Origin of the sequence: Cupriavidus sp. USMAHM13 (genome assembly GCF_001854285.1) — a bacterium.
Taxonomy (GTDB): Bacteria; Pseudomonadota; Gammaproteobacteria; order Burkholderiales; family Burkholderiaceae; genus Cupriavidus; species Cupriavidus malaysiensis.
Map to the genome: position 1 here is coordinate 568,176 of NZ_CP017751.1, position 56,768 is coordinate 624,943.

The window sequence follows — 56,768 nt, forward strand, 5'->3', positions numbered from 1 at the left end:
CAGGCGCGGACCCGCTCGGCGGCATCGCCGCCTTCGTCCGCGCGGCCGAGGCGCTCAGCTTCGTGGCCGCGGGCCGCGCGCTGGGCATTTCCGCCTCGGCGGTGGGCAAGACCGTTGCCCGGCTGGAGCGCTCGCTGGGCGTGCGCCTGTTCCATCGCACCACGCGCCGCGTCACGCTGACCGAGGAGGGGCGCCACTTCTACGCCAGCTGCCGGCGCGCGCTCGACGAACTCGACGAGGCGCGCGCCACGCTGTCCGCCGCCGCCGAGCGCCCGCGCGGGCGCCTGCGCGTCAGCCTGCCGGCGATCGGCTACCGCTTCCTGCTGCCGGTGCTGCCGGAATTCGCGCAGCGCTATCCCGAGGTCGAGCTGGACCTCGATTTCAACGATCGGCTGGTGGATGTCATCGAAGGCGGTTTCGACGCGGTGATCCGCAGCGGCACGCTCAGCGACTCCAGCCTGCTGGCGCGCCGCCTCGGCCCCTTCCGCTTCAAGCTGTGCGCCACGCCCGGCTATCTCGCCGCCGCCGGCACGCCGCGCACGCTGCGCGAGCTGGCGGCGCATGCCTGCGTGCGCTACCGCTTCCCGACCACCGGCAAGCTGCAGCCCTGGGCGCTGGCGGACGACGGCGGCGAGCCGCCGGACCTGCGCACGGCGATGACCTGCAACAACATGGAAGCCCTGCGCGGCGCGGTGATGGCCGGCTTCGGCATCGGCTACATGCCCGATTTCCTGGTGCGCGACGCGATCGAAGCGGGGCAGCTCGTGCCGGTGCTGGATGCGCACTGCAAGGCCCCGGGGCAGTTCTCCATCCTGTGGCCATCGAGCCGCCAGCTGTCACCCAAGCTCAGGGTGTTTGTCGATTTCGCTTGTGCGAGGTTGTTTCAGGAGGTTTGAGTGGAGGCGGGTTGGGAGCGCGTTGGCGGCTTCGTCTGTGCGCTCGCGTGCTGGACCACACCGAGGGCTTCGCTGGATGTGGCGCCTTGCTAAACCACCCCTCACCCCCACCCTCTCCCCATGCGGGGAGAGGGAGCCAAGACCTCGTGCTTGGCGCGCGGTGTTGGCGTATCTCGTCGGCTTCGTCCAGCGCGACCTGGTTCGCACCGCGCTGTTTCGCTCCCCTCTCCCGCTTGCGGGAGAGGGGCCGGGGGTGAGGGCCGGCGCCCGCACCAAGCGACAACGCGCCGCCGCGCCGCAGCGCCGCCGCTGTCTCCAGCCTCAATGCAGCCGGAACCCCCCCACCACGCCCGCCAGGCTGGCGGCCTGCGTCTGCAGTGCTTCGGCGGCGGCGGACGATTGCTCCACCAGCGCGGCGTTCTGCTGCACCATCTGGTCGAGCTGGCTGACGGCCTGGTTCACTTCCTGGATGCCGCGCGTCTGTTCGCCGGCGGCCTGCGAGATCTCGGAGATGATGCGGCTGACCTTGCCGACGTCGCCGACGATGCGCTGCATGGTGTCGCCGGCGCGGCGCACCTGGCCGGAGCCGGTGCTGACGCTGCCCACGGTGCTTTCGATCAGGGTCTTGATCTCCTTGGCGGCCTGGGCGCTGCGCTGGGCCAGCGCGCGCACCTCGCCGGCCACCACGGCGAAGCCGCGGCCCTGTTCGCCGGCGCGGGCGGCTTCCACCGCGGCGTTGAGCGCCAGGATATTGGTCTGGAAGGCGATGCCCTCGATCACGCCGATGATGTCCGAGACCTTGACCGCGGCCTGTTCGATGGCGCCCATGGTGACGATGGCGTCCTGGATGGCGCTGCCGCCGTTGCCGGCGCCTTGCGCGGCGGCAACGGCGAGATGGTCGGCCTGCTGGGCGGAGCTGGCGGACTGGCCGACGGTGGCGGTGATCTGCTCCATCGAGGCGGCGGTCTGCTGCAGGCTGGCGGCGGCGGATTCGGTGCGGCGCGACAGGTCGTTGTTGCCGGCGGCGATCTCGTCGGCGGCGGCATGCACGGAGGCGCTGGCGTCGCGGATCTGGCGCATCACGCCGGCGAGCTGGTCGGCGAAGGCGTTGAAGGCCTGGGCGATCTGCGCGGTCTCGTCGCGGCCGTCGGCGGGCAGGCGGCGGGTGAGGTCGGCTTCGCCGCGGCCGATGTCGCGCATGGCGTCGCGGATCTGCGTCAGGCGGCGGAAGGAGACCCCGGTGGCGCCGGCCACGATGATGGCGGCCAGTACCGCGATCACCACCAGCGCCAGCAGCGAGGTCCACAGCACCGAGCGCATGCCGGCGCCGGCCTCGGCCTGGTCCATCGCCAGCACGGCGAGCCAGTCGGTGCCCGGCACCGGGCGCGCGAACAGCAGCTTGGCCACGCCGCCCGCCTGCACCGGCAGCGGCGCCTCGGCGCCGGCCAGCGCGGCGAGCTTGCCGGTGTCCAGCGCGGGCACGAGGTCGGTCACGGGCTTGAGCGTGAGCTTGTCGTCCGGGTGCGCGACGATCTCGCCGCTGCGCGCCACCAGCATGCCGAAGCTGGCCGGGGTGGGGCGGATGGACTTGACGTTGGCCACCACGCTGTCCATGTTGACGTCGCCCGAGACCACGCCCTTGAGCTCGCCGTCCTTCAGCACCGGCACGGCGAAGGCCACCACCAGCTTGCCGGTGCCGGCGTCCACGTAGGGCGGCGTCACCACCGGCTTGCCGGCCTTGGCGGCCTGCTGGTACCAGGGGCGCACGGTGGGGTCGTAGCCGGGCGGGATGCCGGTCGGGTTGGAGAAGCGGGCGGTGTGGTCGGCATAGCCGACGTAGACGTTGGTGAAGCCGCCGGCGGCCGCCACCAGCTTGAGCGCGGCCTCGGGCTCGGGCTGCAGCACGGCGTCCTGCAGCGACACGATCATCTGCACGTGGCCGGCCACCCATTCGCCCATGGCTTCCACGTGGCCGCCTTCGATGGCGGACAGCGTTTCGCTGATGGAGGCGTCGTTGTAGCGGTCGGCGACGACGTAGTTGAGGATGGCATTGATGGTCAGCGCTGCCACCACGATGGCCACGGATAGGGCCACGATGCGGGCGCGTAGGGATGCGAACATGGATGAGTGCTCCTGTGCTGTTGCCCGGGTAGGGCGGGGGGGCGCGGCAAATCGGAGGGATTTACGGCCCGCCCGGCGCGGACTTGAGGGGCGACGGCGTAATGTCTGGACATTTTTGCGGCTTCGCCTGGATTCGTGCCATATGCGCCACTTGTGGTGTCTGGTGCGGTGCACTTGTGGTGCCGGCTCCGGCACGAGGCGGCAGTCCTGCGGGGCCAGCGTGCAAGTGGCAATTCCGCCATTTCCAGCCGGCGCGGCTGTCGCTAGACTGAGGCTCATCGCAGCGCATCCCGACCGTCGTCGCCACAGCCATCCCCAGGAGCCATCCCCCGCCATGAGAATCCTGATCGCCCGCCTCAACCACGAGACCAACACCTTCTCGCCCATCGCCACGCCGCTGGCATCCTTCCATCCGCGCTACGGCGAAGATGCCTGCCGCGCCAGCCGGGGCACGCGCACGGCCATCGCCGCCTTCATCGACCTGGTCGAGGCGGCCGGCCATACGCCGGTGGTGGCGCTGGCGGCCGGCGCCAACCCGAGCGGCACGGTCGCGGCCGCGGCCTATACCGCGCTGTGCGACGCCATCGTCGCCGCCGCGCCCGGCTGCGACGCGGTGATGCTGGACCTGCACGGCGCCATGGTGGCGGAGAACAGCGACGACGGCGAAGGCGATCTGCTGGAGCGGCTGCGCGCGGTGCTGCCGCAGGCGCCCATCGCGGTCTCGCTGGACCTGCACGGCAACGTCACGCAGAAGATGGTCGACCACGCCGACGTGATGGTCAGCTTCAAGACCTATCCGCACGTCGACATGTACGAGAGCGGTGCGCACGCCGGCCGCCTGCTGCTGGCCGGGCTGCGCGGCGAGGCGCGTCCCGCGCTGGCGTGGCGGCGCCTGCCGCTGCTCAGCCACACCCTGCGCAGCGCCACCGCCGAAGGCGCGATGCGGCGCGCGGTGGAGGCCGCGCAGCGCATGGAGGCGCAGGGCATGCTGGCGGTGTCGGTGCTGGCCGGCTTCAGCCTGGCCGATATCGCCGCGCCCTGCCTCAGCGTGCTGGCGGTGGCCGATGGCGATGCCGCCGCCGCGCAGGCGGCCGCCGACCGCCTGGCCGCGCAGATCTGGCAGGAGCGCGCCGGCTTCGTCTACGAGAGCGAGCCGCTGGCGCAGTCGATCGCGCGCGCGGCGGCGCTGGCCGCGGGCGGCGGCAGCGGCCCGGTGCTGCTGCTCGACCATGGCGACAACTGCATGTCAGGCGGCACCTGCGACGACATGGCGGTGCTGCGCGAAGCCTTGCGCCAGGGCCTGCACGGCATCGCCGTGGGGCCGCTCAACGATGCGCAGGCGGTGGCCGCGCTGGCCGCGGCCGGCGTCGGCGCCAGCGTCACGCTGCCGGTGGGCAACAAGGTGCCGCTGGCGCAGCTCGGCCTGTTCCCCGAGCCGCTCGTGCTGAGCGGCCGCGTCGCCGCCCTCAGCGACGGCGAGTACACCATCAGCGGCCCCACCTATACCGGCGAGCGCATCCGCATGGGCCGCAGCGCGCTGCTCGACACCGGGGCCGCGCTGGTGATCGTCACCGAGACGCCGCAGGAGCACTGGGACCTGGGCATCTTCACCCATATCGGCGTGGACCCGCGCGCGCAGCGCTTCCTGCTGCTGAAGTCGCGCATGTACTGCCGCCCGGTGTTCGTGCCGATCGCGCGCGCGGTGGTGGAGTGCGACGGCGGCGGCGTGACCAGTTCGCGCTATGCGCAGTTTCCGTTCCGCAAGCTGGCGCGGCCGGTGTATCCGCTGGAGGCGGAGGTGGCCGCTGATGCGGCAATCGCTGCGGCAACCGATGCGGCAACCGATGCCGCAACCGATGCGGAACCCGGCGCGGCGGCCGGCCGCTGAAGCGCGCCGCGCGTGGCCTTGACGTTGCGCGAAGCGCCATGCTCCAATCGGAAGCCCTGATTCCATGGGGACGGTGGCAACGGCGTTCCGCCCGCGCAGCCGCCCCGGCCGATGCGAGTCCTGCCGTGTCCCCCAACACCACCACCGCTATCGATGCCGCCACGCTCCAGGCCTACCTGGAGACTCACTACCGCGTGCGCGGCGGCATGCCGTTCACGATGCGCATCGGCGAGCGCTGCGAGGCGCTGGCCGTGCTGCACGCCTCGGCGGGCGTGCGCTGCAGCGCCTTCATCACGGCCTGGAACCCCTATAGCCAGCCCGATCCCGACGCCGCCGCCAATGCCGCCGCCAATGCCGTGCGCCAGCAGGCGCTGGCACAGGGACTGATGCGCACCGGCCTGCGCTATATCGATGGCATCGGCCAGCACCCCAGCAATGGCTGGGCCGGCGAGGAAAGCCTGCTGGTGCTGGGCCTGGCGCGCGAGGCGGCCGAGGCGCTGGGCCGGCACTATGGGCAGAACGCCATCGTCTGGAGCGGCGCCGACGCGGTGCCGCAACTGGTGCTGCTGCGCTAGTGCTTCTACGGTAGTGCTGCTGCGGTAGCGCTGCTGCGCTGGCAAGGCGGCACGGGCCGGCCGCCGATGCCTGCCGCGGCCAGCCACCGTTCACCCGCACCACCATCGCACCACCATCGCACCACCACCGCACCACCACCGCACCACCGCGCCGCCCGGTGCGACAATGCCCGCCTGACTTCCCGCTGGACTTCCCGCCGCGTCGCCGATGGACAAGGAAACCGAACTCAAGCGCAGCAAGGCGCGCGCCCTGGCCCTGCTGGGGCTGTCGGCGCTGGTCTTCGCCATCACCGCCTGGCTGCCGCCGGGCTTCGCCGTCGGCTGGATCAAGGCCGTCGCCGAGGCCGCCATGGTGGGCGCCCTGGCCGACTGGTTCGCCGTGGTGGCGCTGTTCCGGCGCGTGCCGATTCCGCTGGTGTCGCGCCACACCGCCATCATTCCCGCCCACAAGGATGAGATCGCCGACAACCTGGCGGCCTTCGTCAAGGACCGCTTTCTCGACGATGCCTCGCTGGTGGGACTGATCCGCAAGCACGATCCCGCGCAGCGGGCGACCGACTGGCTGCAGTCGCCCGACCATGCCGCGCGCCTGGGCGCCTATGCCACGCGGCTGCTGGGCGGCGCGCTCGCGGTGATGGACGACGAGCGCATCCGGGGCTTCGTGCGCGCGGCGGTGCGTACCGCCATCGGCAAGGTGGACTGGTCGCGCACCGCCGGCATCGCGCTGGAGAGCCTGACGCGCGGCGGCCGCCATCAGGAGCTGCTGGACGCCGGCATCGAGCAGTTGCTGGCGCTGCTGCGGCAGCCGCAGACCCAGGCCTTCATCGCCGCGCGCATCGTCGAATGGCTCAAGCGCGAGCATCCGCTCAAGGAGAAGGTGCTGCCGTCGGAGTGGATCGGCGCCAATGGCTCGGAGCTGATCGCCGACGCGCTGCGCAGCGTGCTCGACCAGGTCGGCAACGATCGCGGCCATGTGCTGCGCCAGCGCTTCGACGAAGCGGCGGCGCGGCTGGTCGAGCGTCTCAAGCATGACCCCGCCTTCCTCGAGCGGGCCGAGGCCATCCAGCGCTACGTGCAGGACGATGCCGCCTTCAATGCCTATGTCGGCCAGCTGTGGGACGAACTGCGCGGCTGGCTGCGGCAGGACCTGGAGCGCGACGACTCGCTGCTGCGCGCGCGCGTGCGGGAGGCCGCCGGCTGGCTGGGCGGCGCGCTGGCGCAGGATCCGGCCCTGCGTGCCTCGCTCAACGGCCGGCTGGAGGAGGCGGCGCGCGCCATGGCGCCCGAGTTCGCGCAATTCCTCACGCGCCATATCCGCGATACGGTGCGCAACTGGGACGCGGCCGAGATGTCGCGGCTGATCGAGCTGCACATCGGCAAGGACCTGCAGCGTATCCGCGTCAACGGCACGGTGGTGGGCGCGATGGTCGGCTGCGTGCTGTATCTGCTGTCGCACGCTGCCGAGCTGTGGCGCATGGCGGGGTAGCTACGCGCGGGAGCGACCCGCCGGGCTACTCCACGCCCTGCACCACCACCTTGCCGAAATGCCGCCCCGCCTCCAGGTGGGCATAGGCTTCGGCGGCGGCGTCGAAGGCGAACACGCGGTCCACCACCGGGCGGATGCGGTTCACTTCGACGAAGCGGGCCAGCGCCTCGAGCATGGCGCGGCTGCCGACCAGGATGCCGGCGATGCGCTTGGCGCCGCCGATCAGCGCCAGCGGCGCGAGGGTGGTCTCACCGAAGCCGCTGACGCCGCCGATCAGCGCCACTGTGCCGCCCAGGCGCGTGGCCGCCAGCGAACGCGCGAAGGTGCCTTCGCCGCCGACTTCGAGTGTCAGGTCGACGCCGCGGCCACCGGTCAGGCGCAGCACCTCGTGCTGCCAGTCGGGCGTGGTGCGGTAGTTGATGGTGGCGTCGGCGCCGAGTGCGCGGGCGCGCGCCAGCTTGTCGTCGCTGGAGGAGGTCAGCACGGTGCGCAGCCCGGCCGCCTTGGCGATCTGCAGGGCCAGGATGGAGACCCCGCCGGTGCCCAGCAGCAGCACGCTGGCGCCGGGCTGCAGCCCGCCGGCGGCGAACAGGGCGTTCCAGGCCGTGGTGCCGGCGCAGGACAGCGTGGCGGCCTCGGCGAAGTCCAGGTGCGCGGGCATGGCCACCAGCGCCTGTTCGGGCACGACGAAGGCCTCGGCCAGCGTGCCATGGAAGTGCGTGCCGAAGGAGCCCGCGGTCTTGGCCGGGTCGGGCTCGCCGTCGATCCAGCCGGGGAAATAGCTGTGGATGACGCGGTCGCCGGGACGGAAGCGGGTCACGGCCGCACCCGTGGCGACCACCTCGCCGGCACCGTCGCCCAGCGGGACCAGCGGCTCCCACCCCCGGTTCAGGTAGTTGCCGCGCGCGAACATCAGGTCGCGGTAGTTGAGGGCGGCGGCACGCATGCGCACCACGACCTCGTGCGGGCCGGGCTGCGGGGTGGGCAGGTCGATGCGTTCCAGGCCGGACAGGCCGGCGCCGGGGGTGAGTCGATAGGCCTTCATGGGGCGCTCCAGGGTGGGTTTGCGGCCGGGCGGGACGTCATCGGGATGGCATCGGGATGACATCGGGATGCCATCGGGATGCCATCGGGACGTGCGCCTGCCGTCGATCTGTTGCTACGATATCGGAGCGCTGTACGATGCATTGGATAGATTTTTTCTGCCAATCGGTTCCATAGAAGATGCAATCCATGAATGACAAGCTGGATGGGGTGGGAGTCTTCGTCGCGGTGGCGGAGGCCGGCAGCTTCGCCGTGGCGGCGCAGCGCCTGGGCGTGACGCGCTCGGCGGTGGGCAAGCAGGTCGCCCGCCTCGAGCAGCGCCTGGGCGTGCGCCTGTTCCACCGCACCACGCGGCGCCAGAGCCTGACCGACGACGGCCAGTCCTACTACGAGCACTGCGTGCGCGCGCTGGCCGAACTGGCGGCGGCCGAGGCCGGCTTCGAAAGCGGGCGCTGCGAGCCGTCCGGCCGGCTGCGCGTCAGCGTGCCGGTCCTGTTCGGGCGGCACTGCGTGGCGCCGGTGCTGCAGGCGCTGGCGCAGCGCCATCCCGCGCTGGAGGTGGAGGTCTGCTTCTCGGACCGCATCGTCGACCTGGTGGAAGATGGCTTCGACCTGGCGGTGCGGGTCGGGCCGCTGCCCGATACCACTGCGCTGGCGGCGCGGCGCCTGGGGGTGCAGCACATGAGCATCTGCGCCGCGCCGGCCTACCTGGCCCGCCACGGGCACCCGCGCAGCGTGGCGGACCTGGACGGCCACGCCGGCATTGCCTACGTGCGGGCCGGGCGGCCGATGCCGTGGCTGCTGCGCGGGGAGGATGGCGCGCCGGTCGAGTCGCGCATCGCCAGCCGGCTGCGCTTCGACGACCTGCAGGCCATCGCCGACGCGGCGATCGCCGGCGCCGGGCTGGCCTGGCTGCCCTGCTGGCTGGTCGCGCCCGCCTTGCGCGACGGCCGGCTGGCGCTGGTGAGCGGCGACGATGCCGTGGTGCCGGCCGATATCCACGCGCTGTGGCCGCATTCGCGCCGCCTGCCGCTGCGCGTGCGCGTGGCCATCGACGCCCTGGTCGAGGAACTGCCGCGGCGCCTGGCCCATGCCTGAACGGGCGGTAACCGCCACCGCGAGGTAGCGTTGCGCCGGATCCGGGTGCTATGGTGGAAGCCGGGCAGGCGGAAGGCCGCTGTGCGCTGCGGACCGGCCTGCGACGGACCACAGGAGAGCCGGCCATGGCATACAACGACCTCATCCTTGCCGCCGCCCGGCACGGACATGCCGAGCCGGCGCCGCACGAGCCGTCGCGGCCCGCGCGCATGGCGGTCCAGCGCTGGGGCTTCTCGGAAGCGGAGACGCTGGGCGTGCTGGCCGATTGGCCGGCGCTCGACGGCGCGCTGGAGTGGCAGCTGGCCGAGCGGGCACGCACGCGCTCCGACGCGATGGTGCACCTGGTCGATGCCGCGCGCCTGGCGGGCGCGGCGGGCGCGGCATGGAGCGCGATGGGGCCGGTCGATGCCATGCGCCGCGCACGCACGGCAGGACGCCTCGAACTGGCGCTGGTGCTGGGGCAGGCCTCGCACCTGCCCATGGTGCGGGCCGGCTGCTGGGTACTGGCCGGCGCGCGCAGCCTGGCCGACGCCATGATGATCCTGGTGCGCGCCACCCTCGGCGAGGCCGCGCCCGCAGGCGCCGCGCGCCAGCGGCTGCATCTGCTGCGCGAACTGGCCGCGCTCGACGCCAGTTGCATCCTGCTGCAGCGCGAGGCGGAAGATGCCGCGCAACTGGCCGATCGCATCCGTACCGATGCCGGCGCCCTGCTGGACGGCTATGCCAAGCCGGCGTGGCTGTGCGCGGCCGGGCCCGACAGCGCGCTGGACGTGTTGCGCAATCATCCGGGCCTGTCGCCGCGCCGGCTGCGCCTGACGCCAGCGCCGCCGGCCACCTGCCGCGTGGACCTGGTGGTGGCGTTTCCCTGGCCGGACCTGGTGCGCTGAACGGAGCCAACAGAGCCACCAACACCGAGCGCCAAGCACGAGGTCTTGGCTCCCTCTCCCCGCATGCGGAGACGGCGGGGGTGAGGGGTGGTTTAGCAAGGTGGCACATCCAGCGAAGCCCTTGGTGTGATCCAGCACGCGAGCCAAGAAACGAAGCCGATGGTGTGATCCCACCCGCCACGGCCTGCCAGCGCCTGCCCTCACCCCCGGCCCCTCTCCCGCAGGCGGAAGAGGGGAGAAAACCAGCGCGGTGCGCGGGCCGCCGCGCGGCACGTTCACGGCACGGCCGGCGTCTGCGTTTGCGCGGCCTCCGTGGCGTCTTCGCCGATGGCGCCGGCGCGGCGGGCTTCGTGGTGGTGGTCGGCGGCCAGGAACATATACATCGCCGGCACCACGAACAGCGTGAACAGCGTGCCGATCGACAGCCCGGTGAAGATCACCAGCCCCATCGCGTGGCGGCCGGCGGCGCCGGCGCCGGAGGCGAACACCAGCGGGGCCACGCCGAGCACCATGGCGAAGGTGGTCATCAGGATCGGGCGCAGGCGTACCGAGGCGGCGTGTTCGAGCGCTTCGCGCTTGCTCTGGCCGGCGCGCTGCAGTTCGTTGGCGAACTGCACGATGAGGATGCCGTGCTTGCTGATCAGTCCCATCAGCGTGACCAGCCCGACCTGGGTGTAGATGTTCAGCGTGGCCAGTCCCAGGTTGATGAAGATCAGCGCGCCGAACAGCGCCATCGGCACCGAGACCAGGATCACCACCGGGTCGCGGAAGCTCTCGAACTGCGCGGCCAGCACCAGGAACACGATGATGGTGGCGAACAGCAGCGTGATGACGAAGCCGCCGGACTCCTGCGCGAACTGGCGCGACGGCCCGGCATAGTCGATCGAGTAGCCGCCCGGCGCCGCTTCCACCGTCATCTGGCGCAGCGCGGCCAGCACCTCGCCCTCGGTGGCGCCGGGCACCGGCACGCCGGAGATGGTGGCGGAATTGAGCTGCTGGAAGTGGTTGATCGACTCCGGCACCACCTTGTGCTCGAGCCGGGCCACGGTGCTGGCCGGCACCACGCCGGCGCCGGGCGTGTTGATGTAGTAGTCGAGGATCTGCGACGGGTTCAGGCGGTCGACCTGCAGCACCTGCGGGATCACCTTGTACGAGCGGCCGGCGATGGAAAAGTAGTTGACGTAGCCGCCGCCGAGCGCGGCGGTCAGCGTGGCGCCGACATCGGCCTGGGTCAGGCCCAGCGAGCCGACCTTGTCGCGGTCGACCACCACCGTGCTCTGCGGCTTGTCGAGCTTGAGGTCGCTGTCGACGAAGAAGAACATGCCGCTGGCGCGCGCCTTGGCCAGCACCGCCTGCGAGACCTCGTTCAGGTTCTGGAAGGGCTCGGTGGTGTTGATGACGAACTGGATCGGCAGGCCCTGCGAGCCGGGCAGCGGCGGGAACTGGAAGGCCGCCACGCGCGCGCCGGCGATGCCGTTCCACTTCTGCTGCAGCACCTGCTGCAGTTCGAGCGCGCCGCGGCTGCGCTTGTCCCAGGGTGTCAGCAGCACGCCGCCGATGCCCTGGTTGAGCGTGGGCGTGCCGGTGAGCTGGAACATCTGCGCATACTCGGGAAGATCCTTGGACAGCGCGAAGACCTGGTCGGCATAGGTCTGCATCTGCTGGATGGTGGCGTTCGGCGGGCCTTGTATCTGCGACAGCACCAGGCCCTGGTCTTCCTGCGGCGCCAGTTCCGTCTTGGAGGTCATGAACAGGTAGACCGTGCCCGCCAGCAGCAGCGCGCCCATCACCACCAGCACCACCCAGGTGTCGAGCAGGCTGGAGAGCATGCGCCGGTAGCCGTGGTGCACGCGGTCGAACTGGCGGTCGATGAACTGCACGAAGGTGCCGGACTCCTGCTCGGCGCTGAAGAAGCGCGCGCACATCATCGGCGACAGCGTCAGCGCCACCACGCCGGAGACCGCCACCGCGCCGGCCAGCGTGAAGGCGAACTCGGTGAACAGCGCGCCGGTCAGCCCGCCCTGGAAGCCGATCGGCACGTACACCGCCACCAGCACCACCGTCATCGCCAGGATGGGGCCGCCCAGCTCGCGTGCCGCGATCAGCGCGGCCTCCAGCGGCGGGCGGCCTTCCACCTTCATGTGGCGGTCGACGTTCTCCACCACGATGATGGCGTCGTCCACCACCAGGCCGATGGCCAGCACCAGCGCCAGCAGCGTCAGCAGGTTGATCGAGTAGCCCAGCGCCAGCATCACGAAGAAGGTGCCGACCAGCGACAGCGGCATGGCGATCACCGGGATGGCCACCGCGCGCAGGCTGCCCAGGAACAGGAAGATCACCAGCGTGACGATCAGCAGCGCTTCCACCAGCGTCTTGATCACTTCGTGGATCGAGGTGGTGACGAACTCGGTGGCGTCGTAGACGATCTTGCCGGTCAGGCCGGTGGGCAGCTGCGCCTGGATCGAGGGGAAGATCCTGCGCACGCGCGCGGCCACGTCGAGCACATTGGCCTGCGGCGCGGTCTTGATGCCGATGAAGACCGAGCGCTTGCCGCTGAAGGCCACGCTGAAGTTGTAGTTGTCGGCGCCCAGCACCACGGTGGCCACGTCCTGCAGCCGCACCAGCGCGCCGTTCTTCGACTTCACCACCAGCTGCTTGAATTCGTCGACGCTGTGCAGGTCGGTGTTGCTGGTGATGTCCACGCTGACCATCTGGCCCTTGGTGTTGCCCAGCGCGGCCAGGTAGTTGTTGTTGCTCAGCGCGGTGTAGACGTCGGCCGCGGTGACGCCGTAGGCGGCCAGCCGTTGCGGGTCGAGCCAGGCGCGCAACGCGAACTGGCGCGCGCCGAGGATCTCGGCGGTCTGCACGCCTTCGACCGAATCCAGGCGCGGCTTGACCACGCGCAGCAGATAGTCGGTGACGCTGTTGCCGGGCAGCACGTCGCTGTAGAAGCCCATGTACATGGTGTCGGTGGTCTGCCCCACCTGCACCGTGATGACGGGCTGCTGCGCCTGCGGCGGCAGCTGGTTGCGCACCGAGCTGATCTGCGTGCTGATCTCGGTCAGCGCGCGGTTGGCGTCGTAGTTCAGGCGCAGCGTGCAGGTGATGGTGGAGATGCCGGTGGTGCTGGCCGACGACATGTAGTCGATGCCCTGCGCCTGCGCGATGGCGGCCTCCAGCGGCTGCGTGATGAAGCCGGCCACCGTCTCGGCGTTGGCGCCGTAGTAGGCGGTGGTGATGGTGACCACCGCGTTCTCGGTGTGCGGATACTGGCTGACCGGCAGGCTCGCCAGCGAGCGCAGGCCCAGCACGAGGATCAGCAGGCTGACCACCGAGGCCAGCACGGGGCGCTTGATGAAGAGGTCGGTGAGGTTCATCGCGGCACGCTCGCTATGACGATGTAATGGTGTGGCGGTGTGGCGGTGTGGCGGTCGGCGCGCGCGGCCGCGCCTACTGTTCCTGCGGCGCCGGGTTGGGCGCGTCCGCCGGCCGCACCGAGTTGTCGATCACCAGGCGCGTGCCGTTCTTCAGCTTGAGCTGGCCGCTGGTGACCACCTGGGTGCCCTCGGCCACGCCTTTCTCGATGGCGACCTGGTCGCCACGCGTGGGACCGACGGTGACGAACACCTGCTGCGCCACCGGCATTGGCGCGGCGGGCTTGCCGCCGGGCGCGGGCGGCGGCGCTTCGCCGGGCCTGGGCGCGGGCGCCGGCTGCACGACGAAGATGGTGGCGCCGTAGGGGTTGTAGGTGATGGCGGTCTGCGGCAGCGTCAGGCGGCGCTGCGGCGTGCCCACGTCGATGCGCACGGTGGCGTACATGCCGGGCAGCAGGCGGCCGTCGTGGTTGTCGAGCAGCGCCTCCACCTGCACGTTGCGGGTAGCGGTGTCGACCTTGGGATTGATCGATGTGATCCTGCCGGGGAAGGGCAGGCCCGGCCAGGCATTGCTTTCGGCGCGCACGGCCTGTCCCACGGCGAGCTGGCCGACGTCCTGCTGCGGCAGCGTGAAGTCGGCGTAGATGGGGTCGATGGCCTGCAGCGTGACGATGGCGTCGCCGGGGTTCAGGTACTGGCCGGGGTTCAGGGTGGTGATGCCCAGCTTGCCGTCGAAGGGTGCGCGGATGGTCTTCTTGGCCACCGTGGCGGCCTGCTGCGCGACCTGGGCGCGCTTGCTCTTGAGATCGGCGGCGTCGGCGTCCAGCGTGGCCTTGGCGATCACCTTGATGTCGTACTGGGCCTTGTCGCGGTCGTAGACCGTCTGCGCCAGCTCGGCGGCGGCCTGCAGCGCCTGCAGCTGCGCCACGTCGGCATCGGCGTTGAGCTGCACCAGCACCTGGCCGGCGCGTGCCTGCGCGCCCGAGGTGAAGTGGACCTGGCGCACCAGGCCGGCGATCTCGGTGGTGACGTCGACGCCGCGCACCGCGCGCAGGCTGCCCACCGCCGACAACTGCGGCTGCCACACCTGGTAGCTCGCGCGCGTGGCGCTGACGGTGGCCGGCGGCGCCGCGTTGCCCGCCATGAACTTCTTGAACATATACGCCTTGAACAGGTTGAAGCCGACCAGCGCCGCCAGCAGCAGGCCGACGCCGAGCAGCATGATCGCCATCCGTTTCTTCATTGCCTGGTCTCCACGGCCGGGCCGGCCGATCTGGCGGATATGGCCGCTGCCGTCGCGGGGGCGCTGCCGGCGGCCGTCGCCCGCGGTGCTGCCAGCTGGGCGGCCTCCGGTGCGGCCTCCGGCGCCGGCACGGTGGCGGGCGGCCGTACGTCCGGGTCCTGGCGGGCATTCCACCAGCCGCCGCCCACGGCCTGGTAGAGCGCGGCGGTATCGGCGTAGCGGGCCGCCTGCGCCTGCACCAGGCTCAGCACCGTCTGCTGGTACTGGCGCTGCGCGTCGAGCAGGGTCAGGTAGCTGACCGCGCCCAGCCGGTACTGCTGCCGGCTCAGTTCCAGCGAGGCCTGCGCGGCGGCGGCGGCGTCGGCCTGGGCCGCCAGCGCGTGCGCGTCGTTGTCGAGCGCGCGCAGCGTGTCGGCCACGTTCTGGAAGGCCAGCAGCACGGTCTGGCGGTACTGGGCGTCGGCCTGCTCGAAGGCGGCCTGGGCCGCGCGCCGCTGCGCGCTGAGCTGGCCGCCGTGGAAGAGCGGCTGCAGCACGCCGGCGCCCAGGCTCCACACGGTGTTGGCCGAGCGGAACAGGCCGGCCGGCGTCAGGGCCTCGGCGCCGTAGCTGCCGGTCAGCGTGAGCTTGGGATAGAGCGCGGCGGTGGCCACCCCCACATTGGCGCTGGCCTGGTGCAGCAGCGCGTCGGCGGCGAGGATGTCGGGCCGCTGCCGCACCAGCTCGGACGGCAGGCTGGCCGGCAGGTCGCGCGGCAGCGAGAAGTCGGCCAGCGCGAAGCGCGGCAGCGTGTCGTCGCTGGGCGGCCTGCCGGCCAGCACGGCGAGCTGGTGGCGGGTCTGCTCCAGCGCCTGGCGCAGCGGCGGCAGGGTCGCCCGCGTCTGCGCCAGCGTGGTGCGCTGGGCCAGCACCGCGGCCTGGTTGACGCCGCCCAGCGCAAACTGCCGTTCCAGCAGGTCGAGCTGCTGCTGCTGGTCGGCGGCGATCTGCAGCGTGGCGTCGATCTGCGCGCGCAGCGAGGCTTCCCTGACGGCGGCGGTGACGAGGTTGGCGGTCAGCGCCAGGTAGGCGGCCTGCCACTGGTACTGCTGGTAGTCGATCCGCGCGCGCAGTCCCTCCAGCTCGCGCCGCGTGCCGCCGAACAGGTCGAGCGTGTAGGAGACGTTGACCGAGGCGTTGTAGAGCGTGAACTCCTCGCTGGCGCCGGGCACGCCGAAGCTCAGCCCGGACACGCGCGAGCGCTGCGCGCCGAGCTGGCCGTCCACGCCCGGCAGCAGCTTGCCGCCGGCGGTGGCGCGGTAGTTCTCGCGCGCCTGGCGCAGCGCCGCGCGCGCGGCATCGAGGTTGGGGCTGTTGGCGAGGGCGTCGCGGATCAGGGCGTCGAGCGGGGCACTGCGGAACAGCGACCACCAGTCGCCGGGGATGGCCTCGGCGGCGACGAAGCGCTGCGCGGCACCGGCATCGCCCGCCATGCCGGGCGTGGCCACGGTGCGGGCGGGCAGGGGTTGCGGGGTGACGCGGTCACCCGCGGGCGGCGCCGGCGAATGGTAGTCGGGCCCCACGGCGCAGGCTGCCAGCAAGATGCCCGCCGCACCGATCACCGCTGCCTTCCCTGTGCGCTGCCCGAACCGCCGGCAGACGACAACACCCGGCACGTCGTCCATCCGCTTGCCCCCCGCCACGGCCGGCCGCGAAGCGGGCCGTGAAAGACACTGCGTTCGGCAAGCCTAGCGCAATTTGGCGGCCCGGGTTAGCTCAAGTCACTCATCGGACGGATTGCGCCGCATCCGGCATGCGGCCCGGCGCAGCGGAGCGTTGCCAGCGGCACACGGCATCGGTCCAGTGTCTCCGTGTGGCGCATGCGGTTCCCCGCGCGCGGTGCGCTGCCTTCAAGCGCCGGCATCGGTGCGCGCCTCGATGGCGCGCACCACGGCCACCATGTCGGCCTGCGCCAGGCCCAGCGCCAGCGTCTCGCCGTAGAGTGCATGGCACACGTCCAGCAGCGGCGAGGCGATGCCGGCGGCGCGCGCGGCCTCGGCCACCAGCCGGTTGTTCTTCAGCACGTCGGGGATCGCGGCCTGCACCTCGAAGTCCTCGGCCACCAGCTTGGCGGCCTTGATGCGCGACACGGCGCTGGCCATCGGGCCGGCATCCAGCACGGCCTGCCAGCGCGCCATGTCGAGGCCGTGGCGGCGGGCGAAATGCGAGGCCTCGGCCAGCCCGGTGACCATGGTGATCAGGAACAGGTTGACGGCCAGCTTCATCAGCAGCGCCGAGGGCACCGCGCCGCATTCCACCACCTGGTGGCACATCGGGCGCAGCAGCGGCAGCACCTCGGCCACGTCGCCGGCCTCGCCCGCCACCATCGCGACCAGCTGGCCGGCCTCGGCCGGCTTGCGCGAGCCGGACACCGGTGCTTCCACGTAGCGGCCGCCGGCGGCGCGGATGTCATCGCCGAGCGCGCGCGAGTACTGCGCCGAGGTGGTGCCCATATTGACCACCAGGCGGCCGGCCACGCGCGCGGCGAAGGCGGGCGTGGCGCGGCCCAGCGCCGCATCCATCGCCGCGTCGTTGGCGAGCATCAGGATCACGATGGGTGCCTGGCGGAACACTGCCGCGCAGTCCTCCGCCACCGTGGCGCCGGCCTCGCGCAGCGGCGCGCACTTGTCGGCGCTGCGGTTCCACACCACCAGCGGCGTGCCCGCGCGTGCCAGGTTGAGCGCCATGGGCTGCCCCATCACGCCCAGGCCGATGAATCCGATTGCCATGTCTGTCGTCTCCTTGGATGGGCCGGGCCGGGCGCCGCCTGCCCGCATGCTTGCGCCGTGGATTGGCGCTATGCTGGGCAGCCGCGGCGGGCAGACCGTCGAGGACCACTTTAGGCCGGCTTGGAGGAGGTGTCTTGAACGATTGTGCACGGCCGCCCGGCGCGGGCGGCAACCGCATCCGCATGGGCCGCGGCGGCGCCGGCATCGAGCGCGCCGAAGCCTTCTTCCACGGGCAGGCCTTCGCGCCGCACCGCCACGACACCTATGCCATCGGCGTCACCACGGCCGGCGTGCAGACCTTCCGCTACCGCGGCGAGCGCCGCGTCTGCCTGCCGGGGCAATGCCACATCCTGCACCCCGATGAACTGCACGACGGCGGCGCCGGCACCGAGGCGGGCTTCGGCTACCGTATCGTCTACGTCGATCCGGGCCTGGTCCAGCAGGCGCTGGGCGGCCGCCCGCTGCCTTTCGTGCGCGCGCCGGTGGTGGGCGGCGCGCTGCTGCCGGAAGGCTTCTCCAGCGGGGTCTGGGATCTCGACGGCGAGATCGACGCGCTGGCGCGCGTGGAGATCGCGGTGGCGGTGGCCAACCTGCTGGTGGCCGCCTCCGGCGGCACGCCCCTGCGGCCGGGCGCGCGCGCGCTCGATGCCGTCCAGCGCGTGCGCGAACTGATCGCCGCGACCCCGGCCGAACGCCATGCGATGGAGACGCTGGAGCGCGCCAGCGGGCTCGACCGCTGGACCCTCGCGCGCCAGTTCCGCGCCCTGTTCGGCACCAGCCCCGGCCGCTTCCGCACCCAGCGCCAGCTCGACCTGGTGCGGCGCCTGCTGGCCGCCGGCACCCCCGCCGGGGCTGCCGCGCTGGAAGCGGGATTTGCCGACCAGAGTCATATGACGCGGCACTTCAAGCGCGCCTATGGGCTGACGCCGGCGGCGTGGGCGGCGGCGCTGTCGGGGCGGGGGTAGGGTGATGGTGGCTCTGTTGGCTTCGATCAGCACGACAGGATTCGCGCCGCGCCGGTCCGCTCCCCTCTCCCGCCTGCGGGAGAGGGGCCGGGGGAGAGGGCGGGCGCCCGCCCGTTGCGCAGACCATCGCGCCACCACCGCCTTGCCCCGTCCCCCGCAAACCATGCTTCAATACGCCCCGAACCGTTGTCTTGCGCGCCCGCCGGGGCGCTTGTCGCCATGTCCCTGATCGATCTCCGCAACCTCCAGCAAGCCGCCGCCGCCTTCGGCGAGGCGCGTGGCTGGGGCAAGTATCACAGTCCCAAGAACCTGGCCATGGCCTTGTCCGTCGAGGTGGCCGAGCTGGTCGAGATCTTCCAGTGGCAGACCGAGGACGAATCGCGCGAGGTGATGGCCGGCGCCGAGCGCGAGCATGTGGAGCAGGAGCTGGCCGACATCACGATCTACCTGGCGCAGCTGGTGACCGCGCTGGGGGTGGACCTGGACGCGGCGGTGCGGGCCAAGATGGAGCGCAACGCGCGCAAATATCCCGCCCCCGCCCCCGCCCCCGCCCCCGGCGGCGAGTAGGCCGGGAGGTGCGGCCCGCGCTCGTGCCTTTCAAGCCTCCAGCGCGGCCGCCAGCGCTTCCACCAGCAGGTCGGCGTGCGCTTCGCCGAACACCAGCGGCGGCCGGATCTTCAGCACGTTGCCGTGTTCGCCGGCGCTGCTGACCAGCACACCGCGCCGGCGCATGGCATTGACCACGCGCGCGGCGGCCGCGCCATCCGGTGCGCGCGCGGCATCGGTGCCGAGCAGTTCGACGCCGGTGAACAGGCCCGCTCCGCGCACGTCGCCGATGGCCGGGTGCAGGCGCGCCAGTTCGTCCAGCCGCGCGCGCAGGTAGGCGCCGACGCGCAGGGCGTTGGCCATCAGTCCTTCTCCTTCGATCACATCCAGCACCGCCATGCCGGCCGCCACCGCCACCGGGTTGCCGCCGAAGGTGTTGAAGTAGCGGCACTGGTTGCCGAAGGCGGCCATCACTTCGGGCCGCACCGCCACGCCGGCGAGCGGGTGGCCGTTGCCCATCGGCTTGCCCATGGTCACCAGGTCGGGCACCACGCCGTGGCGCAGGAAGCCCCACATCGCTTCGCCGGTACGGCCCAGGCCGGGCTGCACCTCGTCGGCGATGAAGAGGCCGCCGGCCGCGCGCATGGCGTCGACGGCTTCGGCCAGGAAGCCGGGCGGGTCGGTCAGGATGCCGTCGCTGGAGAAGACCGTGTCGACCAGCAGGGCGGCGGGACGCAGGCCGCTCGCCTGCAGCTCGGCGATGGCGGCGCGCACGCCGCGCGCGAAGGCGGGGCCGACCTGCTCCGGCGGCAGGCGCGGATCGGGCGCGGGCACGGTGCGCACATGGCTGCCCAGCCGCACCTGCGCGCCCAGCGAGGGCGAGGCCTCGGCCAGCGCGGCGGTGACGCCGTGATAGGCGAAGCGGGTGATGACCAGGCCGTTGCCGCCGGTGTGGGCGGCGGCGATGCGCAGCGCCAGGTCGTTGGCTTCGCTGCCGGTGCAGGTCAGCATCAGGTGGCCGAGCGCGGCCGGCATGGTGCCGAGCAGGCGCTCGGCGTAGTCGAGGATGCCGTCGTGCAGGTAGCGCGTGTGGGTGTTGAGCGTGGCGGCCTGGCGCGCGATGGCTGCGACCACGTGCGGATGGCAGTGGCCGACCGCGGCGACGTTGTTGTAGGCGTCGAGATAGCGCCGCCCGTGCGCGTCGACCAGCCACACGCCTTCGCCGCGCACCAGGTGCAGCGGCTCCTGGTAGAACAGCCGGTAGGCGGGGCCGAGCAGGCGCGCGCGGCGCGCCAGCATGGCCTGCGTCCCGGCCGCTTCGTTGGCTTCGTCGGCTTCGCTGGCTTCGTTGGCTTGGCTTGCTGCGCTTGCGTGGAGGGTTGGCATGGCTTGCATGGTTTCCGTGGCTCGCTTTGTTTCACCGGACGGTTGCGTCCGCTGTATCCGGACCGGCGCCGCTGGGGCGCCGCTCATGCCAGCTCGCAGCGGCGCGCCAGCACGCTGGCCGCCTGGCCCGGGGCGATCGCCGTGCAGGCCTCCAGCCGCTGCCAGGAGATGGCGTTGTTGCGCATCAGGTAGGCCGCGTTGGCCGGCTCGCGCGCGGCGCGCCAGCCGCTGATGGCCACCACCATCACCAGGCGCGCCTGCAGCAGGTCGAACAGCACCGCGACCTCGTCGGCGGTGAGCGGCAGCACCTCGTGGTAGGCGCCGACGAAATCGGCCAGCGCGCCCAGCGTGTCGCCCGCGGGGTCGACCTGGTAGGCCGCCGCCACCGCCAGGTCGTTGACCAGGGGCGCGTGCACCATGTCGCCGAAATCGAGGATGCCGGCGATGCGCGCGTGGTCGGCGGGGTCCACCAGCACGTTGTACAGGTTGAGGTCGTTGTGGATGGGCTGGCGCCGCAGTGTCGGCAGCAGCGGCTTGACGCGCATGCTGAAGCGGTCGAGCACGCGCAGCGCCATGGCGCGCCGCTGCGGATCCGCCACGTGTTCGAGCAGCGCGCGCACTTCGTCGGCGCGCTGGATGTCCCACGGCAGCGCGAGTTCGCCGGCGGGGTGGCGCAGCTCGCGCAGCGCCAGGTCCAGCCGCGCCAGCGTGCGCGCCAGCGTGCGCGCCAGCGCGCGCGCCTGGGCGGGGCTGCGTGCGGCCTTGGGCAGCGGCTCGCCGTCCAGGTAGCTGAACAGCCGCACCACGCGCGCGGTGCCGTCGGGCGCGGTGGCCTGCAGCGAGGCGCGCCCGTCGACGGTGGGCTCGATGCGCTGCACCGGCAGCAGCGGGTCGGTGGCGGCGACATGCAGCAGCGCCTGGGTCTGGAAGTCGGCCACCAGCGCGGACTCCGCCGGGTGCGAGATCTTCAGCATGAAGCGGCGCGCACGCGTGCCGCCGTGGCCGGCATCGGCCTCGAGCAGGAAGTTGCTGTCGCGCTCGCCGCTCAGCACGCTCAGGCGTCCGGTCAGCCCGTAGTGCCAGGCGGCCAGCGTCTGCGCCCATTCGAGCGGCACCTTGCGCACGGTGTCGCTCAGCACCGCGGTACCGGCCGCCGTGCCTGCCATGCCTGCCGCGCCAGGTGGCCGCGCCGCCGGTCCCGCCGCCTCTGCCACCTCTGCCCGCGCACTCATGCCGCCCCCTCGAAGCCGCGCAGCGCGCTCGACAGGTTGGGGCCGAGATCGTCGGACAGGTAGCCGCCTTCCTGCACCAGCACCGTGGGCAGGCCGAGCCGGGCGATCTCCGCCGTGATGCGGGCGAAGCCCGGCGTGGTCACCGCCAGGGCCTGGTAGGGGTCGCGTTCGTGGGCGTCGAGCCCGAGCGCCACCACCAGCGCGCCCGGCGCAAAGGCGCGCAGCGTGTCGCAGGCGCCGCGCAGCGCGGCCAGGTAGGCCTCGTCGCCGGTGCCGCGCGCCAGCGGCAGGTTGAGGTTGTAGCCCAGGCCGTCGCCCTCGCCCTTCTCGTGGGCGTGTCCGGTGAAGAAGGGCGTGAACAGGCGCGGATCGCCGTGCAGCGAGATGGTCAGCACGTCGGCGCGGCGGTAGAAGATGCCCTGGGTGCCGTTGCCGTGGTGCATGTCGATGTCGAGGATGGCCACGCGTGCGTGCCACTGGCGCAGGTGCTGCGCGGCGATGGCGACGTTGTTCAGGTAGCAGAAGCCGTTGGCGCGGTCGACGTAAGCGTGGTGGCCGGGCGGGCGGCACAGCGCGTAGACGGCGCGCTCGCCGTCGGCGACCAGTTGCGCGGCATGGGTGGCGACCTCGGCCGAGGCGGTGGCCGCACGCCAGGTGGCGGGCCCGATCGAGCAGGCCGCGTCGCCCATGTGGTAGCCGGCCTGGCCGACGATGCTGTCGGGGTAGGTGAAGGGCTGGCCGGGGAAGGGGTGGATGTTGGGCAGCACCTCTTCGGAGGCATCGCCCAGTTCCTGCCAGCGCGCGTACGCCGTTTCCAGGAAGCGCAGGTACTCGGGCGTGTGCACTGCGGCGCGCGGTGCGGCGCCGTAGGCCGCCGGCGCCACCACGGCGTGGCCGTCGGCCTTCACCGCGGCGAGCAGCCGCTGCGCGCGCTCGGGCTGTTCGTTGCTGCGCTTAAGGCGGCCGCGCACCAGGAACTGGCGCGGATCGTGGTCGAGATGCTGGTCGCTGTAGACGACTTTCATGGGGCGGGCTCCTTGGGGGGGATCGGTGCCGTGCCCTGCTTCTGCATGAACACAGCGCGCAAATGGGTGTGTGCATCCTCGATATGGAAGCGCAGGGCGGCGGCCGCGGCCTGCTCGTCGCGCTGCCCGACCGCGCGCGCGATCGGGCGGTGGGTCTCGGCCACCACGCGCGGATCGGCGTAGACGCGGTCGATCAGCGCCACCACCATGCGGATCTCGGTCTGCATGTTGACGAACACGCGGTGCAGGTAGGCGTTGCCGGACAGCTCGCACAGGTAGGTGTGGAAGCCCAGGTCGCGCGCCACGCGCTCGGACTGGGGCAGCGAGTCGGCGTCGCGCACCATCTCGTCGACCATCTGCATCAGGCGCGCCAGGCCGGCGTCGGAGGCCTGGCGGCAGGCCAGCGACACCGCCATCAGCTCCAGGTTCAGGCGCAGCTGGAACAGGTCGTCGATCTCGCGCGTGGTGATGGTGCGCACCGCGAAGCCGTGGCGCGGGCGCGCCACCAGCACGCCCTGGCGCTCCAGCCGGCGCGCGGCCTCGCGCACCGGCGCGCGGCTGACGTTCATGCGGCGCGCGATCTCGGCCTCGACGATGCGGCTGCCGGGCGGCAGGCGGCCCTCCACGATGGCCTGGGTGAGCTGGGCCTCGACGGCGGCCACCAGGTCGGACACCTCGATCGAGGAGAAGGCGGGCAGGTCGTCAAGCGTTGCGGTAGACATCGTCAATCCTCTCGGCGCGGTGCCAGCGTGCTGCGCCAAGCCAGGAAGCCGCCGGATAGCATGATCAGGGCGATGCCCGCGAGCGCGATGGCGTCGGGCGGGCGCTGGAAGACGAAGCTGCTGAGGAGCACCGCGAGCAGCAGTTGAAAGTAGTTCAGCGGCGCCAGCGTGGCGGCCGCGACGCGGCGGAAGGCCGCCAGCAGCAGCAATTGTGCCGCGCCGCTGCACAGGCCGCCGGCGAACATCAGTGCCAGCTCGGGCCAGGGCGGCAGCGGCTCGGGCAGCAGCGCCAGCGCCGGCACGCCGGTCAGCACCAGGCAGGCCAGCGCGGTGGAAGCGTACAGCACCGGCGCCTCCACCTGCGCGGCCAGGCGCCGCGTGAGCAGCTGGAAGATGGCGTAGCAGACCGCCGACACCGCCATCAGCAGCGTGCCCAGCGCCGGCAGGTCGCTGCCGGGGCGCACGATCAGCAGCATGCCGACGAAGCCGGCCAGCACCGCCACCCACTGCGCCGGCCGCACGCGCTCGCCGAGCAGCCAGGGCGACAGCGCCACCATGATCAGCGGCGCGGTGAAGTAGATCGCGGTGGCCTCGGCCAGCGGCATCCACAGCAGCGCCGCCATGAAGCAGGTGGCGACGATGGCCAGCGCGGTGCCGCGCGCCAGCAGCAGCCCCTTGCAGGGAACCGCGCGCAGCGGCGGCATGCCGCTGCGCAGCAGCCAGGCCAGGGCGATGGCGCTGACGGCCAGGTAGCGCGTCAGGTTCATCAGGGTGGCGGCGTGCGTGCGCAGCATCCATTTGCAGAAGGCGTCGTAGCTGGCGAAGGCCAGCAGCGCGCAGAAGAACAGCGCGATGCCCTGGCGGCGCCGCGCCGCGGCCTGCGCCGCCGTCAGCGCGGGCGCTGGCGATGGCGCGGCGGCACCTGTCACGGCACCCGTCACAGCGCCCGTCCCAGCGCCCGCCGCCAGCGGGACCGCGCCGCCGTGCAGGCTCGCGTCGGGCTTCACGCCGTGGCTCCGCTGGCCGCTGCCTCCCCGGCGAGGGTGGCCTCGAGCCGATCCAGCGCGCGCCCGAAGCGCGCCAGCATGTCGTCGATCTGCGCGGCAGTGATGATCAGCGGCGGGCAGAAGGCGATGGCGTCGCCCATGGCGCGCACGATCAGGCCCTCTTCCTGCGCGAGCCGGGCCAGGCGCGCGCCGACCTTGGCGGCCGGCGGGAAGGGCCGTCCGCTGGCGCGGTCCGCCACCAGCTCCACCGCGCCGATCAGGCCGATGCCGCGCACCTCGCCCACCCAGGGCCGCTGCGCCAGCGCGCGCAGGCCCTGCTGGAAGCGCGGCGCCACCTCGGCCACGTGCGCCAGGATGTTCTCGTCGGCATAGACGCGCAGCGTCTCCAGCGCCACCGCGGTGGCCACCGGATGGCCCGAATAGGTGAAGCCGTGGCCGAAGGTGCCGAGGCGCCCGCTGTTGGCGGCGATGGCTTCGTGCACGCGCGCGCTGACCATCACCGCCGAGATCGGCTGGTAGCCGGAGGACAGTGCCTTGGCGCAGGTGAGGATGTCGGGGCGCAGGCCGAAGGTGCTCGAGCCGAACATGGCGCCGGTGCGGCCGAAGCCGCAGATCACCTCGTCGGCGATCAGCAGCACGTCGTGACGGCGCAGCACGGCCTGGATCTTGTCGAAGTAGGTGGCGGGCGGCACGATCACGCCGCCCGCGCCCATCACCGGCTCGGCGATGAAGGCGCCGACGGTGTCGGGGCCTTCGGCGAGGATGCGCGCTTCCAGCTCCTCGGCCAGGCGCGTGGCGAAGGCTTCCTCGCTCTCGCCGGGCAGCGCCTCCCGGTAGTGGTGCGGGCAGCCCACGTGCAGGATGCGCGCGATCGGCAGGTCGAAGTCCTGGTGGTTGGCGGGCAGGCCGCTCAGGCTGGCGGCCGCCACCGTCACGCCGTGGTAGGCGCGCCGGCGCGCGATGATCTTCTTCTTGGCCGGGCGGCCGCTCGCGTTGTGGTAGTACCAGACCAGCTTGACGGCGCTGTCGTTGGCCTCCGAGCCGGAGTTGGCGAAGAACACCTTGGACATCGGCACCGGCGCCAGCGCCAGCAGCGCCTGCGCCAGTTCGATGGCGGCGGGGTTCGAGCGGTGGTTGAAGGTGTGGTAGTAGGGCAGCGTGCGCAGCGCGCGCACGCCGGCCTCGATCACGCGCGCGTGGCTGAAACCGAGCGCGCTGCACCACAGCCCGGACATGCCCTCCAGGTAGCGCCGGCCCTGGTCGTCTTCGACGAAGATGCCGTCGCCGCGCGTGATCACCAGCGGGCCCACCTCGGGATGCGCCGCCAGGTTGGTGAAGGGATGCAGGTGGGCGGCGATGTCGCCGGCGGCGAGGCTGGCATGCCGGTCGGCAAGTCGGTCGGGGGCGGTGTCCATGCTGGCGGGTCTCCTTGTGGTTGGCATCGCGGATCGTGATCGGTGGTCGTCAGGCGTTACTCGTCAGGACTCAGTCGTCGCAGGCCGCCATCAATAGCCTTGCGCCGGGTCGACCGCGGCCGGCGGGCGCAGGCCGCGGCGCGCCAGCGCGAGGTTGTCCAGCGTCTGGCGCGCGATGACGGCGGCATCGGTGCGCGTGGCCACGTGCGGCGTGACGACGATGCGCGGGTGATGCCAGAACGGATGGCCGGCCGGCAGCGGTTCCTGCACGAAGGCGTCCAGCGTGGCGGCGCCGAGCTGGCCCGTGGCGAGCGCGGCCAGCAGGGCGTCCTCGTCCAGGTGGGCGCCGCGCCCGACGTTGACCACGTGCGCGCCGCGCGGCAGCCGTGCGAACACCTCGGCGCCGAGGAAGCCGCGCGTCTGCTCGGTCAGCGGCAGCAGGCACACCAGGGTGTCGCAGCCGGACAGGAAGGCGTCCAGGCCGGCGGCGCCGTGGAAGCACTCGACCTGCGCCGGCGCCGCCGGCCGCGGCGTGCGGCTCCAGCCGCGCACCGCATAGCCCAGCGCCAGCAGCGCGCGCGCGCAGGCTTCGCCGAGCGTGCCGAGGCCGGCGATGCCGACGCGATGGCGCGCCGGCGGCACGATGGGCTCTTCCTGCCAGCGGCCGGCGGCGGCGCTGGCGAGGTAGGCGTCCATGGCGCGCTGGCGGTGGATCACCGCCCAGGCCACATAGGCGGCCATGCCGCCGGCCATGGTGGGGTCGACGATGCGGCACAGCAGCGGCGCGCGCCGCGCCTCCCCGGCGGGCAGGTGGTCGATGCCGGCGGCCAGGGACTGCACCAGGCGCAGGCGCGGCAGCGTGGCCAGCAGGCCCGGCGGCGGATACCAGCACACCGCCGCGTCGATGCGCTCGGGCGCGCCGAGCGCGTCGGCGTAGCGCAGTTCGGTGCCGGGGCAGGCCGCTTCGAAGGCGGGCGCCAGGTAGCGCATGTCGAGCACGCTGCTGAGCAGGGCGATGACCGGCGGCGCGGCGTCGCGCGGCGCGTCGGGCGCCTCGGGCGCGGCGGCGGGGTTCGCGGAGGCCAGCTGGGATGCGATGGCGCCGTTCATGCCGCGGCCCTCTCGCGGTACGGCGCGCCGTCCGCCCGCCCGGACGGCGGCGGCTCGGGCGCCGGGCGCGCCAGGCGCGGGATGGCCTCGATCAGGCGGCGCGTATAGGCATGCTGCGGATCGCCCAGCACGCGCGCGGTCTCGCCATACTCGACCATCTCGCCGCGCTGCATGACCGCGATGTGGTCGCACATCTGCGCCGCCACGCGCAGGTCGTGGGTGATGAAGACCATGGCGAGCTGGAACTGCTCGCGCACCTGGGCGAACAGCTCCAGCACCTGCGCCTGCACCGAGACGTCGAGCGCGGACACCGGCTCGTCGGCGATCAGCAGCGCCGGGCGCATGGCCAGCGCGCGCGCGATGCCGATGCGCTGGCGCTGCCCGCCGGAGAATTCGTGCGGATAGCGTTCGGCGGCCTCGGGGCCGAGGCCGACCAGGCCCAGCAGTTCGACCGCGCGCGCGCGTGCCTGCTCGCGCGGCACGCCCTGGGCGATCGGGCCGGCGGCGATGGCGGCGCCGATGCGATGGCGCGGATTGAGCGAGGCGTAGGGATCCTGGAACACCATCTGGATCTGCCCGGCGGCATGCCGCGGCACGCTGCCGCCGGCCGCCAGGGTGCGGCCGTTGACCACCACGCGTCCGCCGTTGAAGGGGGCCAGCCCGGCGATGCAGCGGCCCACGGTGGACTTGCCCGAGCCCGATTCGCCGACCAGGCCGAGGGTCTGGCCGCGCCACAGCTCGAAGCTGATGTCGCGCGCGGCCTGCACCTCGCGGCCGCGCCGCAGCAACCCGCCGCCGGAGCGGTAGGTCTTGCACAGGTCCTGCACCTGCAGCACGCGGTTGGCGTCGTCGGCGCGCGGCGCCGGCGCGCGTGCCTCGCCGCCGGGGATGGCGGCGATCAGGCGGCGCGTGTACTCGTGCTGCGGGGCGCGCAGCACGCGCGCGGCGGGGCCGCGCTCGACGATGCTGCCGGTCTGCATCACCACCACCTCGTCGGCGATCTCGGAGACCACGCCGAAGTCGTGGGTGATGAACAGCACCGCGGTGCCGCGCCGCTGCTGCAGCTCGCGCACCAGCTTGAGGATCTGCGCCTGGGTGGTGACGTCGAGCGCGGTGGTCGGCTCGTCGGCGATCAGCAGGCGCGGCTCCAGCACCATCGCGCTGGCGATCATCACGCGCTGGCGCTGGCCGCCCGACAGGCGGAAGGGATAGCTGTCGCAGAGCGCCGCCGGATCGGGCAGGCCGACGTCGGCGAGCGCGGCGAGGATGCGCCGGCGCTTCTCGGCGGCGGGCAGGCGCTGGTGCGCGTCGAACACCTCGGCGATCTGGTCGCCGATGCGCATGACAGGGTTGAGGGCGGTCATCGGCTCCTGGAACACCATGCCGAGGCGCTGGCCGCGCAGCGCGCGCAGCGCGGGCTCGGGCAGCGCCAGCAGGTCCTGGCCTTCGAACAGGATGCGCCCGGCCACCGGTTCCACGTGCGGGCGCGGCAGCAGGCCCATCACCGCGTTGGCGATCATCGACTTGCCGGAGCCGGATTCGCCCACCACGCACAGGGTCTGGCCGGCCTGCAGCGTCAGCGAGGCCTCGCGCACCGCCAGCGCGCGGTCGCCGCCGGCGGGCAGGCGGATGCTCAGGCCCTGGATATCGAGCACGGGTGCGTTCATCGTCCTCTCCCGCCCAGGCGCGTGTTGAGCGCGTCGTTGAGTCCTTCGCCGACCATGTTCAGCGCCAGCACCGTCAGCACGATGGCGGTGCCGGGGAACACCGCCATCCACCAGGCCTGGCGCAGCACCGTGCGCGCCTGGCCGACCATATAGCCCCAGCTCATGTGGTTGGGATCGCCCAGGCCCATGAAGCTCAGGCTGGATTCCAGCAGGATGGCGGTCGCCACCATCAGCGAGGCCATCACCACGATGGGCGAAGTGGCGTTGGGCAGGATCTGCGTGAGGATGATGCGCGGCGTCGATTCGCCGGCCAGGCGCGCGGCGGCGACGAAGTCGCGCTGGCGCAGGGTCAGGAACTCGCTGCGCACCAGGCGCGCCACCGGCGGCCAGGAGACCACCGCGATGGCCGTCACGATGGAGGCGATGGAGGGCTCGAAGATGGCCACCAGCACCAGCGCCAGCGCGAAGCTGGGCACGGCCTGGAACAGCTCGGTGAAGCGCATCAGCGCGGCATCGACCCAGCCGCCGAAATAGCCCGACAGCGCCCCCAGCGTGACGCCGATGGCCAGCGAGACCACGGTGGAGACGAGCCCGATCAGCAGCGAGATGCGCGCGCCGTGGATCACGCCGGACAGGATGTCGCGCCCCATGGTGTCGGTGCCGAGCGCGAAGCCCGGCTGCTGCAGCGGATGCAGGAAGGGCTGCTGCGCCATCTCCCACGGATCGTTGCCGGCCAGCCAGGGACCGAACAGCGCCAGCACGGCCACCGCCGCCAGCACGGCGAGGCCCAGCAGCGCGGCCTTGTTGCGGCAGAAGCGCCGCCAGAATGTGTGGTTCATTTCAGTTCAATCCTCGGGTCGACCAGGGTGTAGACGAAGTCGGTGACGAAGTTGAAGGCCACGGCCATGGCGGCGGTCACCAGGAAACAGCCCAGCAGCAGGTTGTAGTCGCGCTGCAGCAGCGCATCGAACATCAGGCGGCCGATGCCGGGCCAGGCGAACACGGTCTCGGTCAGCACCGCGCCGCCGATCATGCCGCCGGCCTGGATGCCGGCCAGCGTGACCACCGGCAGCAGCGCGTTGCGCAGGATGTGGGCGCGCTGGATGCGGCCCGGATGCAGGCCCTTGGCGCGCGCCGTCTTGACGAAGTCCATCTGCGCCACCTCCAGCATCGAGGCGCGCGTCATGCGGGCGTAGACCGCCATGTAGAACAGCGCCAGCGTCAGCGCCGGCAGCACCAGGTGCTGGCCGATGTCGAGCGCGCGTGCCACGCCGTGCAGGTCGGCGCCGACGGTGGCGTAGCCGAAGCCCGGCAGCCAGTCGAAGCGCACCGAGCACAGCAGCACCGCCATCATCGCCAGCCAGTACAGCGGCGTGGCGTAGAACAGCAGCGACAGCACCGTGATGGCGCTGTCCACCCAGGTGCCGGCGCGACGGCTGGCCAGCGCGCCCAGCACCACGCCGAACAGCAGCGACAGCGCGAAGGCGGTGCCGGTCAGCAGCAGGGTGGCGGGCAGGCGCTCGACGATCAGGTCCAGCACCGGCCGCTGCTGCCGGTAGGAGAAGCCCAGGTCGAGCTGCGCCACGTGCACCAGGTACTTGCCGAGCTGCTGCGGCAGCGGCTGGTCGAGGCCGAACTGCGTGCGCAGCTGGGCCACGAACTGGGCGTCGGAGGCGCCCGATTCGCCGGCCATCACCGAGACCGGGTCGCCTGGCGCGGCACGGATCAGCAGGAAGTTGACGGTGGCGATGATGAGGATGGCGAGCACGCCCTGGATCAGGCGGCCCACGAGGCGTTGCGTGCGTTGCATGGCGTGGCTCCCGCGTACGGTGCCGGCCTCAGGCCAGCCAGGCCCGGCCCAGGCTGTCGTTGAGGCCGATGCCGGAGCTGATCAGGTTGTTGACGCGGCTGCGGTACAGGGTGGGGAAGTTGAGCTCGTGCATCCACACCACCGGCATCTCGTCGAGCAGGATCTTCTGCACCTGCTGGTAGATGGCGCCGCGCCTGGCGGGGTCCATCTCGCGCGCGCCGGCATGGAACAGCTCGTCGACCTTGGCGTTGCGGTAGCCCTCCACGTTGTTGAAGGGCGAGCCCTGGGCGATGTTGTCCGAGGTGTAGTTGCGCGCCACGCCCAGCGCCGGATCGCCGTACTGGTAGACGTAGGTGAAGGCGAGGTCGTAGTCCCACTTGTTGAGGCGCTCGCCCCAGCCGGCCACGTCGGTGGGCGTCATCTCGATCTTGATGCCGGCCTGCTGCAGGTTCTGCCGCACCATCTCGGCCGAGCGCTGCCAGGTCTCGCCGTAGGGCAGCGGCAGCAGGCGCAGGGTCTCGCCCTTGTAGCCGGACTCGGCCAGCAGCTGCTTGGCGCGCGCGAGGTCGCGCGGGTACTTGGCCACGTCGGTGCTGTAGAACTTGATGTGGCTGTTGAAGGGGCCGGTGGCGGTCTTGGCGAAGCCCTGCCAGGCCACGCGCGCGATGGCGTCGCGGTCGATGGCGAAGGCCAGCGCCTGGCGGAATTTGATGTTGTCCATCGGCGCCTTGCGGTGGTTGACCCACAGCCACGAGTGCGGCGCGAAGAATTCCCAGCCCTTGGTGCTGACCTGCACGCCCGGCAGCTTGGCCAGCCGCGCCACGTCGAAGTACTCGACCGCGCCGCCCGGCACCACGTCGACCTTGCCCGACTCGAAGGCGGCGGCGCGCGCGGCGGCGTCGGGGATCACGTGGAAGTAGACGCTGTCGACCAGCGGCACGTCGGCCTGGTGGTACTGCTCATTGCGCACCAGCTGGATGTAGGAGCCGCGCACCCACTCCTTGAACTTGAACGGGCCGGTGCCGATCGGCCTGGCGTTGGCCGGGTTGTTGAGGAAATCGGTGCCCTCGTAGAGGTGCTTGGGCACCATCGGCATCGAGCCCACTTCGAAGATGCCGAGGAAGGGGCTGAAGGGGTACTTCAGCTTGAACTCGACGGTGAGCGGGTCGAGCGCGCGGATGCTCTCCACCGCCGCCAGGTTGGCGCGCAGGCGCGCATGGGTCTTGCGCAGGAACACGTCGGCGGAGAACACCACGTCGGCGGCGGTGAAGGGCTTGCCGTCGTGCCAGGTGACGTTGGGCTTGAGCTTGAAGGTGTAGACCGTGCCGTTGCCGCCCACGGTCCAGGAGGTGGCCAGCGCCGGCAGCGGCTCGAGCTTGTCGTCGTAGCGCAGCAGGCCTTCGTAGATGTTGCCGGAGATGAGCTGGGTGGGGCCGTTCTGCGTGATGCCGATCATCAGCCCGGAAGGCTCCGGCTGCACCAGCGCGTTGATGATGCCGCCTTTCTTGCCGGCGGCCAGGACGTGGAGGGGAATGCCTGCGATCGACAGGCCGCTGGTGGCGGCGCCCAGCTTGAGCAGTTGGCGGCGGTTCATGGCGTGACTCTCCTAGGGGGCTGAGGATGGGGACGATGCGGAACAAGCGCCGCGGCGCGCCCGGATGCTGGCGGGCGCCGCGCGGGGTCAGGCGTGATTAAGCGTGATCAAGCGTGATCAAGCGTGGTAGGGCACCGGGGCGGCCGGCTCCAGGCGCTGCAGCAGCGCGCGCCATTCGCGCGCGTACGGGTCGGCGCTGCCGGCCAGGCGGTTGCTGTCGCCGCTCTCGTACTGCCGCGCGGTCTTCTCGCGGATCGCTTCCGGCACCGCGTAGACCGCTTCGCCGCTGGACTGGACGGCGAGCTGCACGCGGCAGGCGCGCTCCAGGTTGTGCATCAGGATGAAGGCCTCGGCGACGCTGCGGCCCAGCGTCAGCAGGCCGTGGTTGCGCAGGATCATGGCGCGCGCGGAGGGGCCGAGGTCGGCCACCAGGCGCTCGCGCTCGTCGTGGTCCAGCGCGATGCCTTCGAAGTCGTGGTAGACCACGCGGTCGTGGAACTGCAGCGCCCACTGGTTGCACGGCTGCAGGCCGCAGGCCAGCGAGGACACCGCCACGCCGGCCACTGTGTGGGTGTGCAGCACGCACAGGGCGTCGGGGCGTGCCGCGTGCACCGCGCTGTGGATGGTGAAGCCGGCCGGGTTGACGTCCTGCCCGGGCGCGCCGTCGACGATGTTGCCGTCGAGGTCGATGCACACCAGCGAGGAGGCGGTGATGTCGCGGAACAGGGTGCCGAAGGGGTTGATCAGGAAGCGGTCGTGCGTGCCGGGCACGCGCGCGGAGATATGCGTGTAGATGCTGTCGTCCATGCCGTAGTGCGCGACCAGCCGGTAGGCGGCGGCGAGGTCGGCGCGGACCTGCTGCTCGGCGTCGGAGCGGGGGGAGCGCGGGGTGGCGGTGGCGAGTTGGATGCCCATGTCTCGATTCCTTTCTGGTGCCTTGGTGGTGCCTTGGCGGCAGGTCTTCTGGCTCGGTTTTACGTCGATGGTCAACTGTCGACAGGATGATTCAAGACGCTCTGAGCCGAATCGTCAACTGTCGACAGCGTCGCGAAGCAATGCAGCAAGGTTCGGGCCAAGCGTTGCCGGGGTGGCCGCCGGCCCGTTGGAGATTTCCCTTAATCCTTTGATTTGCATGAAGATTCGCGCCAGCAGGCCGACGCCGCCCGGCACGGCCGGCGGGGTGGCGTGCCGGGCGGCGCTGCCTTGCGATGGTGCGATGCACCAGCTCCAGGTTCCGTCATGGGGCGGTCCGCAGGGGGCTGGCGGGAGGTGAAGGGGGACCGCCGGGGGGCGCCGGGAGGGGCCGCGGCGTGGCTACGGCGCCGCGCAGCGGAGGGGGCTGCGCCGGCGGTGGACGGGGCGGGCGGGAGGCTTCCCGCCGGCGCTCAGATCATCGACAGGAACTGCTTCAGCTCCGGCGTCTGCGGGCTGCCGAAGATGCGCTCGGGCGTGTCCACCTCGTGCACCTTGCCCTGGTGCATGAAGACCACGCGATCGCTGACCTTGCGCGCGAAGTTCATCTCGTGCGTGACCATGATCAGGGTCATGCCGTCGGCGGCGAGGCTCTCGACCACGCCGAGCACCTCGCCCACCAGTTCCGGGTCGAGCGCGGAGGTGATCTCGTCGCACAGCAGCACGGCCGGGTCCATCGCCAGCGCGCGGGCGATGGCCACGCGCTGCTGCTGGCCGCCGGAGAGCTGGTCGGGGTAGCTGTCGAACTTGTCGCCCAGGCCCACGCGCGCCAGCAGCGCGCGGGCGCGCCGCTCGGCCTCGGCCTTCGGCATGTCCTTGACCAGCGCGGGCGCCAGCATCACGTTGCGGCCGGCGCTGAGGTGGGGGAACAGGTTGAAGTTCTGGAAGATCATGCCGACGTTCTGGCGCAGCGCGCGCATCGCCTTGGCATCGTCGTGCCGCAGCGGCTGGCCGTCGACGGCCAGCCCGCCCTGCTGGAAGGCCTCGAGCCCGTTCACGCAGCGCAGCAGCGTGCTCTTGCCCGAGCCGCTGCGGCCGATGATGGTGACCACCTCGCGCCGGCCGATGCGCAGGTCGATGCCCTTGAGCACTTCGTTGTCGCCATAGCGCTTGCGCAGGCCCTGGATGTCGACCAGGGCGAAGGGCGCGGCGGCGGGGACATCGCCCTGCTGCGAGGGGGCGGGGTGCGTGGCGGAAGCGGCCGGGCTGGAGATAGCGTCTTGCATGGGGAAACCTGTCTGCGGATGCGCGGTTGAAGATGGGGGCGAGGGGAGCGTGGGAGGAAGGGAGCGCCGCCTAGCGCTGCGGCCGCAGCCGCCGTTCGAGCTGGCGGCTCCACAGCGACAGCGGGAAGCACAGCGCGAAGTACAGCAGCGCCACGCAGCCGTAGGCGAGGAAGGGCTGGAAGGTGGCGTTCGAGATGATCTGGCCGGCCTTGGTCACCTCGACGAAGCCGATCACCGAGGCCAGCGCGGTGCCCTTGATCACCTGCACCAGGAAGCCCACGGTGGGCGCCACCGCCAGGCGCGCCGCCTGCGGCAGGATGACGTGGCGCAGCTGCTCGCCCAGGCTCATGGCCAGGCTGGCCGATGCCTCCCACTGCCCCTTCGGCACCGCGTTGACGCAGCCGCGCCAGATGTCGGTCAGGTAGGCGCCGGTATAGAGCGACAGGCACAGCGCGGCCGAGAACAGCGGCGAGGCGTCGACGCCGACCAGCGCCAGGCCGAAGTAGGCGAGGAAGAGCTGCATCAGCAGCGGGATGCCCTGGAACAGCTGCACATAGAGGGCCACGCCGCGTTCTGCGCCGGGCAGCCGGGCGATGCGCGCCACCAGCAGCGCCAGCCCCAGCACGCCGCCACCGACGAAGGCGATCAGCGACAGCCCGACGGTCCAGCGCAGCGCCAGCAGCAGGTTGCGCAGGATATCCCAGAGAGAGAATTCGATCATGCCGGCACTCCTTCAGCGGCGGAAAACGAAGCGCGGCCCGATCCAGTTCAGCAGCTGGCGCAGCGCCGCGGCCAGCGCCAGGTAGGCGAGCGTGGCGACGATGTAGGACTCGAAATTACGGAAGGTGCGGCTGGCGATCAGGTTGGCGGCGTACGACAGCTCCTCGGCCGAGATCTGGCTGCACACGGAAGAGCCGAGCATCACGATGATGATCTGGCCCACCAGCGCCGGCCACACGCGCGCCAGCGAGGGCGGCAGCACCACCCGCGTGAAGATCTGCCAGCGGTTCAGCGCCAGGCTCTGCGCGGCCTCGATCTGGCCGCGCGGCGTGGCGTCCAGCCCGGCGCGCACGATCTCGCAGGCATAGGCACCCAGGTTCAGCGTCATCGACAGCACGCAGGCCACTTCCGGCGACAGCCGCACGCCCAGCGAAGGCAGGCCGAAGAAGATGAAGAAGAGCTGGATGATGTAGGGCGTGTTGCGGATCAGCTCGACGTAGGCGCCGGCCAGGAAGCGCGCCCAGCCGGTGCCATGCAGGCGCAGCCAGGCGCAGCCGATGCCGGCGAGCGTGCCCAGCAGCGCCGACAGCGCGGTCAGCAGCACGGTCTGCAGCAGGCCGCGCAGCAGCATCGGCCACTGCGCGAAGACGGGGGTGAAGTCGAAAGAGATCATGCCTGGCATCGATAAGGCGGGGCGGCGCGCGCGGCGCGCCGCCGGGGAAGCGGGCGGGGAAGCGCGCTGGCACGCGGGCGCCGCGCCGTGGCCGCGCACCGCTGGCGGCGGTCCGCGCGGCACGGCGCCGCCCGGCGGCGGCCGTGCTTACTCGGGCAGTTCACCGGTACCACGGCCCAGCCACTTCTGCGCGTAGGTGTTGAGGGTGCCGTCGGTCTTGGCCTGGCGCAGGATGTCGTTGACCTTGGCCAGCAGCGTGGCGTCGCCCTTGCGCACGCCGACGAAGTTGGGCGAGTCCTTCAGCAGCAGCTTGTACTCGGCCTGCACCTGCGGGTGCTTCTGGATCGCCATCGCCGCCACCGCCGCGCCGGTGGCGATCAGCTGCGTCTGCTGCGAGACGAAGGCGGCCACGGTGGAGTTGTCGTCCTCGAAGCGCTGGATCTTCAGCGTGGGCGGCGCCACCTGCTGCAGCGCATCGTCCTGGATGGTGCCGCGCGTCACCGCGATGGTCTTGCCGCCCAGGTCGGCGAAGCTCTTGATGGAGAGCGACTTCGGCCCGAACACGGCCTGGTAGAACGGCGCGTAGGCCACGGAGAAGTCGATCACCTTGGCGCGCTCGGCGTTCTTGCCCAGCGCCGACACGATCAGGTCGATCTTCCGGGTCTGCAGGTAGGGGATGCGGTTGGGCGTGCTGACCGGCACCAGCTCGGCCTTGACGCCCATGCGGTCGGCGATCAGCTGGGCCACTGCCACGTCCAGGCCCTGCGGCTTCAGGTCCGGGCCCATGAAGCCGTAGGGCGCGAAGTCGACGGGGATGCCGATCGCGATCGACTTCCTGGCCATCACGGCCTGGAGCGAATCGTCGGCGCGTGCCGGTGCCATGGCGGTCAGCGCGGCACAGGCGAGCAGGCTGGCGGCGACGGTGAACTCTCTGCGTTTCATGAAAGACCTCTTGCGTTGGAATCGGAAGCAACGAAACCGCTGAGGCAAGTTGTGTGCCACTGCCGCAATGCCACCGCTGCGGCGCTTTCCCGCGAGCCTGCGCCTGCCAGGCGGGGCAAGGCCCGGCGGGGAGATGGCGCGCTGCGGCGAGGACTTGGCATCGAGATTGCTTGTACCGCGGCCAGGCGCTGGAACCGGTGTTTCATGCGGAAGAAACAGCGGGAATTCCCGTTTCAGCGCCGCACCGGCGCGTTCCGCCATGGTGCGCGCGCACAGAAATGAGGCGGCGCGCACCAAGGTATGCAGGCGCGGCCGCAGCGCATGCAAGGGTGCCGACGCTGACGCCTTGCGCGCGGCGGCGTGCAGCGGGGGATGCACCAAGGCACGCACCAAGGCACGCACCAAGGCACGCACCAAGGCACGCACCAAGGCGCGTACCAAGGCCTGGCATGCGGCAACGCCTGCCAGGCCATCCGATGTCCAACCCAAGAGCCACCAATGAGCCACCCATGAGTACACATGAAGTGCTGGAAGCGCTGGAAGCACGCATCCGGCAACGCTATGGCGACCTCTCCGCGGCCGACCGCAAGCTCGCCGACGTGCTGCTGGCGCGCCAGCGGGAGCTGCTCAGCTACTCCGCCACCGAGCTGGCCGGACTGGCCGGTGTGTCCAAGGCGAGCGCGGCGCGTTTCTTCCGCCGCCTCGGCTACGCCGACTTCAGCGCCTTCCGCCAGAACCTGCGCGACCAGGTCTCGGCGCGCTCGCCGCTGCGCCAGCTGGAGCGTGGCGGGCCGCCGTCGGCGGCGCGCGGCGCGCCGTCGGCCCGGAGCGGGCTGGCGGCGCACGTGGAGCGCGATGCGCTGCGCCTGGCGGCGCTGCCCGAGCAGGTTGGCGAGCGCGCGCTGGGCGCGGCGCTCGACGCCCTGGCCGAGGCGCGCCGCGTCTGGGTGGTGGGCTACCGCAACAGCTACCTGGTGGCGATGCACGCGTGCGCGCTGCTGTCGCAAGGACGGCCCGACGTGGCCATGCTCAACGATGCGGCCGGCCAGGACGCCGAGCGCATCGCCGAGATCGAGCCGCGCGATGTGCTGCTGGCGGTGGACTTCCGCCGCCGCGCGCAGCGGCTGCCGGCGGTGGTCGGGCTGGCGCGCGAGGCCGGCGCCGGCTGCATCCTGCTGACCGACACACCGGTCTCCACGCTGGCGGCCGAGGCCGACGCCGTGCTCGGCTGCGCGCACCAGGGCGAACAGGTCTTCGATTCCTACGTGGCCGCGGTGAGCCTGGTCAATTACCTGGCCACGGCGGTGGTGACGCGCACGCGCAAGCGTGCGCGGGCGCGCATGCAGCGCATCGAACGCGCCCACGCCGTGCTGGCCGACCTGGAGGGACTCGCCTAGCGCGGCGTTACCCGTTTTCCCGTTTTCTCTGCTCGACCCGGTTCTCCGTCTTCTCGTTCCTGTCTCTGCCCTAGCCGCAAGCGATACCGATGCCTTCCCTGACTTCCTCGCCGAATCTCTCGCCGAATCTCTCGCCGACTTCCTCGCTGCCCCCGCTGCCGTCGCTGTCCCTGGACTGCTTCCCCAACCCGGCGCTGCGCCGCGACCTGCCCTACGGCGCCGCGCGCAGTGCCATCCTGGGCGAGGCGGCACTGGCCGCCGCGCGCGCCGAGATCACGCGCTGGCCCGGCTACCAGCCCACGCCGCTGGTGGCGCTGCCGGCCCTGGCCGCGCGCCTGGGCGTGGCCGCCATCCACTACAAGGACGAAGGCTCGCGCTTCGGTCTCGGCAGCTTCAAGGCGCTTGGCGGTGCCTATGCGGTGGCGCGCCTGCTGGCGCGCGAGGTGGGCCGCCGCGCCGGCCGCGAGATCGCGCCCGCCGATCTCGCCGAGCCCGCGCTGCGCGCGCTGTGCGCCGACCTCACCGTGACCTGCGCCACCGACGGCAACCACGGCCGCTCGGTGGCCTGGGGCGCGCGCATGTTCGGCTGCCGCTGCGTGATCTACATCCACGCCACCGTCAGCGACGGCCGGCGCGACGCCATCGCGGCCTACGGCGCCGAGGTGGTGCGCACCGCCGGCAACTACGACGAGGCCGTGCAGCAGGCCGACCGCGACGCGCGCGCCCAGGGCTGGCACGTGATCTCCGACACCTCCTACCCCGGCTACATGGACGTGCCGCGCGACGTCATGCAGGGCTACCAGCTGATGGTGGAGGAGGCCGCCCGCGCGCTGCCCGAGGCGCCCACCCATGTCTTCGTGCAGGCCGGCGTGGGCGGCTTCGCCGCCGCGGTGTGCGGCTACTTCTGGGAGCGCGCGGGCGGCGCGCGGCCGGTCTTCGTGGTGGTCGAGCCGGAGCGCGCCGACTGCCTGTACCAGAGCGCGCGCGCCGGCCGGCCGGTGGCCGTCGGCGGCGAGCTCGACACGCTGATGGCCGGGCTGGCCTGCGGCGAGGTCTCGCTGCTGGCCTGGGAAGTGCTGGCGCAGGGCGCCGACGCTTTCTGCCGCATCGGCGACGATGCGGCGGTGGCGGTGATGCGCCTGCTGGCGCGGCCGGGCGGCGCCGACGCGCCCATCGTCGCCGGCGAGTCCGCCGTGGCCGGCCTGGCCGCCGCCATCGCCGCCATGCAGGACGAGCAGGCGCGGGCCGCGCTGGGCCTGGGGCCGCACAGCCGCCTGCTGTTCATCGGCAGCGAGGGCGATACCGACCCCGCATGCTATGCGGAACTGGTCGGGCAGAGCGGCGCGGCGGTCCGTGCCGCGGCGCGGGGGGCGGCATGATGGAGCGGCTTCCCGAGATCGACGGCGCGCGCCTGTTGCGCAGCCTCGACGAACTGGCGCAGGTCGGCGCCATCGAGGGCGGCGGCGTGTGCCGGCTGGCGCTCAGCGATGCCGACCGCGCCGGGCGCGATTGGACCGTGGCACGCATGCGCGCGCTGGACATGGCGGTCAGCATCGATGCCATCGGCAACATCACCGGGATTTATGCCGGTAGCGATAGCGGCACCGATAGCGGTACCAATGGCCGCACCGGCGCCACGCCGGCCCCGGTGATGACCGGCTCGCATATCGACACGGTGCGCACCGGCGGCCGCTACGACGGCAACTACGGCGTGCTGGCCGGCCTGGAGGTGGTGGCCGCGCTGCGCCAGGCGGGCGTGCGCACGCGCCGGCCGCTGGCGGTGACGGTCTTCACCAACGAGGAAGGCGCGCGCTTCCAGCCCGACATGATGGGCTCCCTGGTCTATGTCGGCGGCCTGCCGCTGGCCGAGGCGCTGGCCACGCGCGGCATCGACGGCGCCACCGTGGGCGAGGAGCTGGCGCGCATCGGCTATCAAGGAACGGCGGCGGTCGGCGCGCCGCGCGTGGACAGCTTCGTCGAGCTGCATATCGAACAGGGGCCGGTGCTGGAGCAGCAGGGCCTGCGCCTCGGCGTGGTGGAGGGCGTGCAGGGCATCTCCTGGAACGAGTACACCATCGAGGGGGTGTCCAACCACGCCGGCACCACGCCGATGGCGCTGCGCCGCGACGCCGGCCACGCCGCCGCGCGCGTGGCCACCTTCGTGCACGACCTGGCGCTGCGCTACGGCGGGCGGCAGATCGGCACGGTCGGCGCCATGCAGTTCGCGCCCAACCTGATCAACGTGATCCCGCACCGCGCCGTCTTCACCGTCGACCTGCGCAATACCGACAACGCCGCGCTGCGTGCCGCCGAGGAAGAGGTGCAGGCCTTCGTCGCGCAGTGCTGCGAGGAGGCCGGCCTGGCATGGTCGCGCCGCGCGCTGGCGCGCTTCGCCCCGGTGGCTTTCGACTGCGCGCTGGTGGACGAGGTGGCGCGGCACGCGCAGGCGCTCGGGCTGCCCGCCATGCGCCTGCCCAGCGGCGCCGGCCACGACGCGCAGATGCTGGCGCGCGCCTGCCCGGCGGCGATGATCTTCGTGCCCAGCGTGGGCGGCCTGAGCCACAACGTGCGCGAATTCACCCGCCCCGAGGACCTGGTCGACGGCGCCCGCGTGCTGATGCGCGTGCTGCTGGCGCGCGCCGACCGGCCGCTCGGCGCGCCTTGAGAGCGCCATCGCCATCGCCTTCACCAGCGCCCTCACCAGCGCCCTCACCAGCGCAGATCCCTTTACCGCATCACCGGAGATTCCCTTTGACCCGAATCGTCAACCTGGCCCTGGGCCAGCTCGGTCCCATCGCCCGCGCCGACAGCCGCGCCCAGGTCGTCAAGCGCCTGTGCGCGCTGATGCGCGAGGCGCACGCCAGCGGCGCCCACCTGATCGTCTACCCCGAACTGGCGCTGACCACCTTCTTTCCCCGCTGGTACATCGAGGACGAAGCCGAGCTCGACAGCTTCTTCGAGCGCGAGATGCCGGGCCCCGACACCCTGCCGCTGTTCGAGCTGTCGCGCGAACTCGGCGTGGGCTTCTATCTCGGCTATGCCGAACTGGCCGAGGAGGGGGGGCGCAGGCAACGCTACAACACCTCGATCCTGGTCGACCGCGGCGGCCGCATCGTCGGCAGATACCGCAAGGTCCACCTGCCCGGCCATCGCGAGCACGAGCCGTGGCGCCGCTTCCAGCACCTGGAGAAGCGCTATTTCACCGCCGGCGACGGGTTCGGCGTCAACGAGGCCTTCGGCGGCAAGGTCGGCATGGCCCTGTGCAACGACCGCCGCTGGCCCGAGACCTACCGCGTGATGGGCCTGCAGGGCGTGGAGATGGTGCTGATCGGCTACAACACGCCCGTGCACAACGCCCCCGCGCCCGCGCACGATGACCTCTCGCTGTTCCACAACCAGCTCTCGCTGCAGGCCGGCGCCTACCAGAACGGCACCTGGGTCGCGGGCGTGGCCAAGGCCGGGATGGAGGAGGGCGTGGACAGCATCGGCGGCAGCTGCGTGGTGGCGCCATCGGGCGAGGTGGTGGCGCGCTGCGTCACCAAGGACGACGAACTCGCCCTGGCGCGCTGCGACCTGGACTTCTGCGCGGTCTACAAGCGCACCACCTTCAACTTCGACCTGCACCGCCAGCCGCACGCCTACGGCATGATCGTGGCGCGCAAGGGCGAGACGCTGATGGCGGACGGCAGCGCGGTGGCCGGCTGAGGCGCTCGCGCGGCCGGCGGCACGCAGGGGCGCGCTTGCGGCTACACTGCCAGCCATCTCCCCGCAGGAGCAGGCGATGGCAGGCAAGGCAGGCAGCGGCAGGGCGGCGGCGGTCACGGCAAGTTCGAAGGAGGCGGCGGCGGCCGCGCGCATCCGCGTCGGCATCGGTGGCTGGGCCTATGCGCCCTGGCGCGACAACTTCTATCCGGCCGGGCTGGCGCAGGCGCGCGAGCTGGAATTCGCCAGCCGGCACCTGAGCGCCATCGAGATCAACAGCACCTACCACGGCACGCAGAAGCGCGCGTCCTTCCTCAAGTGGCGCGAGCAGACGCCGGATGGCTTCGTCTTCTCGGTCAAGGCCTCGCGCTTCGCCACCAACCGCCGCGTGCTCGCGCAAGCGGGCGATTCGGTGGCGCGCTTCCTCGACAGCGGCATCGCCGCGCTGGGCGACAAGCTGGGGCCGGTGGTGTGGCAGTTCGCGCCGGCCAAGCGCTTCGAGGCCGATGACTTCGAGGCCTTCCTGAACCTGCTGCCGGCGCAGGTGGAGGGCGTGCGCCTGCGGCACGTGCTGGAGGTGCGGCACGAGAGCTTCGCCTCGCCGGACTACCTCGCGCTGGCACGCCGCTACCGGATGGCGACGGTATTCGCCGATTCGCCCAGGTTCCCCTCGCTGGCGGACCTCAGCGCGGATTTCGTCTACGCGCGGCTGATGGGCTGCAGCGAGAAGCTCAAGCACGGCTATGCGCCAAAGGCCCTGGACGCCTGGCGCGAGCGCGCCATGGCGTGGTCCGCCGGCGACGAACCGGCCGACCTGCCGCGCGTCGGCGAGGCACCGGCGCCGCGCCGGCAGCGCGAGGTCTTCGTCTTCTTCATCAACGGCGCCAAGGAGCGCGCGCCGGCCGCGGCGCAGGCGCTGCTGGACCGGCTCGGCTGGCGTGGGCCGGGCTGGCCGCCGGCCTGAGGGGGCGGGGGTGAGGGCGGGCACCGGCGCGAAGTGAATGCCGTCGTGCCAGCGAAGGCCCGCCCTCTCCCCCAACCCCTCTCCCGCAGGCGGGAGAGGGGAGCGGACCGGCGCGGTGCGGACCACGTCGCGCTGGACGGAGCCGACGATGCACCAACTCCGAGCGCCAAGCACACGGTCTTGGCTCCCTCTCCCCGCATGGGGAGAGGGTGGGGGTGAGGGGTGGTTTAGCAAGGTGCCACATCCAACGAAGCCAACGGTGTGATCCAGCACGCGAGCGCAAAGACGAAGCCGACGGTGTGATCCCAGCCACTGCGGCACAGCCAGCGCCCGCCCTCACCCCCAACCCCTCTCCCGCAGGCGGGAGAGGGGAGCAAACCGTCGCGGCGCAAATCCCGTAGGCCGGCCGGAGCCGCCGAAACGCACCCAGGCCGGCGGCATCGGCAACACCTGCGCGAGACCGGACGGCATATGTGACGCCCTGGCCCAGGCGCCGGGCTACAATCCGGCATGACCTCGAGCCAGACCCCCCAGCCGTCCGACGGCACCCCCTTCTCCCGCCTGCCCCTGCCGCCCGCCACGCTGGCGACGCTGGCGCAGCTCGGTTACCAGGACATGACGCCGATCCAGGCCGCCGCGCTGCCGCTGGCGCTGGCCGGCCACGACCTGATCGCGCAGGCCAAGACCGGCAGCGGCAAGACCGCCGCCTTCGCGCTGGCGCTGCTGCAACGGCTCGATGCGCGCAGCTTCGCCACCCAGGCGCTGGTGCTGTGCCCCACGCGCGAGCTGGCCGAGCAGGTGACGCAGGAGATCCGCCGGCTGGCGCGCGGTGCCGACAACGTCAAGGTGCTGACCTTGTGCGGCGGCACGCCGATGCGCCCGCAGGTGGAGAGCCTGGCCCACGGCGCGCATATCGCCGTCGGCACGCCGGGCCGCATCCTGGACCACCTGCAGCGCGGCACGCTGCAGCTCGACGCGCTCAACACGCTGGTGCTCGACGAAGCCGACCGCATGCTCGACATGGGCTTCTTCGACGATATCGCCATGGTCGCGAGCGCCTGCCCGAAGGCGCGCCAGACGCTGCTGTTCTCGGCCACCTATCCGGATGGCATCGCCAAGCTGAGCCGGCAGTTCCTGCGCGAGCCGCGCGAAGTGAAGCTGGTCGAGCAGCACGCCGGCGACACCATCCGCCAGCGCTTCTATGAAGTCGAGGAGGGCGAGCGCCTGGCCGCCGTGGGCCGCCTGCTCGACCATTTCCGTCCGGCCAGCACGCTGGCGTTCTGCAATACCAAGGCGCGCTGCCGCGACCTGGTCGAACTGCTGCGCGCGCAGGGCTTCCAGGCGCTGGCGCTGCATGGCGAGCTGGAGCAGCGCGAGCGCGACCAGGTGCTGGTGCAGTTCGCCAACCGCAGCTGCTCGGTGCTGGTGGCCACCGACGTGGCGGCGCGCGGGCTGGACATCGCGCAGCTCGAGGCGGTGATCAACGTCGACGTCACGCCCGATCCCGAGGTGCACGTCCACCGCATCGGCCGTACCGGGCGCGCCGGCGAGGACGGCTGGGCCTTCAGCCTGGCCAGCCTGGGCGAGATGGGCCGCGTCGGCTACATCGAGCAGGCGCAGGGCACCGAGGTGGTCTGGCATCCGCTGGCCGAGCTGACGCCGGCCAGCCCCGAGCGGCTGCTGCCGCCGATGGTCACGCTGCAGATCCTGGGCGGGCGCAAGGAGAAGATCCGCCCTGGCGACGTGCTGGGCGCGCTGACCGGCGACGCCGGCTTCAGCAAGGAGCAGATCGGCAAGATCAACGTGATGGAGATGTCGACCTACGTGGCGGTGGACCGCGCCATCGGACGCGAGGCGATGCGCCGGCTCAACGACGGCAAGCTGAAGGGGCGCAAGGTCAAGGTGCGCATGCTGACCGAGTAAGCCGTTCCGGCCGGCGCGCCGGCGCCGCACACTCAGGTGCGGAAACCGATGCGTTTGTGGGTGCCGTCGCAGAAGGGCTTGTTGCCCGAATGCCCGCAGCGGCACAGCCACGCTTCCTCCATGCGGTCGATCAGCCGGCCGCTTGCGCCCACCAGTTCCAGGTTGCCTTTCACGTGCAGCGGCCCGTTCGGGATCGGGTGGACCGCCAGCGGCCCGCCGCTGCTGGCCAGCACGGCGCAGGGGCCGGGTGGCATGTCTCCCGGTGCCTGGAAGCCGTTCTCGGCATGGCTGCCGTCGCACAGGGGTTTGCGATGCGAGCCGCCGCAGCGGCACAGGCTGACGCGCAGGCCGGCTGGCCGGCCGTCGATCAGCACCGGCGCTCGCACGGCCAGCGGGCCGTTTTCGCACAGACGGACGATATTGACGAGCGTGGCTTCGCTCGCGCCGGCGGCCGCTGGCGCGGCCGTGGAGGCGGGCTTGCCCGCGGCGGTTTCGCTGGCCATGGATGGCGTCTCCTGGTTGCCGCGCGGTGGTCTTTCCGTTATAGCGCCTGACCCCGGCCTTGGGGCAGGAGAATTTCGCCCGCGATCACTCGATCGCGACCGCACCACCACCGCACCACCACCGCACCACCACCGCACCACCACCGCACCACCACCGCACCACCACCGCACCTCGACCGCACCACGGTCGTGACACGGTCGTGACATGCGGGGCGCGGCGGTCAGCCGCCGAGCCGCACCACATAGCCTTCGCGCGGCTCCGCGCGCCCTTCGGCCAGGCTGGCGATGCGCTCGCGCGCGGCCGCGAAGCCTTGCTCGCGCACCAGCGTGAGCCAGCCGTGGGCGGGTTCCCTGGCATGGTCGATGAATTGCTGCTGTGCCGCATGGAAACGCCGGTTGACCTCCTCCGGCCCCCAGTCCGCGTTGCGCTTGCGGATCTGCACGGGGGCGAAGAAGAACGCCGGTGCCGGTCCCGGCAAGGCAGCCTCGCGCAGAAAGCCGGTGTTCTGCGCCGAGCCGGCGTAGCAGTCGTAGACCAGCGCATCGCCGAGGTGGCGGTGCACGCGTTCGCGCAGGGCTTCGTCGCCGGAGAAGTCGACGTAGAGCGTGGGCGTGGCGGTATCGATCGATTCGAGTGCGGCATAGTCGCTCACCGCGCCGTAGCAGCCCAGGCCGGCGACGAAGCCGCGGTGGCGCGGCGAGGTCAGCGCGTGCAGCGCGAGGCCGGCCTGTCCGCGCAGGCAGAAGGCGGTGCCGTAGGCGGTCTTGCTGGAGGCGCTGGAGAACAGCAGCCGGGTGGCGCCGAAGAAGCCGTTGTCGGCGAGGAAGTCGGCCAGCATGAAGGAGGTGAGGAAGAGCGGGCGGTACAGCATCTGGTAGTCCTCCAGCTCGCGCCGGTAGGCGGCATCCTGGCTGACCCGGGTGTACTGGTTGTAGGCCGAGGTCAGCGTGCGGCGGTGCGCGCTGGCGTCGTAGAAGCCGCGCGGCGTGACCCGCTCGGGCTGCATGCGCACGTGGCTGGCGATGGGGAAGTAGCCGTAGAAGCGCTCTCCGGCCTCGATGCCCGGCACGCCCGAGGCGACCACGTCGGCGAAGCCCCAGACCGGCATCTGGCCCCAGCCGGCCTGGCCGGTGGGGAAGAACTGCCAGTACTGCATGGCCTCGCCGAAGGCGGCATAGGTGATGTTGTTGGTGGTCAGGGCGAAGCGGTCCAGCCTCAGCAGGACCTCGCCCGCGGCCGCGCCGGCGGGCTCTTGCGCGGCTTCCAGCCGGCTCTCGTTTAAGGCATCCTTGCGCGTGAGCAGCCGCGTCACCTCGAGCTGCCCGTCCGTCTGCGCGTCCCTGTGCGCATCCCTGTGCGCGGGCGCCTGCACCATCGTCTCCGTTGCCATGCCTGCCGTCATCTCTCTCTCCTGGTTGCCGCGCCCGGCCCCTGCGGCCGGTGCGCCCTGTCATCGATGACTCGACTGTATCGCCGCGCCGGCCGCGCCGGGTTCGGAAACGCCGCGGCCACGGACGGCGCGGCCGCACGCCCGGCCAGGCCGCTCAAGCGGCCGTCCCAGCAGCGCGCGCGCTTCACCGTGGCGGCCATCTACGAGGCCTTTGTTCGGATCTGGCAGGCGCGCGGCTGGGCCGGCGTGACCACGCGCGCGGTGGCGCTGGAGGCGGGGTGCTCGGTGGGCACCTTGTACGAATACTTCCCCAACAAGGAAGCCCTGCTGTCGGGTTTCGTGCGCCATGCCATCGAGCGGCTGCTGGCGCGCATCGAGGACGAGGCGGCGCACGCGCCGGCCGCGGACTGGCGCGAACGGGTGGGGCGCCTGGTGCGCTTGTGCTGCAGCGCGGAGGACGGCGCCTGGACCGCCTACGACCGCGACATGATGGCGCTCGAGGCGCGCATCGCCGAGCCCAAGCACCACCAGCGCTTCTTCGAGGAGCTGTGCGCGGCGTGGCTGCGGGTGCTGGCCGCCTGCCCGGACCTGCCGCGCCAGCCGGACGCGGCCGTGGTGGCCAGCCTGGCGCAGGCCGTCTGGGGCGCGCGCCGCTACCGCCTGCTGCTGGCGCCGGTGCCGCCGGCCAGCGACTGGGCGCTGCAGATGGAGCGCTTCTGTGTACTGGCGCTGGAGCAGGCCTGCGGCATTGGTGCCGGGCCACCCCCCGGGCCACACCCCGGGCCGCACCCCAGGCCGCAATGAAGCGGTGCCCGCGCGTGCCCGCCGGAGCGGCCGGCCGCGCGATGGGGGGGCCTCCCGCCGGGCGCGGCATCGGGGGGAGCGGGCCACGCACCGTGGCGCGGTTACAAAGAATCGCCTGCGTCACCCTGCAAGGCGGCGCCAACCTTTGCTAATCTGGAGAAACGAGGCGGCGGCACATCGGGGGAGGGCCCCGTCCGCGCTCCGGCCAGGGCCGGGGTGGGCAGCACTACTCTCTGGGCGCGACAACAAGGAGTCGGGGATGAAAACCGCACGACAGGTTCTGGAAGCGAAGTCCAGCCAGGCGATCTTCAGCATCCAGCCGGGGGCCACGGTCTATTCGGCGCTGCAGCTCATGGCGGAGAAGGGTATCGGCGCACTGCTGGTGATGGAGTACGGCAAGATCGTCGGCATCCTCAGCGAGCGCGATTACGCGCGCAAGGTGATCCTGATGCAGCGCACCTCGCGCGATACGCTGGTGCGCGAGATCATGACCACGGCCGTGATCTACGTGCGCGGCGACCAGAGCACCGACGAGTGCATGGCGCTGATGACCGAGCACCGGCTGCGCCACCTGCCGGTGATGCAGGGCGAGGACCTGATCGGCATGCTGTCGATCGGTGACCTGGTCAAGGACATCATCTCCGAACAGCGCTTCATCATCGAGCAACTCGAGCACTACATCACGGGGACGCATAGCTGACGTCCCGGGCGCCGCACAGCGCTGCGCGCAAGCCGGCCGCCCGGGAGCGGCCGGCGGGTCCCGCCGGTTCCTTCCCGCCTGCCGCACTTTCACACCTCCGTCTTCCGTCTTCCGTTCTTCGCCCCCGTCCCGCGTTTCGTTCTGCTGCGCCGCGCCGCCGCCTGCTTGTGGCCGGCTTCAGGGCAGCGTGCCGAAGCGCACCCCGTGCGCCGCCAGGTAGCGCCGGTAGGCGCTCGCCATGCGGTCGGCCGGCTGCGGCACTTCCACGCCGGTGGCCAGCGGCAGGCGGCGCGGCCGCTGCGATTCCACGATGGGCTGGTCCTGCAGGAAGATGGTGTCCTGGAAGGCGCGCAGGCTGGCGTCGTCGTCCTCGCTGACCAGCGACATGACGAACCACACGCGGCTGGCCTCCGGCTCGCGCGGGCAGATGAACAGCGCGATGGCGGCGCGGTGGTCGTCGCCGAGGTCGGGCACCTTGGTCAGCACGGCGGTATAGGGCGCCACCACGCGGTATTCGTACTCGACCATGGCGCCGCCCTCGGCGCTGGCATGCGAGCGCGGCTGCCAGGCGCGGCAGCCGATGGTGCGCAGCGCGTCGGGCGCGCGCGGGTTGCCGCTGGCCTCGACCTCGTAGGGCGGCACCTCGGTGTGCTCGGGATCGCCGAGGTAGCCGTCATGGACGTAGCCGAAGTGGGCCATGTCGAGGAAGTTCTCCACCAGGCGCGGGGCCGAGGTGGCGACATCGTAGGGTCCGGCGATGACCTGCCGGCAGCCCGCTGCGCCGGATTCGGGAAAGGGCGGCAGCGCGGGGGGCGGCGCTGCGCCGTCGCCGGCGCGGGCCAGGCGCACCCACAGCAGGCCGTAGGCCTCGCGCACCGCATGGGTGACGGCGCAGGCGCGCGGGGCGGGCACCAGTCCGGGATGGGCGGGATAGCGCGTGCAGCGCCCGCTGCTCTCGAAGCGCCAGCCATGGTAGCCGCAGCGCAGCAGGCCGTCCTGCACCCGGCCCAGCGTGAAGGCGGCGCCGCGGTGCGGGCAGCGGTCGTCCCAGGCATGCCAGCCATCGGCATTGCGCCACAGCACCAGGTCGCGCTCGAGCAGGCGCACGGGATAGGGGCCGTCGCCATCGGCATGCTCCAGCGCGAGGACGGGGTGCCACTGATCGTGTTCCGGGCCGGTGGCGTCCTGGCCGGCCGCCACCGCGGCATGTTGCGGGGCGGCTTGGGGGTGGTCTTGCGGACGGTCTTGCGGGTGTGCGCTCATGCCGGGATCCTGCCTTCGACGCCGGCCACGTAATAGTTCATCGCCAGCAAGGCCGCGTCGTCGGCGCTGGCGCCCGCGGCGAGCACGGTCTTGCCGGTGTTGTCCTGCAGCGGGCCGCGGAAGATGGCGGCATTGCCCTGCGCGACGATGGCCTGGCGATGGCTGGCCAGGCTGGCGCGGACCGCGGCCGGCAGCTTGTCGTCGAGCGAGACCAGGTCGTTCATCTCCTGCTTGATGCCCCACCAGGTGGTGGCGGGCTGCCAGCGGCCCGCCAGCAGGTCGCCCACGGTCTGCTTGTAATAGACGCCCCAGTTGAAGACCGCCGAGGCCAGGTGCGCCCTGGGCCCGAAGCGCGACATGTCGGAATCCCAGCCGAAGGCGCGCAGGCCCTTTTCCTCGGCGTACTGCAGCACGGCCGGCGAATCGGTGTTCTGGATCAGCACATCGGCGTGCTGGGCGGCCAGCGCTCCCGCCGCCTCGCGCTCCCTGCCGGGGTCGAACCACTTGTTGACCCAGACCACCTTGACCACCGCCTTCGGGTTGACGGCGCGCGCGCCCAGCGTGAAGGCATTGATATTGCGGATCACTTCCGGGATGGGCACCGCGCCGACGAAGCCCAGCACGTTGCTGCGCGTCATCTGGCCGGCGATGACCCCGGCCAGGAAGGCCGGCTCGTGCATGCGGCCGGCGTAGACGCCCAGATTGGACGCGGTCTTGTAGCCGGTGGCGTGCTCGAAGCGCACCTCGGGGAATTGCCTGGCGATCTTCAGCATCGGTTCCATGTAGCCGAAGCTGGTGCCGAAGATCAGTTGCTTGCCCTGGCTGGCGAGATCGAGGAAGACGCGCTCGGCCTCGGCACCGCTTTCGGGCACGTTTTCCACGTACGTGGTGCGGATACGGTCGCCGAAGGCCTCGATCAGGGCCTGGCGTCCGCGCTCGTGGGCATAGGTCCAGCCGGCATCGCCGACCGGGCCGAGGTAGACGAAGCCGATCTCCAGCGGCTTGCCGGTGACGGCGGCCGCGGCAGCAGGCGCGGACGCGGCCTCGGCGGCGGAGGCGGAGGCGGAGGCGGGCGCCGCGGCGGGCACGTCTTCCTTGCGGCCGCAGGCGGCGAGGGGGGCGGCGGCCAGCGCGGCGGACCATTGCAGCAGGCGGCGGCGGGTGAGCATCATGAGGTCTCCTGTGAGGGCCGGGAAGCCGGCGCGTCGGTTACGCCACAGGGCGAGCAAGCGCTGTGCCAGCGCGGCCGCGCGCTCCCGCCTGGCGATGGCACGGCCCAGCCCATGCCGTGGCACCATCCATCCGCCCGGATTGGTACCAACGCGATAGCCGCTGCACGCATATAATTATGCGTTCACTGAATAAGCAGGCGGCCAGCGCCACCGTATCCGCACCCGGATGCGCCGGCGGGCGGGAGATCCCGCGTCTCGCCATGCCTTCGCAGCCGTTGGCTGCATCTTGACGGCAGTTCCCCCGATGTCAACGTCTTCCTCCCCCTCCGCCCCAGCCGCGGAGTCCGCCGCGCCCGTGCACGACCACCAGGCCGTGATGCGCGTGATCGGCGGCATCGTGCTGTGCATCCTGCTGGCCGCCCTCGACCAGACCGTGGTGATCCCGGCGGTGCCGGCGATCGCCGCCGACCTCAACGGTTTCGGCCACCTGTCGTGGATCGTGACCGCCTACCTGATCGTGTCGACGGTGACCACGCCGCTGTACGGCAAGCTGTCCGACCATTTCGGCCGGCGCCGCCTGCTGCTGGCGGCGATCGCCCTGTTCATGCTGGCCTCGGTGGCCTGCGCCATGGCGCAGTCGCTGGGACAGCTGATCCTGTTCCGCGCGCTGCAGGGCGTGGGCGGCGGCGGCCTGATGTCGCTGGCGCAGGCGGCCATCGCCGACGTGGTGGCGCCGCGCCAGCGCGGCCGCTACCAGGGCTACCTGGCCACGGTGTGGGCGGTGGCGTCGATCGCCGGGCCGCTGGTGGGCGGCTGGGTGTCGGACCATATGTCCTGGCGCTGGCTGTTCTGGATCAACGTGCCGCTCGGCCTGCTGGCCATGCTGATGTGCCACCGGGGCCTGGCGCGGCTGGCGCTGCCGCGCGCCGGCGGCCGGCTGCGCGTCGACTGGCTGGGTGCCATGCTGCTGACGGTGGCCATCGTCACCTTCCTGCTCGCCATGAGCTGGGGCGGCGACCTGTTCGACTGGCTGTCGCCGGAAATGGGCGGGCTCGTCCTGGCCACGCTGGCGGCGCTGGCGGCCCTGGCCTGGCAGGAGCGCCGCGCCGCCGATCCGATGCTGCCGCCGCGGCTGTTCGCCAACCGTGCCTACGTGCTGGGCGCGGCGGCTTCGGCGCTGGCCGCCCTCGACATCTTCCTGTGCATCTTCGCCCTGCCGCTGCAGTTCCAGCTGGTGCGCGGCGCCGACGCCTCGCTGTCCGGCCTGCTGGTGGTGCCCTTCCTGCTGGCGACGGTGGCCGGCAATTTCATCGTGGCCTGGCTGGCGCCGCGCCTGGGCCGCCTGCGCGGCCTGCTGGTGGCGGGCCTGGCCGCCGCCGTGGTGGGCCTGGCCGTGCTGGCCGTGGTGCCGGCGACGATCCCGCTGCCGGTGGTGCTGCTGGCCATGGTGGTGGCCGGTGTCGGCCTCGGCGTGGCCATGGTGGGCACGCTGATGAATGTGCAGAACGCGCTGGAGCGCCGCGACATGGGTGCCGGCACCGGCGCCCTGCTGGTGCTGCGCTCGCTCGGCAGCGCCTTTGGCGGCGCGCTGGCCGGCACGCTGCTGACGCTGGAGTTCCGCCGGGCCCAGGCCGCGGCCGGACTGCCGGCCGAACTGGACCTGGGCGCACTGCGCCACGGCAGCGAGGCGCTGGCGCAGCTTGCGCCGGCCGTGCGCGACGCGCTCGGCGCGGGAGTGGCCTCCGGATTCCACCTGATCTTCGCCGCCGGCGCCGCCGCCGCGCTGCTGGCCCTGCTGATCGCGCGCCGCGGTCCCGACGTGGAACTGCGCAGCAGCGTGACCGAGCACGCCGCCACCCTGGCGATGGAGTGAGGCGGGCGGCGCGCGGCGCCGTCGCGGCGGCCTGGCGCGCCTTGCCTCCTGCGCGTCCGCGCTTCCGCGCTTTTGCGCTTTTGCGACGGTGCGACGGTGCGACGGTGCGACGGTGCGACGGTGCGACGGTGCGACGGTGCGACGGTGCGCGGCCGCGCACCGGCCGGCATACACTACAGGGCAAACCGACTTCCGGAGCCCCCGCCATGCACGCGTTCCCCCTTGCCCTGCCGCGCGCGCGCCGCGCCGCGCCCGCCGCCAGCCTGCCGGTCCTGCTCGGCGCCACCCTGCTGGCCCTGGCCGCCGCCGCGCTGCCGCGTGCGGCCGCGGCGGCGGACCAGCCCGCGGCCGCACCTGCCGGCGCCCGTCCGGGCGCCTGTCCCGCCGCCCTGAACTTCCGCTTCCCGCGCCTGCAGGACGAGGCGCCGCAGGATCTCTGCCAGTACGCCGGCAAGGTGGTGCTGGTGGTCAACACGGCCAGCTATTGCGGATTCACGCCGCAGTACGAAGGCCTGGAAGCCCTGTACAGCAAATACCGCGAGCGCGGCCTGGTGGTGCTCGGCTTCCCCTCCAACGATTTCTCGCAGGAGCCGGGCTCGGCCAAGGAGATCGCCGAGTTCTGCTACAACACCTACGGCGTCAAGTTCCCGATGCTGGGCAAGAGCCATGTGCGCGGCAGCGAGGTCAATCCGATGTATGCGCTGCTGGCCAAGGAGACCGGCACCGCGCCGAAGTGGAACTTCTACAAATACCTGATCGACCGCAACGGACGGGTGGTGGCCAGCTTCAACAGCCTGACCAAGCCCGACGAGGCGCCCTTCGTCGCCCGCATCGAGCAGTTGCTGGACGCATCGCGATAGCGCGCGCGGCCGCCGCGCGCGCCGCTTGACCTGCGTCAAGCCGGCGCCGCGCCCGCCGCATTAGCCTCGACGCTTTGCGCGCCACCGGCCGCCCCCGTCGGCGCCGTTCCCCGGGGAGGCGGCGCGGGCGAGGAAGCGAGACGATGGCAATCACGCTCTACGAGGCGGACGGGCACAGCTGCCTGATGTTCGCCGACCTGGTCGAGGAGGAGCACGGCGAGGTCGTGCAGACCAACCAGTTCCTGGTGGTGGACCATGGCCACGGCGCCCTGATCGACCCTGGCGGCCACATGACCTACGGCGAGCTCTATCTCGCCATCAGCCGCTACTTCCCGCCCAAGCAGCTGGACTACGTGCTGGCCTCGCACGCCGACCCCGACATCGTCGCCTCGGTCGGGCGCTGGCTGACCGCGTCCGACAGCAAGGTGCTGATCTCGCGCGTGTGGGCCCGTTTCCTGCCGCATTTCTGCCAGGCCGGCAAGACCGCCGGGCGCATCGTCACGCTGCCCGACCCGGGCGCCGCCATCCCGCTCGGGCATTGCCACCTGCTGGCGGTGCCGGCCCACTTCCTGCATTCGGAAGGCAACTTCCAGTTCTACGACCCGGTCAGCAAGATCCTGTTCTCGGGCGACCTGGGCGCGGCCATGACCAGCGCGGCCGAGGCCGGCACCGTGGTGACCGACTTCGATGCCCACGTCGCCGCCATGCTGCCCTTCCACCAGCGCTACATGAGCGGCAACCGCGCCTGCCGGCTGTGGGCCGGGATGGCGCGCGGCCTGGACATCGAATGGATCGTGCCGCAGCACGGCCCGCCGCTGCGCGGCAAGGCGATGGTGGCGCGCTTCATCGACTGGGTGGGCTCGCTGGCCTGCGGGCTGGACCTGCTGACCCAGGAGCACTACCGGGTGCCGCGCGTGCCCGGCGCCCACTGAGGCCAGGGCCGGCGCCGGCACGCGCTCCGCTTCAGTCCTTGGCCAGGCCCTCGGCCACCAGCGCCTCGCGTACCTTGGGGCGGGCCGCCACGCGCGCCAGGTAGGCCTGCAGCGAGGGATAGGCGCCCAGCGGGAGGCCGAGCATATTGGCCCAGTTGACCACGGTGAAGCAGTAGGCGTCGGCCACCGTGAAGGTATCGCCCATCAGGTATTCGCGCCGCGCCAGGTGCGCGTCGAGCTCGGCGAAGCGCAGCGCCAGCTTGGCCTTGCAGTCCTCGCGCGTGCTGGCGGCGGTTTCCTTGTGCCACAGCCAGGGGCTGAACACCTTGTGCAGCTCGGTGGCCACCAGCGCCAGCCAGCCGACCGCCTCCATGCGCTCGGGCGTGCCGGGCGCCGGCAGCAGGGCGCGCTCGGGCACGCGGTCCGCCACGTATTCGAGCAGGGCCACGCCCTCGGTGTGGCGCGAGCCGTTGTCGAGCTGCAGCAGCGGCACGTAGCCGCGCGGGCTGATGGCATAGAAATCGTCGCTGCCGTTCTCGGGCTCGGCCAGCTTGTGCGTGGCGAGGTCGACGCGGGCCAGCGTGAAGGGCAGGCCGGCCTCGCGCAGGGCGATGTGAGTGGCGAGCGAGCAGGCGCCGGGCGTGTAGTAGAGCTTCATGTCGGGTTCCGGTTGGCGTTGATTGGCGGAGCGGTGGCGCGCGTGCACGGCAGGGGCGGCGCCTGTTCCGGTGGCCGGGCTTGTGGCGGCAACCGGAGCAGTCTAGGATTGCGGGCCCGCAATCGCAATGCGCATCGCCGCAAATCATGGCTGCAAACTCGCAATACCAGCTGACGCCGGCCGACCTCGACGCAGTGCTCGCGCTGGTGCGCGGCGGCACGCTGGCCGAGGCCGGGCGCCGCCTCGGGGTCGACGCCTCGACCGTGTTTCGCGTGCTGCAACGGGTGGAGAAGGGGCTGGGCCGGCGCCTGTTCGAGCGCAGCCGCGCGGGCTACCTGGCCACCGAACTGGCGCAGCAGTTCGCCCAGCATGCCGAGCGCATCGAGGCCGAGCTGGAGGCCGCGCGCGGCCATGCCGCGGGCAGCGCCGGCACCTTGAGCGGCCTGGTGCGCATCTCCACCACCGACACCGTGCTGCACGCGCTGCTGCTGCCTGCGCTGAGCGATTTCGGCCGCGCCCATCCCGGCCTGCGCTTCGAGCTGGCGGCCACCAACGAACTGGCCAGCCTGAGCCGGCGCGATGCCGACATCGCCGTGCGCGCCACGCGCCAGCCGCCGCCGCACCTGATCGGCCGCCGCCTCGGCCCGCTGCGCGTGGCCGTGTTCGCCGCGCGCGGGCTGGCCGAGCAGGTCGCGCCGCTGCCGGCGCAGCAGGACGGCGCGGCGGCGGCGCCCGGCTGGGACGCTGCCGCACTGTCGGCGCTGCCGTGGATCGGGCCCGACGAGGCGCTGCCCGAGCATCCCTCGGTGCGCTGGCGCCGCAAGCACCTGCCGCGCGTGGTGCCGCAGTACGGTGTCAACAGCATCGGCAGCCTGGCCGAAGCGGTGGCGGCCGGCCTGGGCGCGGGCGTGATCTCGCTGGCCATCGCCGCGCGCAGCCCGCACCTGGTGGCGCTGACGCCGGCGCTGGAGCCCTGCGAGACCGACCTGTGGCTGCTGACCCATCCCGAGTCGCGCCACCTGCGCCGCATCGCCGCGGTGGTGACGCATCTGGCCGCGCGCATTGCCGTGCCCGAATAGGGAGGGCGGATCGTCACGCCGGGTAGCGCAGGACAGGCCCGTGCCGCCGTGGCCAGCGGCACGATCGGTCGATCCCGCAGTCCCTCAGTCCCTCAGTCCAGCAGGCGCGCCAGCGCCGGCGGCAGGCCCACGTTCGGCTTGCGCGGCGGCCGCGCGAAACTGCCCTCGCGCGCACCGCGCGGCGCCAGCGCGACCAGCGATTCGCAATGCCGCACCGCGCTCGACACGCCGTCCACCACCGGCACCGGGATGCGCTCCTTCAGCTCGCGCGCCAGACCCGCCAGCGGTGCGCCGGCGACGATGATCACATCGGCGCCATCCTCGCGCACCGCCTGCAGGCTCAACTGTTCCAGCCGTGCGGCGTGGTCCTGCTGCACGCTGCCGATGTCGCGCAGCGGCTCCTGCAGCGAACGCACACTCGCCAGGCGCGACGTCAGGCCGTTGGCCGCCACGCATTCGCGGTACCAGGCTTCGATGCGGTGCGAGATGGCGATGATGGAGAAGCGCTGGCCGAGCAGGCAGGCACTGGCCAGCGCCGCTTCGGTCATGCCGACCACCGGCACGTCGAACAGCTCCTTGAGCCCGGCCAGGCCGGGATCGCCGAAGGCCGCCACCACCAGGCCGTCGAAGCGGCCCGCATGCTCGGCGGCGGCGCAGGCGGTGGCGTAGCCGCCGACCAGGGCTTCGAAGCGGGTTTCGATGTAGGCGACGCCGAAGGGGGCGGTGGCCATCGTGATCCGGGTGCCTTGGGAGAGGCTGCGCCTGGCTTCGGCTTCGATCAAGTCGGTGACGGATTGGGAGGTGTTGGGGTTGATGATGAGGAGTTGCATGATGGGGGCTCCTTGTTTTGTTTGGGGGCTTGGTTTGCTGGTGTTCTTGGGTTTGGTTTCGGGTGGTGTCGGTTTGCGATTCAACGGCCTGTTTCGGCTCTCGTGACTTGATGCCTTGTCGCTTGTCTTCGGGCGGTGTTGGTTTGCGAGGCAACGGCCTGTTTCGACTCCCCCTGCGGGGGAGCCGACCTACTTTCTTGGTCTTGCCCAAGAAAGTAGGCAAAGAAGGCGCGCCGGGTGCGGCTCAACCCCCCCTCGCGTGCTGGGGCAAAGAGCGGCCGGGCCCCAACTCGGATCGCCTTAAGGCGATCCTCAGACAGGGGGC

The 56,768-nt window shown here is 71.9% G+C and carries 47 protein-coding genes and 1 pseudogene (1 of these 48 only partly in view); 20 read left to right on the plus strand and 28 right to left on the minus strand.

The genetic code is table 11. The annotated features are described in order from the left end of the window. A protein-coding gene (locus BKK81_RS02510; RefSeq protein WP_071010616.1) for a LysR family transcriptional regulator crosses the window boundary here: on the plus strand, positions 1-896 show its 3' portion. Its footprint begins 13 nt before the window's first position; the window shows 896 of its 909 coding nt (coding positions 14-909); the start codon falls outside the window, past its left edge; the stop codon is at positions 894-896. Positions 897-1,217: 321 nt separating this feature from the next. Here BKK81_RS02510 and BKK81_RS02515 read toward each other — a convergent pair whose 3' ends face one another. Beyond that, positions 1,218-3,017 carry a methyl-accepting chemotaxis protein gene (locus BKK81_RS02515; RefSeq protein ID WP_071010617.1) on the minus strand — a complete coding sequence of 600 codons (1,800 nt, stop codon included), beginning with the start codon at positions 3,015-3,017 and terminating at the stop codon, positions 1,218-1,220. Positions 3,018-3,351: 334 nt separating this feature from the next. Between BKK81_RS02515 and BKK81_RS02520 the strand changes: the two are divergent. The 3 genes and pseudogenes from BKK81_RS02520 to BKK81_RS02530 all read left to right on the plus strand — a co-directional run. Next, a pseudogene (locus BKK81_RS02520) lies at positions 3,352-4,821 on the plus strand (M81 family metallopeptidase); the annotation flags it as partial. 209 nt (positions 4,822-5,030) lie between these two features. Continuing rightward, complete coding sequence (locus tag BKK81_RS02525) at positions 5,031-5,480, plus strand: DUF3293 domain-containing protein (protein WP_071010618.1); 450 nt, start codon at positions 5,031-5,033, stop codon at positions 5,478-5,480. A 208-nt stretch (positions 5,481-5,688) separates the two neighbouring features. Further along, positions 5,689-6,966 (plus strand): DUF445 domain-containing protein, encoded by a 1,278-nt coding sequence (locus BKK81_RS02530; protein WP_071010619.1) that lies wholly within the window; start codon positions 5,689-5,691, stop codon positions 6,964-6,966. A gap of 25 nt (positions 6,967-6,991) precedes the next feature. On the opposite strand, the gene BKK81_RS02535 is transcribed toward BKK81_RS02530, so the two are convergent. Next, positions 6,992-8,011: a zinc-dependent alcohol dehydrogenase family protein gene (locus BKK81_RS02535; protein ID WP_071010620.1), complete on the minus strand. Its 1,020-nt coding sequence runs from the start codon at positions 8,009-8,011 to the stop codon at positions 6,992-6,994. Positions 8,012-8,199: 188 nt separating this feature from the next. Here BKK81_RS02535 and BKK81_RS02540 point away from each other — a divergent pair, with 188 nt between their 5' ends. Both BKK81_RS02540 and BKK81_RS02545 read left to right on the plus strand, forming a co-directional pair. Continuing rightward, entirely contained in the window at positions 8,200-9,108 is a 909-nt protein-coding gene (locus BKK81_RS02540; RefSeq protein WP_071010621.1) for a LysR family transcriptional regulator, read from the plus strand. Positions 9,109-9,233: 125 nt separating this feature from the next. Further along, complete coding sequence (locus BKK81_RS02545; protein ID WP_071010622.1) at positions 9,234-9,995, plus strand: hypothetical protein; 762 nt, start codon at positions 9,234-9,236, stop codon at positions 9,993-9,995. Between the two features lie 275 nt (positions 9,996-10,270). Here BKK81_RS02545 and BKK81_RS02550 read toward each other — a convergent pair whose 3' ends face one another. The 4 genes from BKK81_RS02550 to BKK81_RS02565 all read right to left on the minus strand — a co-directional run bounded on the left by BKK81_RS02550 (position 10,271) and on the right by BKK81_RS02565 (position 17,380). Beyond that, positions 10,271-13,372 carry an efflux RND transporter permease subunit gene (locus BKK81_RS02550; protein ID WP_071010623.1) on the minus strand — a complete coding sequence of 1,034 codons (3,102 nt, stop codon included), beginning with the start codon at positions 13,370-13,372 and terminating at the stop codon, positions 10,271-10,273. Positions 13,373-13,445: 73 nt separating this feature from the next. Continuing rightward, positions 13,446-14,612 carry an efflux RND transporter periplasmic adaptor subunit gene (locus tag BKK81_RS02555; protein ID WP_071010624.1) on the minus strand — a complete coding sequence of 389 codons (1,167 nt, stop codon included), beginning with the start codon at positions 14,610-14,612 and terminating at the stop codon, positions 13,446-13,448. After that, a complete protein-coding gene (locus BKK81_RS02560; RefSeq protein WP_442873390.1) occupies positions 14,609-16,192 on the minus strand; it encodes an efflux transporter outer membrane subunit in 1,584 nt (527 codons plus the stop codon). The genes BKK81_RS02555 and BKK81_RS02560 overlap by 4 nt, the downstream gene beginning before the upstream one ends. Positions 16,193-16,501: 309 nt before the next feature. Beyond that, positions 16,502-17,380 (minus strand): NAD(P)-dependent oxidoreductase, encoded by an 879-nt coding sequence (locus BKK81_RS02565; protein ID WP_071010626.1) that lies wholly within the window; start codon positions 17,378-17,380, stop codon positions 16,502-16,504. Between the two features lie 134 nt (positions 17,381-17,514). On the opposite strand from BKK81_RS02565, the gene BKK81_RS02570 reads away from it, so the two are divergent. Together BKK81_RS02570 and BKK81_RS02575 are read left to right on the plus strand one after the other, a co-directional pair. Next, positions 17,515-18,345, plus strand: coding sequence for an AraC family transcriptional regulator (locus BKK81_RS02570; RefSeq protein ID WP_071010627.1), 831 nt, complete (start codon positions 17,515-17,517; stop codon positions 18,343-18,345). 219 nt (positions 18,346-18,564) lie between these two features. Next, positions 18,565-18,912, plus strand: coding sequence for a nucleotide pyrophosphohydrolase (locus BKK81_RS02575; protein WP_071010628.1), 348 nt, complete (start codon positions 18,565-18,567; stop codon positions 18,910-18,912). 30 nt (positions 18,913-18,942) lie between these two features. Here BKK81_RS02575 and BKK81_RS02580 read toward each other — a convergent pair whose 3' ends face one another. The 16 genes from BKK81_RS02580 to BKK81_RS02655 all read right to left on the minus strand — a co-directional run bounded on the left by BKK81_RS02580 (position 18,943) and on the right by BKK81_RS02655 (position 36,392). After that, on the minus strand, positions 18,943-20,190 hold the full coding sequence (locus BKK81_RS02580) for an aspartate aminotransferase family protein (protein ID WP_071015949.1): 1,248 nt from the start codon (positions 20,188-20,190) through the stop codon (positions 18,943-18,945). Between the two features lie 170 nt (positions 20,191-20,360). After that, positions 20,361-21,443 (minus strand): phosphotransferase, encoded by a 1,083-nt coding sequence (locus BKK81_RS02585; RefSeq protein WP_071010629.1) that lies wholly within the window; start codon positions 21,441-21,443, stop codon positions 20,361-20,363. Between the two features lie 62 nt (positions 21,444-21,505). Beyond that, positions 21,506-22,534, minus strand: coding sequence for a histone deacetylase family protein (locus BKK81_RS02590; RefSeq protein WP_071010630.1), 1,029 nt, complete (start codon positions 22,532-22,534; stop codon positions 21,506-21,508). Beyond that, on the minus strand, positions 22,531-23,256 hold the full coding sequence (locus BKK81_RS02595) for a GntR family transcriptional regulator (RefSeq protein WP_071010631.1): 726 nt from the start codon (positions 23,254-23,256) through the stop codon (positions 22,531-22,533). Before BKK81_RS02595 ends, BKK81_RS02590 begins: the two co-directional genes overlap by 4 nt. 2 nt (positions 23,257-23,258) lie before the next feature. Continuing rightward, the gene (locus BKK81_RS02600; protein WP_083384188.1) at positions 23,259-24,185 is read right to left on the minus strand and encodes a DMT family transporter; all 927 of its coding nucleotides are present in this window, start codon (positions 24,183-24,185) and stop codon (positions 23,259-23,261) included. A 74-nt stretch (positions 24,186-24,259) separates the two neighbouring features. Continuing rightward, entirely contained in the window at positions 24,260-25,678 is a 1,419-nt protein-coding gene (locus BKK81_RS02605; RefSeq protein ID WP_071010632.1) for an aspartate aminotransferase family protein, read from the minus strand. A 90-nt stretch (positions 25,679-25,768) separates the two neighbouring features. Beyond that, entirely contained in the window at positions 25,769-26,788 is a 1,020-nt protein-coding gene (locus tag BKK81_RS02610; protein ID WP_083383900.1) for a 2-hydroxyacid dehydrogenase, read from the minus strand. Then, positions 26,785-28,455, minus strand: a complete 1,671-nt coding sequence (locus BKK81_RS02615; protein WP_071010633.1) for a dipeptide ABC transporter ATP-binding protein — start codon at positions 28,453-28,455, stop codon at positions 26,785-26,787. Before BKK81_RS02615 ends, BKK81_RS02610 begins: the two co-directional genes overlap by 4 nt. Then, the gene (locus BKK81_RS02620; protein ID WP_071010634.1) at positions 28,452-29,294 is read right to left on the minus strand and encodes an ABC transporter permease; all 843 of its coding nucleotides are present in this window, start codon (positions 29,292-29,294) and stop codon (positions 28,452-28,454) included. The genes BKK81_RS02615 and BKK81_RS02620 overlap by 4 nt, the downstream gene beginning before the upstream one ends. Further along, the gene (locus BKK81_RS02625) at positions 29,291-30,265 is read right to left on the minus strand and encodes an ABC transporter permease (protein ID WP_071010635.1); all 975 of its coding nucleotides are present in this window, start codon (positions 30,263-30,265) and stop codon (positions 29,291-29,293) included. The genes BKK81_RS02620 and BKK81_RS02625 overlap by 4 nt, the downstream gene beginning before the upstream one ends. Before the next feature lie 28 nt (positions 30,266-30,293). Continuing rightward, entirely contained in the window at positions 30,294-31,859 is a 1,566-nt protein-coding gene (locus BKK81_RS02630; protein WP_071010636.1) for an ABC transporter substrate-binding protein, read from the minus strand. Positions 31,860-31,976: 117 nt separating this feature from the next. Next, positions 31,977-32,774: a class II aldolase/adducin family protein gene (locus BKK81_RS02635; protein WP_071010637.1), complete on the minus strand. Its 798-nt coding sequence runs from the start codon at positions 32,772-32,774 to the stop codon at positions 31,977-31,979. Positions 32,775-33,244: 470 nt separating this feature from the next. After that, the gene (locus BKK81_RS02640; protein WP_083383901.1) at positions 33,245-34,057 is read right to left on the minus strand and encodes an amino acid ABC transporter ATP-binding protein; all 813 of its coding nucleotides are present in this window, start codon (positions 34,055-34,057) and stop codon (positions 33,245-33,247) included. 70 nt (positions 34,058-34,127) lie between these two features. Next, positions 34,128-34,778, minus strand: coding sequence for an amino acid ABC transporter permease (locus BKK81_RS02645; protein ID WP_071010638.1), 651 nt, complete (start codon positions 34,776-34,778; stop codon positions 34,128-34,130). A 12-nt stretch (positions 34,779-34,790) separates the two neighbouring features. Then, a complete protein-coding gene (locus BKK81_RS02650) occupies positions 34,791-35,450 on the minus strand; it encodes an amino acid ABC transporter permease (protein ID WP_071010639.1) in 660 nt (219 codons plus the stop codon). A 147-nt stretch (positions 35,451-35,597) separates the two neighbouring features. Beyond that, positions 35,598-36,392: a transporter substrate-binding domain-containing protein gene (locus BKK81_RS02655; protein WP_071010640.1), complete on the minus strand. Its 795-nt coding sequence runs from the start codon at positions 36,390-36,392 to the stop codon at positions 35,598-35,600. Between the two features lie 509 nt (positions 36,393-36,901). Here BKK81_RS02655 and BKK81_RS02665 point away from each other — a divergent pair. From BKK81_RS02665 to dbpA, 6 genes are all read left to right on the plus strand, one after another. Beyond that, the gene (locus tag BKK81_RS02665) at positions 36,902-37,789 is read left to right on the plus strand and encodes a MurR/RpiR family transcriptional regulator (RefSeq protein WP_071010642.1); all 888 of its coding nucleotides are present in this window, start codon (positions 36,902-36,904) and stop codon (positions 37,787-37,789) included. A 146-nt stretch (positions 37,790-37,935) separates the two neighbouring features. Continuing rightward, positions 37,936-39,168, plus strand: a complete 1,233-nt coding sequence (locus BKK81_RS02670) for a diaminopropionate ammonia-lyase (RefSeq protein ID WP_071015957.1) — start codon at positions 37,936-37,938, stop codon at positions 39,166-39,168. Beyond that, positions 39,165-40,454, plus strand: a complete 1,290-nt coding sequence (locus BKK81_RS02675; protein WP_156811105.1) for a Zn-dependent hydrolase — start codon at positions 39,165-39,167, stop codon at positions 40,452-40,454. The genes BKK81_RS02670 and BKK81_RS02675 overlap by 4 nt, the downstream gene beginning before the upstream one ends. Positions 40,455-40,540: 86 nt before the next feature. After that, the gene (locus tag BKK81_RS02680) at positions 40,541-41,494 is read left to right on the plus strand and encodes an N-carbamoyl-D-amino-acid hydrolase (protein WP_071010644.1); all 954 of its coding nucleotides are present in this window, start codon (positions 40,541-40,543) and stop codon (positions 41,492-41,494) included. Positions 41,495-41,570: 76 nt separating this feature from the next. Beyond that, positions 41,571-42,455, plus strand: a complete 885-nt coding sequence (locus BKK81_RS02685) for a DUF72 domain-containing protein (RefSeq protein ID WP_071010645.1) — start codon at positions 41,571-41,573, stop codon at positions 42,453-42,455. A 510-nt stretch (positions 42,456-42,965) separates the two neighbouring features. Beyond that, positions 42,966-44,378, plus strand: coding sequence for an ATP-dependent RNA helicase DbpA (gene dbpA, locus BKK81_RS02690; protein WP_071010646.1), 1,413 nt, complete (start codon positions 42,966-42,968; stop codon positions 44,376-44,378). Positions 44,379-44,410: 32 nt separating this feature from the next. Here the strand turns inward: dbpA and BKK81_RS36960 are convergent, their stop codons facing one another. After that, positions 44,411-44,881: a CDGSH iron-sulfur domain-containing protein gene (locus BKK81_RS36960; RefSeq protein ID WP_071010647.1), complete on the minus strand. Its 471-nt coding sequence runs from the start codon at positions 44,879-44,881 to the stop codon at positions 44,411-44,413. 221 nt (positions 44,882-45,102) lie between these two features. Next, the gene (locus tag BKK81_RS02700; protein WP_083384190.1) at positions 45,103-46,257 is read right to left on the minus strand and encodes a DUF2855 family protein; all 1,155 of its coding nucleotides are present in this window, start codon (positions 46,255-46,257) and stop codon (positions 45,103-45,105) included. Positions 46,258-46,338: 81 nt separating this feature from the next. Between BKK81_RS02700 and BKK81_RS02705 the strand changes: the two genes are divergently transcribed. Together BKK81_RS02705 and BKK81_RS02710 are read left to right on the plus strand one after the other, a co-directional pair. Further along, positions 46,339-47,076: a TetR/AcrR family transcriptional regulator gene (locus BKK81_RS02705; protein WP_083383904.1), complete on the plus strand. Its 738-nt coding sequence runs from the start codon at positions 46,339-46,341 to the stop codon at positions 47,074-47,076. A gap of 259 nt (positions 47,077-47,335) precedes the next feature. Continuing rightward, positions 47,336-47,776 carry a CBS domain-containing protein gene (locus tag BKK81_RS02710; protein WP_071010648.1) on the plus strand — a complete coding sequence of 147 codons (441 nt, stop codon included), beginning with the start codon at positions 47,336-47,338 and terminating at the stop codon, positions 47,774-47,776. Between the two features lie 177 nt (positions 47,777-47,953). On the opposite strand, the gene BKK81_RS02715 is transcribed toward BKK81_RS02710, so the two are convergent. Together BKK81_RS02715 and BKK81_RS02720 are read right to left on the minus strand one after the other, a co-directional pair. Then, on the minus strand, positions 47,954-49,039 hold the full coding sequence (locus tag BKK81_RS02715) for an aromatic ring-hydroxylating oxygenase subunit alpha (protein ID WP_083383905.1): 1,086 nt from the start codon (positions 49,037-49,039) through the stop codon (positions 47,954-47,956). Next, a complete protein-coding gene (locus tag BKK81_RS02720; protein ID WP_071010649.1) occupies positions 49,036-50,211 on the minus strand; it encodes a BMP family ABC transporter substrate-binding protein in 1,176 nt (391 codons plus the stop codon). Before BKK81_RS02720 ends, BKK81_RS02715 begins: the two co-directional genes overlap by 4 nt. Before the next feature lie 376 nt (positions 50,212-50,587). Between BKK81_RS02720 and BKK81_RS02725 the strand changes: the two genes are divergently transcribed. The 3 genes from BKK81_RS02725 (at position 50,588) to BKK81_RS02735 (ending at position 53,876) form a co-directional block, all read left to right on the plus strand. Then, on the plus strand, positions 50,588-52,084 hold the full coding sequence (locus BKK81_RS02725; protein WP_071015962.1) for an MDR family MFS transporter: 1,497 nt from the start codon (positions 50,588-50,590) through the stop codon (positions 52,082-52,084). Positions 52,085-52,290: 206 nt separating this feature from the next. Further along, positions 52,291-52,944, plus strand: coding sequence for a glutathione peroxidase (locus tag BKK81_RS02730; RefSeq protein WP_083383906.1), 654 nt, complete (start codon positions 52,291-52,293; stop codon positions 52,942-52,944). Positions 52,945-53,087: 143 nt separating this feature from the next. Next, on the plus strand, positions 53,088-53,876 hold the full coding sequence (locus BKK81_RS02735) for an MBL fold metallo-hydrolase (RefSeq protein WP_071010650.1): 789 nt from the start codon (positions 53,088-53,090) through the stop codon (positions 53,874-53,876). A gap of 31 nt (positions 53,877-53,907) precedes the next feature. Here the strand turns inward: BKK81_RS02735 and gstA are convergent, their stop codons facing one another. Then, positions 53,908-54,534 carry a glutathione transferase GstA gene (gene gstA / locus BKK81_RS02740; protein WP_071010651.1) on the minus strand — a complete coding sequence of 209 codons (627 nt, stop codon included), beginning with the start codon at positions 54,532-54,534 and terminating at the stop codon, positions 53,908-53,910. 146 nt (positions 54,535-54,680) lie between these two features. On the opposite strand from gstA, the gene BKK81_RS02745 reads away from it, so the two are divergent. Beyond that, positions 54,681-55,613, plus strand: a complete 933-nt coding sequence (locus BKK81_RS02745; protein ID WP_071010652.1) for a LysR family transcriptional regulator — start codon at positions 54,681-54,683, stop codon at positions 55,611-55,613. Between the two features lie 92 nt (positions 55,614-55,705). Here the strand turns inward: BKK81_RS02745 and BKK81_RS02750 are convergent, their stop codons facing one another. Continuing rightward, positions 55,706-56,443 (minus strand): aspartate/glutamate racemase family protein, encoded by a 738-nt coding sequence (locus tag BKK81_RS02750; RefSeq protein WP_071010653.1) that lies wholly within the window; start codon positions 56,441-56,443, stop codon positions 55,706-55,708. Between the last annotated feature and the right edge of the window lie 325 nt (positions 56,444-56,768).

Coding starts and splice junctions, on each gene's coding strand:
- BKK81_RS02515 (WP_071010617.1), bottom strand. CDS start 3,017: ATGTTCGCATCCCTACGCGCCCGCATCGTGGCCCTATCCGTGGCCATC.
- BKK81_RS02530 (WP_071010619.1), top strand. CDS start 5,689: ATGGACAAGGAAACCGAACTCAAGCGCAGCAAGGCGCGCGCCCTGGCC.
- BKK81_RS02535 (WP_071010620.1), bottom strand. CDS start 8,011: ATGAAGGCCTATCGACTCACCCCCGGCGCCGGCCTGTCCGGCCTGGAA.
- BKK81_RS02540 (WP_071010621.1), top strand. CDS start 8,200: ATGAATGACAAGCTGGATGGGGTGGGAGTCTTCGTCGCGGTGGCGGAG.
- BKK81_RS02545 (WP_071010622.1), top strand. CDS start 9,234: ATGGCATACAACGACCTCATCCTTGCCGCCGCCCGGCACGGACATGCC.
- BKK81_RS02550 (WP_071010623.1), bottom strand. CDS start 13,372: ATGAACCTCACCGACCTCTTCATCAAGCGCCCCGTGCTGGCCTCGGTG.
- BKK81_RS02555 (WP_071010624.1), bottom strand. CDS start 14,612: ATGAAGAAACGGATGGCGATCATGCTGCTCGGCGTCGGCCTGCTGCTG.
- BKK81_RS02565 (WP_071010626.1), bottom strand. CDS start 17,380: ATGGCAATCGGATTCATCGGCCTGGGCGTGATGGGGCAGCCCATGGCG.
- BKK81_RS02575 (WP_071010628.1), top strand. CDS start 18,565: ATGTCCCTGATCGATCTCCGCAACCTCCAGCAAGCCGCCGCCGCCTTC.
- BKK81_RS02580 (WP_071015949.1), bottom strand. CDS start 20,190: ATGCTGGCGCGCCGCGCGCGCCTGCTCGGCCCCGCCTACCGGCTGTTC.
- BKK81_RS02585 (WP_071010629.1), bottom strand. CDS start 21,443: ATGGCAGGCACGGCGGCCGGTACCGCGGTGCTGAGCGACACCGTGCGC.
- BKK81_RS02590 (WP_071010630.1), bottom strand. CDS start 22,534: ATGAAAGTCGTCTACAGCGACCAGCATCTCGACCACGATCCGCGCCAG.
- BKK81_RS02595 (WP_071010631.1), bottom strand. CDS start 23,256: ATGTCTACCGCAACGCTTGACGACCTGCCCGCCTTCTCCTCGATCGAG.
- BKK81_RS02605 (WP_071010632.1), bottom strand. CDS start 25,678: ATGGACACCGCCCCCGACCGACTTGCCGACCGGCATGCCAGCCTCGCC.
- BKK81_RS02610 (WP_083383900.1), bottom strand. CDS start 26,788: ATGAACGGCGCCATCGCATCCCAGCTGGCCTCCGCGAACCCCGCCGCC.
- BKK81_RS02615 (WP_071010633.1), bottom strand. CDS start 28,455: ATGAACGCACCCGTGCTCGATATCCAGGGCCTGAGCATCCGCCTGCCC.
- BKK81_RS02620 (WP_071010634.1), bottom strand. CDS start 29,294: ATGAACCACACATTCTGGCGGCGCTTCTGCCGCAACAAGGCCGCGCTG.
- BKK81_RS02625 (WP_071010635.1), bottom strand. CDS start 30,265: ATGCAACGCACGCAACGCCTCGTGGGCCGCCTGATCCAGGGCGTGCTC.
- BKK81_RS02630 (WP_071010636.1), bottom strand. CDS start 31,859: ATGAACCGCCGCCAACTGCTCAAGCTGGGCGCCGCCACCAGCGGCCTG.
- BKK81_RS02635 (WP_071010637.1), bottom strand. CDS start 32,774: ATGGGCATCCAACTCGCCACCGCCACCCCGCGCTCCCCCCGCTCCGAC.
- BKK81_RS02640 (WP_083383901.1), bottom strand. CDS start 34,057: ATGCAAGACGCTATCTCCAGCCCGGCCGCTTCCGCCACGCACCCCGCC.
- BKK81_RS02645 (WP_071010638.1), bottom strand. CDS start 34,778: ATGATCGAATTCTCTCTCTGGGATATCCTGCGCAACCTGCTGCTGGCG.
- BKK81_RS02650 (WP_071010639.1), bottom strand. CDS start 35,450: ATGATCTCTTTCGACTTCACCCCCGTCTTCGCGCAGTGGCCGATGCTG.
- BKK81_RS02655 (WP_071010640.1), bottom strand. CDS start 36,392: ATGAAACGCAGAGAGTTCACCGTCGCCGCCAGCCTGCTCGCCTGTGCC.
- BKK81_RS02665 (WP_071010642.1), top strand. CDS start 36,902: ATGAGTACACATGAAGTGCTGGAAGCGCTGGAAGCACGCATCCGGCAA.
- BKK81_RS02675 (WP_156811105.1), top strand. CDS start 39,165: ATGATGGAGCGGCTTCCCGAGATCGACGGCGCGCGCCTGTTGCGCAGC.
- BKK81_RS02685 (WP_071010645.1), top strand. CDS start 41,571: ATGGCAGGCAAGGCAGGCAGCGGCAGGGCGGCGGCGGTCACGGCAAGT.
- dbpA (WP_071010646.1), top strand. CDS start 42,966: ATGACCTCGAGCCAGACCCCCCAGCCGTCCGACGGCACCCCCTTCTCC.
- BKK81_RS36960 (WP_071010647.1), bottom strand. CDS start 44,881: ATGGCCAGCGAAACCGCCGCGGGCAAGCCCGCCTCCACGGCCGCGCCA.
- BKK81_RS02700 (WP_083384190.1), bottom strand. CDS start 46,257: ATGGTGCAGGCGCCCGCGCACAGGGATGCGCACAGGGACGCGCAGACG.
- BKK81_RS02705 (WP_083383904.1), top strand. CDS start 46,339: ATGACTCGACTGTATCGCCGCGCCGGCCGCGCCGGGTTCGGAAACGCC.
- BKK81_RS02710 (WP_071010648.1), top strand. CDS start 47,336: ATGAAAACCGCACGACAGGTTCTGGAAGCGAAGTCCAGCCAGGCGATC.
- BKK81_RS02715 (WP_083383905.1), bottom strand. CDS start 49,039: ATGAGCGCACACCCGCAAGACCGTCCGCAAGACCACCCCCAAGCCGCC.
- BKK81_RS02720 (WP_071010649.1), bottom strand. CDS start 50,211: ATGATGCTCACCCGCCGCCGCCTGCTGCAATGGTCCGCCGCGCTGGCC.
- BKK81_RS02725 (WP_071015962.1), top strand. CDS start 50,588: ATGCGCGTGATCGGCGGCATCGTGCTGTGCATCCTGCTGGCCGCCCTC.
- BKK81_RS02730 (WP_083383906.1), top strand. CDS start 52,291: ATGCACGCGTTCCCCCTTGCCCTGCCGCGCGCGCGCCGCGCCGCGCCC.
- BKK81_RS02735 (WP_071010650.1), top strand. CDS start 53,088: ATGGCAATCACGCTCTACGAGGCGGACGGGCACAGCTGCCTGATGTTC.
- gstA (WP_071010651.1), bottom strand. CDS start 54,534: ATGAAGCTCTACTACACGCCCGGCGCCTGCTCGCTCGCCACTCACATC.
- BKK81_RS02745 (WP_071010652.1), top strand. CDS start 54,681: ATGGCTGCAAACTCGCAATACCAGCTGACGCCGGCCGACCTCGACGCA.
- BKK81_RS02750 (WP_071010653.1), bottom strand. CDS start 56,443: ATGCAACTCCTCATCATCAACCCCAACACCTCCCAATCCGTCACCGAC.